Annotated in this window: 45 protein-coding genes, 5 tRNA genes and 3 riboswitches (1 of these 53 running past the window's edge); of the genes, 31 read left to right on the top strand and 19 right to left on the bottom strand. The window is 46.6% G+C overall.

The features are described from left to right. Both ABFC84_06865 and ABFC84_06860 read left to right on the top strand, forming a co-directional pair. Positions 1-3,948 carry the 3' end of a leukotoxin LktA family filamentous adhesin gene (locus ABFC84_06865; protein ID MEN6412472.1) on the top strand. It extends 10,146 nt beyond the left edge of the window, so the window shows 3,948 of its 14,094 coding nt (coding positions 10,147-14,094); the start codon falls outside the window, past its left edge; the stop codon is at positions 3,946-3,948. Between the two features lie 146 nt (positions 3,949-4,094). Further along, positions 4,095-5,642: a ShlB/FhaC/HecB family hemolysin secretion/activation protein gene (locus tag ABFC84_06860; protein MEN6412471.1), complete on the top strand. Its 1,548-nt coding sequence runs from the start codon at positions 4,095-4,097 to the stop codon at positions 5,640-5,642. 513 nt (positions 5,643-6,155) lie between these two features. Here ABFC84_06860 and ABFC84_06855 read toward each other — a convergent pair. The 5 genes from ABFC84_06855 to ABFC84_06835 all read right to left on the bottom strand — a co-directional run bounded on the left by ABFC84_06855 (position 6,156) and on the right by ABFC84_06835 (position 10,792). Next, complete coding sequence (locus ABFC84_06855) at positions 6,156-7,256, bottom strand: endospore germination permease (GenBank protein ID MEN6412470.1); 1,101 nt, start codon at positions 7,254-7,256, stop codon at positions 6,156-6,158. Between the two features lie 18 nt (positions 7,257-7,274). Further along, positions 7,275-8,459: a Ger(x)C family spore germination protein gene (locus ABFC84_06850; protein MEN6412469.1), complete on the bottom strand. Its 1,185-nt coding sequence runs from the start codon at positions 8,457-8,459 to the stop codon at positions 7,275-7,277. Continuing rightward, complete coding sequence (locus ABFC84_06845) at positions 8,447-10,078, bottom strand: spore germination protein (protein MEN6412468.1); 1,632 nt, start codon at positions 10,076-10,078, stop codon at positions 8,447-8,449. The genes ABFC84_06850 and ABFC84_06845 overlap by 13 nt, the downstream gene beginning before the upstream one ends. A 207-nt stretch (positions 10,079-10,285) precedes the next feature. Continuing rightward, positions 10,286-10,456, bottom strand: coding sequence for a hypothetical protein (locus tag ABFC84_06840; protein MEN6412467.1), 171 nt, complete (start codon positions 10,454-10,456; stop codon positions 10,286-10,288). 183 nt (positions 10,457-10,639) lie between these two features. After that, positions 10,640-10,792 (bottom strand): hypothetical protein, encoded by a 153-nt coding sequence (locus ABFC84_06835; protein ID MEN6412466.1) that lies wholly within the window; start codon positions 10,790-10,792, stop codon positions 10,640-10,642. Between the two features lie 223 nt (positions 10,793-11,015). Between ABFC84_06835 and larA the strand changes: the two genes are divergently transcribed. Together larA and ABFC84_06825 are read left to right on the top strand one after the other, a co-directional pair. Then, the gene (larA, locus tag ABFC84_06830) at positions 11,016-12,308 is read left to right on the top strand and encodes a nickel-dependent lactate racemase (protein MEN6412465.1); all 1,293 of its coding nucleotides are present in this window, start codon (positions 11,016-11,018) and stop codon (positions 12,306-12,308) included. 313 nt (positions 12,309-12,621) lie between these two features. Beyond that, a complete protein-coding gene (locus tag ABFC84_06825) occupies positions 12,622-12,813 on the top strand; it encodes a hypothetical protein (GenBank protein ID MEN6412464.1) in 192 nt (63 codons plus the stop codon). Between the two features lie 157 nt (positions 12,814-12,970). On the opposite strand, the gene ABFC84_06820 is transcribed toward ABFC84_06825, so the two are convergent. The 11 genes from ABFC84_06820 to ABFC84_06770 all read right to left on the bottom strand — a co-directional run bounded on the left by ABFC84_06820 (position 12,971) and on the right by ABFC84_06770 (position 26,490). Then, positions 12,971-13,405 carry a universal stress protein gene (locus tag ABFC84_06820; GenBank protein MEN6412463.1) on the bottom strand — a complete coding sequence of 145 codons (435 nt, stop codon included), beginning with the start codon at positions 13,403-13,405 and terminating at the stop codon, positions 12,971-12,973. 201 nt (positions 13,406-13,606) lie between these two features. Next, a complete protein-coding gene (locus ABFC84_06815; GenBank protein MEN6412462.1) occupies positions 13,607-14,809 on the bottom strand; it encodes an MFS transporter in 1,203 nt (400 codons plus the stop codon). Between the two features lie 94 nt (positions 14,810-14,903). After that, the gene (locus tag ABFC84_06810) at positions 14,904-16,199 is read right to left on the bottom strand and encodes a TolC family protein (GenBank protein MEN6412461.1); all 1,296 of its coding nucleotides are present in this window, start codon (positions 16,197-16,199) and stop codon (positions 14,904-14,906) included. A gap of 175 nt (positions 16,200-16,374) precedes the next feature. Further along, positions 16,375-16,818, bottom strand: a complete 444-nt coding sequence (locus ABFC84_06805; protein ID MEN6412460.1) for a universal stress protein — start codon at positions 16,816-16,818, stop codon at positions 16,375-16,377. A gap of 112 nt (positions 16,819-16,930) precedes the next feature. Continuing rightward, positions 16,931-20,020 (bottom strand): efflux RND transporter permease subunit, encoded by a 3,090-nt coding sequence (locus ABFC84_06800; protein MEN6412459.1) that lies wholly within the window; start codon positions 20,018-20,020, stop codon positions 16,931-16,933. Continuing rightward, the gene (locus tag ABFC84_06795; GenBank protein ID MEN6412458.1) at positions 20,017-21,135 is read right to left on the bottom strand and encodes an efflux RND transporter periplasmic adaptor subunit; all 1,119 of its coding nucleotides are present in this window, start codon (positions 21,133-21,135) and stop codon (positions 20,017-20,019) included. The genes ABFC84_06800 and ABFC84_06795 overlap by 4 nt, the downstream gene beginning before the upstream one ends. Positions 21,136-21,733: 598 nt before the next feature. Beyond that, positions 21,734-22,216 carry a Fur family transcriptional regulator gene (locus ABFC84_06790; protein ID MEN6412457.1) on the bottom strand — a complete coding sequence of 161 codons (483 nt, stop codon included), beginning with the start codon at positions 22,214-22,216 and terminating at the stop codon, positions 21,734-21,736. A gap of 290 nt (positions 22,217-22,506) precedes the next feature. Beyond that, the gene (locus tag ABFC84_06785) at positions 22,507-22,965 is read right to left on the bottom strand and encodes a MarR family transcriptional regulator (GenBank protein MEN6412456.1); all 459 of its coding nucleotides are present in this window, start codon (positions 22,963-22,965) and stop codon (positions 22,507-22,509) included. 275 nt (positions 22,966-23,240) lie between these two features. Beyond that, positions 23,241-24,782: a DHA2 family efflux MFS transporter permease subunit gene (locus ABFC84_06780; protein ID MEN6412455.1), complete on the bottom strand. Its 1,542-nt coding sequence runs from the start codon at positions 24,780-24,782 to the stop codon at positions 23,241-23,243. A gap of 20 nt (positions 24,783-24,802) precedes the next feature. Beyond that, positions 24,803-25,864 carry an HlyD family secretion protein gene (locus ABFC84_06775; GenBank protein MEN6412454.1) on the bottom strand — a complete coding sequence of 354 codons (1,062 nt, stop codon included), beginning with the start codon at positions 25,862-25,864 and terminating at the stop codon, positions 24,803-24,805. Positions 25,865-26,031: 167 nt separating this feature from the next. Continuing rightward, the gene (locus tag ABFC84_06770; GenBank protein MEN6412453.1) at positions 26,032-26,490 is read right to left on the bottom strand and encodes a MarR family transcriptional regulator; all 459 of its coding nucleotides are present in this window, start codon (positions 26,488-26,490) and stop codon (positions 26,032-26,034) included. Positions 26,491-26,804: 314 nt separating this feature from the next. Here ABFC84_06770 and ABFC84_06765 point away from each other — a divergent pair. The 5 genes from ABFC84_06765 (at position 26,805) to ABFC84_06745 (ending at position 27,378) form a co-directional block, all read left to right on the top strand. Further along, positions 26,805-26,880: transfer RNA gene (locus ABFC84_06765), tRNA-His, on the top strand. Between the two features lie 29 nt (positions 26,881-26,909). Continuing rightward, positions 26,910-26,985, top strand: a tRNA-Gln gene (locus tag ABFC84_06760). Between the two features lie 8 nt (positions 26,986-26,993). Continuing rightward, a tRNA-Lys gene (locus ABFC84_06755) sits at positions 26,994-27,069 on the top strand. Positions 27,070-27,081: 12 nt separating this feature from the next. Beyond that, a tRNA-Leu gene (locus ABFC84_06750) sits at positions 27,082-27,166 on the top strand. 47 nt (positions 27,167-27,213) lie between these two features. Further along, complete coding sequence (locus ABFC84_06745) at positions 27,214-27,378, top strand: hypothetical protein (protein ID MEN6412452.1); 165 nt, start codon at positions 27,214-27,216, stop codon at positions 27,376-27,378. Positions 27,379-27,395: 17 nt separating this feature from the next. Here ABFC84_06745 and ABFC84_06740 read toward each other — a convergent pair whose 3' ends face one another. Further along, positions 27,396-27,608: a hypothetical protein gene (locus tag ABFC84_06740; GenBank protein MEN6412451.1), complete on the bottom strand. Its 213-nt coding sequence runs from the start codon at positions 27,606-27,608 to the stop codon at positions 27,396-27,398. A 456-nt stretch (positions 27,609-28,064) separates the two neighbouring features. Between ABFC84_06740 and ABFC84_06735 the strand changes: the two genes are divergently transcribed. The 4 genes from ABFC84_06735 (at position 28,065) to ABFC84_06720 (ending at position 32,663) form a co-directional block, all read left to right on the top strand. Next, entirely contained in the window at positions 28,065-28,238 is a 174-nt protein-coding gene (locus ABFC84_06735) for a hypothetical protein (GenBank protein MEN6412450.1), read from the top strand. Positions 28,239-28,356: 118 nt separating this feature from the next. Beyond that, positions 28,357-28,531: riboswitch (M-box (ykoK) riboswitch) on the top strand. 222 nt (positions 28,532-28,753) lie between these two features. Then, complete coding sequence (locus ABFC84_06730; GenBank protein MEN6412449.1) at positions 28,754-30,043, top strand: CBS domain-containing protein; 1,290 nt, start codon at positions 28,754-28,756, stop codon at positions 30,041-30,043. 3 nt (positions 30,044-30,046) lie between these two features. Beyond that, a complete protein-coding gene (locus tag ABFC84_06725) occupies positions 30,047-31,318 on the top strand; it encodes an Nramp family divalent metal transporter (protein ID MEN6412448.1) in 1,272 nt (423 codons plus the stop codon). Positions 31,319-31,380: 62 nt separating this feature from the next. Beyond that, a riboswitch (cyclic di-GMP riboswitch) is annotated at positions 31,381-31,465 on the top strand. Between the two features lie 142 nt (positions 31,466-31,607). Continuing rightward, positions 31,608-32,663, top strand: a complete 1,056-nt coding sequence (locus ABFC84_06720; protein MEN6412447.1) for an HD-GYP domain-containing protein — start codon at positions 31,608-31,610, stop codon at positions 32,661-32,663. Positions 32,664-32,749: 86 nt separating this feature from the next. On the opposite strand, the gene ABFC84_06715 is transcribed toward ABFC84_06720, so the two are convergent. After that, complete coding sequence (locus tag ABFC84_06715; protein MEN6412446.1) at positions 32,750-34,597, bottom strand: APC family permease; 1,848 nt, start codon at positions 34,595-34,597, stop codon at positions 32,750-32,752. Positions 34,598-34,693: 96 nt separating this feature from the next. Then, positions 34,694-34,831: riboswitch (cyclic di-AMP (ydaO/yuaA leader) on the bottom strand. Between the two features lie 164 nt (positions 34,832-34,995). Further along, positions 34,996-36,228 carry a radical SAM protein gene (locus ABFC84_06710; GenBank protein ID MEN6412445.1) on the bottom strand — a complete coding sequence of 411 codons (1,233 nt, stop codon included), beginning with the start codon at positions 36,226-36,228 and terminating at the stop codon, positions 34,996-34,998. Between the two features lie 143 nt (positions 36,229-36,371). On the opposite strand from ABFC84_06710, the gene ABFC84_06705 reads away from it, so the two are divergent. The 18 genes from ABFC84_06705 to ABFC84_06620 all read left to right on the top strand — a co-directional run bounded on the left by ABFC84_06705 (position 36,372) and on the right by ABFC84_06620 (position 57,478). Next, a tRNA-Gly gene (locus ABFC84_06705) sits at positions 36,372-36,446 on the top strand. A 227-nt stretch (positions 36,447-36,673) separates the two neighbouring features. Further along, entirely contained in the window at positions 36,674-37,963 is a 1,290-nt protein-coding gene (gene tig, locus ABFC84_06700) for a trigger factor (GenBank protein MEN6412444.1), read from the top strand. A 68-nt stretch (positions 37,964-38,031) separates the two neighbouring features. Next, positions 38,032-38,637: an ATP-dependent Clp endopeptidase proteolytic subunit ClpP gene (clpP, locus tag ABFC84_06695; protein ID MEN6412443.1), complete on the top strand. Its 606-nt coding sequence runs from the start codon at positions 38,032-38,034 to the stop codon at positions 38,635-38,637. 12 nt (positions 38,638-38,649) lie between these two features. Next, positions 38,650-39,912 carry an ATP-dependent Clp protease ATP-binding subunit ClpX gene (gene clpX / locus ABFC84_06690; GenBank protein ID MEN6412442.1) on the top strand — a complete coding sequence of 421 codons (1,263 nt, stop codon included), beginning with the start codon at positions 38,650-38,652 and terminating at the stop codon, positions 39,910-39,912. A 170-nt stretch (positions 39,913-40,082) separates the two neighbouring features. Further along, positions 40,083-41,855: an ATP-dependent protease LonB gene (gene lonB, locus ABFC84_06685; protein ID MEN6412441.1), complete on the top strand. Its 1,773-nt coding sequence runs from the start codon at positions 40,083-40,085 to the stop codon at positions 41,853-41,855. A gap of 256 nt (positions 41,856-42,111) precedes the next feature. Beyond that, positions 42,112-44,433 (top strand): endopeptidase La, encoded by a 2,322-nt coding sequence (lon, locus tag ABFC84_06680; protein ID MEN6412440.1) that lies wholly within the window; start codon positions 42,112-42,114, stop codon positions 44,431-44,433. Between the two features lie 10 nt (positions 44,434-44,443). Then, positions 44,444-45,049 (top strand): ribosome biogenesis GTP-binding protein YihA/YsxC, encoded by a 606-nt coding sequence (gene yihA, locus ABFC84_06675; protein ID MEN6412439.1) that lies wholly within the window; start codon positions 44,444-44,446, stop codon positions 45,047-45,049. 112 nt (positions 45,050-45,161) lie between these two features. Next, positions 45,162-45,614, top strand: a complete 453-nt coding sequence (locus ABFC84_06670; GenBank protein MEN6412438.1) for a hypothetical protein — start codon at positions 45,162-45,164, stop codon at positions 45,612-45,614. Positions 45,615-45,632: 18 nt separating this feature from the next. After that, a complete protein-coding gene (locus ABFC84_06665; GenBank protein MEN6412437.1) occupies positions 45,633-46,130 on the top strand; it encodes an AsnC family transcriptional regulator in 498 nt (165 codons plus the stop codon). A gap of 121 nt (positions 46,131-46,251) precedes the next feature. Next, positions 46,252-47,217 carry a polyprenyl synthetase family protein gene (locus tag ABFC84_06660; GenBank protein ID MEN6412436.1) on the top strand — a complete coding sequence of 322 codons (966 nt, stop codon included), beginning with the start codon at positions 46,252-46,254 and terminating at the stop codon, positions 47,215-47,217. A 463-nt stretch (positions 47,218-47,680) separates the two neighbouring features. Further along, the gene (locus tag ABFC84_06655; GenBank protein MEN6412435.1) at positions 47,681-49,339 is read left to right on the top strand and encodes a lactate permease LctP family transporter; all 1,659 of its coding nucleotides are present in this window, start codon (positions 47,681-47,683) and stop codon (positions 49,337-49,339) included. A gap of 420 nt (positions 49,340-49,759) precedes the next feature. Next, complete coding sequence (locus ABFC84_06650; protein MEN6412434.1) at positions 49,760-51,415, top strand: lactate permease LctP family transporter; 1,656 nt, start codon at positions 49,760-49,762, stop codon at positions 51,413-51,415. Between the two features lie 131 nt (positions 51,416-51,546). Beyond that, positions 51,547-51,753 carry a twin-arginine translocase TatA/TatE family subunit gene (locus ABFC84_06645; GenBank protein MEN6412433.1) on the top strand — a complete coding sequence of 69 codons (207 nt, stop codon included), beginning with the start codon at positions 51,547-51,549 and terminating at the stop codon, positions 51,751-51,753. Between the two features lie 10 nt (positions 51,754-51,763). Beyond that, entirely contained in the window at positions 51,764-52,513 is a 750-nt protein-coding gene (tatC, locus tag ABFC84_06640) for a twin-arginine translocase subunit TatC (GenBank protein ID MEN6412432.1), read from the top strand. Positions 52,514-52,552: 39 nt separating this feature from the next. Next, entirely contained in the window at positions 52,553-54,013 is a 1,461-nt protein-coding gene (locus tag ABFC84_06635) for a menaquinone biosynthesis decarboxylase (GenBank protein MEN6412431.1), read from the top strand. Beyond that, complete coding sequence (locus tag ABFC84_06630; protein MEN6412430.1) at positions 54,006-54,851, top strand: UbiA-like polyprenyltransferase; 846 nt, start codon at positions 54,006-54,008, stop codon at positions 54,849-54,851. The genes ABFC84_06635 and ABFC84_06630 overlap by 8 nt, the downstream gene beginning before the upstream one ends. A 40-nt stretch (positions 54,852-54,891) precedes the next feature. After that, positions 54,892-55,767: a bifunctional methylenetetrahydrofolate dehydrogenase/methenyltetrahydrofolate cyclohydrolase FolD gene (folD, locus tag ABFC84_06625; protein ID MEN6412429.1), complete on the top strand. Its 876-nt coding sequence runs from the start codon at positions 54,892-54,894 to the stop codon at positions 55,765-55,767. 43 nt (positions 55,768-55,810) lie between these two features. Then, the gene (locus tag ABFC84_06620; protein ID MEN6412428.1) at positions 55,811-57,478 is read left to right on the top strand and encodes a formate--tetrahydrofolate ligase; all 1,668 of its coding nucleotides are present in this window, start codon (positions 55,811-55,813) and stop codon (positions 57,476-57,478) included. Positions 57,479-57,671 lie beyond the last annotated feature (193 nt).

Raw genomic sequence — 57,671 nt, 5'->3', positions numbered from 1 at the left:
GGGAAGCTAAGCAAAAACAGTGACAGTGCCGATGTGAGCTGGGATTATGAGCCTCAGTATGATTTAAAGAGCTATATCACGACGCATTACGATGCAGCAACCGCCAATGTACTGTTAAGCGGAATGAAGGGAAATGCGCCGACTTATATACTGGGCCCAATGTTTGCCGCCGGCGGCACGATCAAGGTCAATGCCGATACTTTTGATGAAGACGGTACAGGCAGTCTCACCTCTTACGGGGCTCCCAAGATTGAGATTGAGAATAACAGTAACGACACATTGATTATGGGGGCTATGGAGATACCCAATCAGCCGGGGGCTGAGGTGATCTTTACCGGCGCCGCCGGCAGTTCAAAGTACCATGGCACTGTTAAGACGGTGGGGCTGGATGCGGCCGGCAAGGAACGAAGCCCCCAAATTATTGTGGAAAATACCAGTAAGGATACAACGCAGGCGCCGGGTATATTGCTGGCCGGCGACGTTGAAAATCTGGGCGGTTCCATATCCATTATCAATAACAGCGGCTGCGTGGGACAAGCGGCCAGCGTTTTGGGAGAGACGGTTACTATTGTCGCGCCCCAGGGCTCGTTTGTGGTGAGCCTGCCGGACGGTTATTATTCCAGCGGGGGGGAAAATCCGTATTCCCGGTGGGAGAATTCGATGATCTGGCCGGGGGGCGATCCGGCGGTCGACGGTACGCCAAGCGCCGATGGGGCTATTGTTTATGTGGCCAATTATGCTTTTAACCGGGATGGCTCGTGTAAAACCAATACTGACTTGATGGAAGAACTGCTGAGCCAGTTCGGTAAATCCCGTGAGGTCAGCTATGTATTTTTAGGCAAGGGACTTGCCGGCGTGGGGAAAGTTGATTTTACTACGAAGAAAGAAGCTAAAAGTATAAGCCCGGTCGGCGATGCGTATTCCATTGCCACCGGTAAAAAAAGAAATAAGTATGACAATATGTGGTTTCCGGTCATTCCGGTGAAGGATCTGACGAAAACGGTGCAGAGCTATCCTGATGCAGGCGCAAGCAGCAGCAGTACGCCAAAGGGCATTGAAGCGCAAAATGTGCTGATTAACGCCAAATATATCGATATCAACAGTACGATAAGCGCCGGAAATGCCGATCCCGATTGGTCGTTGGTATTAAGTTCAGTGGTAGGCGGTATTTTGAAAACTTGGCGTAAAGACGGAGAACATGGCACAATGGACATTTATCCGGGACTGGGATATACGGTGAACCGGGGTGATTCTTTGATCAGCGCCAAGTACGATTTTGACAGGAATAAAATCATACTGCAGGACAATTTGTCCGCTTCGGGCAGCAATGCTTCCATTATCCTGAACGGCGCCGTTATCAGCACGAATACCATGGGGAAACTTCAGGTCAACTGCGGCCAGGGCGAAGTTACCGTTAAGAATGAAACCGGCATACCGCTGGAAATACAAAGCGTTAACACCGGCAATACCACTTCGGCAACCGGCAGTGTGGTGATTAACGATTCGCTGACCAATACACAGAAGCTGTATTATTATGTGCCCGGCACGGGCATGAGCGTGTATAGCGGCGCCTATGCCCGTGATATGAACAAGCTGGCAAACATAAATAATTTGGACGGCCTGACCAAGATCAGCTCCGGCAGTTCGTCGTCGGCTGCCTTTAATCCCTACGGCGGTATTGCCTGGCAGTGGCAGAGAGAGGCAATGTTAACACGTGATGTATCTTATGGAAGTGAGTTTAAGATTGGAAACTGGACGTTTTCATATCCTGGCGGACAGCCGAATGATCCATGGTACTATGTCGTACAGCCGCAAAAAGCTATCGGCGCTCTGCCGGGGAGCTATCATGGTGGGGGTCTGAGTACAAATCCCCAGGGACACTTGATTGTCCGGGCTAAAGATGCGCCCGCGTTTCAGCAGGAAATTACCGCTGATTATGATTGTTACGAAGGCCGCGAAATAGTTACGTATCATAGCAGTTATGGTCTGAAACATACGACAGACTGGTCTTATTATTTTCCCACTGCTGCATCTATCACGATGACGATGACGGCTAAAGCCGACAATCCTATTGCTATTGGTTTTTCCGGCAAGACCAGAGGGGTTGTTAATGTGACTTCCAATGCGCCGGTGACCCTTGCCGGCAAAATTACCAATCCCAGCGGTGATACAACTGTTACGGTGAGCAGCGGCGGTATCAGGGAAACAGCGGCGGCTGCAGTGCTGACCCATAATCTTACGCTGAATTCGCCGGACAGAGGCATCGGCAGCGCCGCACAGCCATTTGCCGCCGCCTTGACCAACGGCGGAGAATTATTGGTAAATGCCGGCAGCGATGGTGTGTATCTCAACCTGGATTTCGGTGCGGTGATTGATCAGGTGTCGGCGGTTACTTCCACTTCAAAAAATGGAACACTGGTCAATGATTACGGAGATGTGGTCATTAACGCCGCCGGCTCGCTTACCGCCAACCAGGATTACAAAACTAATATCCAAGCCGGCAATATTACTCTCAATACGACTGCCGGCAGCGTCGGTTCCGGTATATCGCCGCTGGCAATAGGCACCCATGAAACAAAATTAGCCAACGGCGGCACTGCCGACGGTATTGCGAATATCAGTGCGCCGGACGATATCGGCATCAGGGAAACCAACGGGGATTTGCTGATCGGGCAAATTAAATCGACATCCGGCGGCAGTGTCTATATTGATGTGCCTGACGGTACCCTTTATAATGCCGACGGGCAGATTGCCGGTCAGTCGCTGCCCGCCGATCAGGCGGAACAGCTTTGGAAGAATTTGGGGCTGAGGGCCGAAGACGGCGCCGAAACAGGCCAACCTACCGATACATCGGTGGTAAATTTCCAGAACGTGGTTAACAGATATTATCACCAGTACTGGAAGCTGCGCGGCTATGGTTCGGTCAGCGACGGTGTGCTTACACTCAGCGACGCCGGTATCGCCGCCTTAAAGCCGGCTGCGTCCCAGGCGCTCAATACAGCCGTACCGACAAATGAGCAAATTCAAGTATATGCCAACGGTTTGTTCCAGACGGCCCGCACGTATCTTGGCATTGCCGAAGCCGGAGGCCTTCCGGATAGCAGCGGCGAAGCTTCAGTGAAGCCTGTTAACGTGGAGAATGTACTTACAGCTTATGACGGCAATTTTGCCTATACGGCTTCTGCTGAACAAAGGGCAAAACTGACTGCGAATGCGGTCTGGACGGAAAATGCGTTGACAGGGGCGATCAGCTGCGAGGCTTTACAGGCTTCTTCCGGCACGCAGGTAAGTCGTATTGTTCCTAATATTGTTGGCCGTAATGTGACCATTACCGCCGGGCGTAATGTCGGCAGGGATAGCAGTTCTATGTTTATTACCCTGACCGATTTAAAAAACGGACTGACGCAGGAGCAGAAAGCGGCGCTGGTGCTGGCAAAATCGCCGGGCGATATCCTGGGCGTTGCTGCCAATAAGGACGGGCGGACGGTCACCTTTAGTTTTACCATGGAGAACGGTCAGCTGAAGGTGCCTGATACGATTGCCGCCCAAGGCTTTTCGCTGACAGGTTTTCAGCTCACCCATAAATCGCCGGTATATGTGGATGCCGACCGTAACCTCAGTGCGTTATCCGGCGGACAGAGCGGTTCCGTCTATTTGCAGGAGACTGACAACAGCCGGAAAGAATTACTTGCACGAATATCCGACCTGGCGGAGGATGAGCTGACATATTCGGCACATAGTATGACGGCAGGGAATAAAAATAACTGGTTTAATTTTTATCAGTTAAAAGGCAGCGACCTCAGCCATGAACTGACCAATAACTTAACCCTGATTTCCGGTATAGACGGTATTGTCATGAGGAACGTTCCACAGGTCTATATTGCTGATGATTTAAGTTTGGTTTCAGTCGGAAAGGATACGGATATAGAGATTGTCAATAATCAGTAACGTTGCAATAAACTTTAGCAGAAAAGACATGATATTGCCATGCACTTAATCGGGTTAAGCCCATATGAAGGAGGTGAAGAATACTGAAGAAAACACTGCTTTTAGCGCTGGCCGCATTATACTTCAGCAGCACCTGCCAGGCAGCGGTGTCTGACGCAGGTACGGGAGAGTTCAATAAAAAAGAAAAAGAATTGTATCAGGAAAAAGTTGTGCCGAATCAGGATAATGTGGTCAATAAGACCACAATCGAAACAGAGCAGCACCAGCAGGGCAGCGTAAAAATTACCGTCAGTAAAATCATAACCAACAAATCGGAAATATTGACAGCAGAAGAAATTAGGACGGTAACAGCCAAATATGAAGGTCAGGAGCTGGAACTGAAAGATTTATATCAGGCAGTAGCTGCGATTAACGAACTGTATAAAACTAAAAGCTATATTACCGCCAAAGCTATTTTACCTCCCCAAAAAATAGAGAACGGAATCGTAAAAATTCAATTGGTGGAAGGCCATTTTGGGAAATTTTTATTTGAAGGCAATCAGCATACGAGAAGCTCTTATATTAAAGACAGAATTTCACTGCATAACGGTGATTTGGTCAAATTGGACCAACTGCAAAAAGATATCTTTTACTTTAACAACACCAACGATATCGTCATGAGAGCAGAACTGAGACCCGGCAAAGAAGTGGGAACAACCGATTGTATATTACGCTTGCAAGAACCGGAAGAATGGCAGACCACGCTCTTTACCGACAATGGGGGAAGAAGTGAAAGCGGTCTTTACCGCACCGGCATGGTTATAGCAAATAATAGCCTGTTTGGCAACCGGGAGTCTTTGGTCATTAATCCGACCTGGACAAGGGGTACAACGGGAGGGTCAATTTCTTATACGATCCCGGTGGACAGCTTTGGTACCAGAATGGGTGTCAGTTATAGTAAAAATCAGACGGATATTATATCTGGCCCCTACCAAAGCATGGATATCGCAGCCGATTCCACCGATGTGGGACTGAGTATCACCCATCCTTTTATTGTGGAAGCCAGGCGAAAAGTGGAAGGCTACGGCGAACTGCACTGGAAGGATTCCAGTACCGATTTTTTCGGCAACACTTTACTGGACACAAAAGTGAAAACAGCTGCCATAGGCAGCAATATCCGCACCATAGATGCTAAGGGTGTTTGGTACAGCCAATATAGCTTTACCGGTATATCCGCCACCAAAAAAGATGCCTATAACGACAGAAACTTTTGGCGGTTTAATCTTTCACTGATCCGGCAGCAGGCGTTGGCGGATGACCGGAGTCTTATTTGGCGTTTGTCCGGCCAAATGACCGATAAGAGTAAGCTGCCGTCTACGGAACAGTTTTCCCTGGGCGGTATGTCATCGGTAAAAGGATTTACCGAAGGAATGTTAAGTGGTGACCAAGGTTATTATGCCGGCTTAGAGTATGATTTTCCGCTGCAATTTTCTCAACAAATAAAGGGAATGGTTTTTATGGACCATGGCTATACCTATAATAGTTTTGACAATGGAGCGCAGAGCAGGGACTATTTAACCAGTACCGGTTTTGGTGTGATTTTGAATTGTGCGCCGAATATTTTCGGAAAAGTCGTAGTTGGATTTCCTCTTAATTCATCTAGAGAACATGATACAACGCGGATTCATTTCTTTTTACAAACCAATATAAAATAAAGGGAGACGAGCATGATGAATCAAGATATTTTGTGGACGGGATTGGCAACATCAACGTAACACAGATAACCTGAATTATTCACGTAAATTGAAAACTTCGGCACAATGCCACTAAAATTAGGTATCACGCTCAACGTTTTCTTTCAACAGGTGTTACTAACAATCATGCTATTTACAACCGGAAGCGGGATCATGGGGCGATAAGGGGCAATATGCTGTAAGGTAGTTGTTTTGTGAATCAGTACGATAGTTTATTAAAAAATTACAGTACGATACAGTTGACAGTGAATTTAAATGATATTATAATAAAATTGTAAGTTTTGAAAATATTTTGCGCAGTCAAAACATGATCATTTCTAACCATTGCAGATAACTTCCAATTCCTTTATTTTTTTATTTGCTGCCTTGCACTGGCAGTATTTTTTTGCCCAAGGCCTAAGGAATGAAACTGTCTGGCGTGTGCCGGACAGGATATTGATTTTTAAAAAGGCCAGCTTGATTTTGGCTGCTATTTTAACCATTGCAGTTCCTTTTAACCTTCATAGCTTTTTTCAGGAAAAACATAATCAGCATAACTACGGGAATACCAAAGATAAACACTAAGTTGATATACGGTACGTAACGCTCAATGATAGTAAAGACGGTTACGGATTTGAGGATGTTCGTTTTTAAAGCAATAAGGAACACTCCTGCAGCCATGGGAATAATGAAAGCATTACGGGTTTTTAATTCTCCGGCCTGTACAAAACCCAGTGTTGCCAAGTACAGCATAAATGAAATTTTCAAAAACATCCCGATATTCCAGGCGGCGACCATAAGAAATTCAATACGGGTGATAAAATCATAGATATTAATTTGTTTAATAAACAAATAATAGGGGTCAAAGGTTTTTTTGGAGAGCTCCACGCCCAAACCGGCTATTGTTGGTACTATAATAATGAGGGAAAATACGGTAATTACGATCACTGACCAGAAAAAAACTCTATTTATACTTACTTTTTTATTAATAGACGGCGCCAGCATAGCCAGAAATACAATTTCGTGTATTCCGGCAGCGGTTTTAAAGGCAAGAGAGTTGATCTCCGCAAAAGTGGAATCCGCTAATACCGGCAGAAAGACTTTGAAATGCATATCCGGAATTTGGAGTATGGTATAAAAAACAATTGTGACCAAAATCAGCGAAGTAAAGATTTCTGCGGTTCGGGCGATGCATTCCAGGCCCTTAAATGCACCGTAACTACAGGTGATTAAAGCCAGGGACAGGATGGCATAATCCGGAGTTTCAGGGAAATTAATTGGCCTGAGAATATTATCAAATAAGGATAAAACCATAATGAGAACAAATAGAAAGTAACCAACATAAAATAATCCCAAAATTTTACCGGCTAATTTACCGGTTAGGATTGGTAAATATTCGATTAGAGTCAAATTGGTAAACTGCTTCTGTAAAAAGAGCAAAGGGGCACAGAAGACAGCCACATAAAACAACGCGAGAATTTCGGTGATCCATACATCCTGGTTGGATACATGAAACCATAAGAGCACGATGGATATGCGGGAGATGCTCAGTAAAAGTATGATTTGGATGGGTGATATTTTATCCGGGTTTGTCATTGAATTATTATCTCCCTTTTATTCTTTAGCAGGGAATAGCGATTTTCCTTCTTTTATAATTTCTACCTCGGTTTCCACTTCAACGGTTGCCTGGGAGAATAATTCGTCCCAATTATCCTGCATGTTTTTCCACTCCCGGGGGTATTTTTGGTGGACAAGCTGCCCAAAACCAAAAATATCCGACTTATATTCTGTCTGCGTTTTTTGCAGAGTATGCTCCACTTCCTGCTTAATGACGTCGGCTGTGGCTTGTTCCAGCAATGGCATGACTTCCACGGGCTCTAATGATCCGGCTTTTTGGGTGGTTTCATCCAGCATGCCGGTCATTTGAATTTTCACTTTAAGCTTGATATGATCGTCCGTAATTTCTACATCGTTGTTGCTTCTGGCCTGCAAAATTTCAACGGAGTTCATACCGGGAATAACCGGGTTAGGGGAGGTGACAATACCGCTTGCCACTTTGCCGACTACCCAGTTATAGCCTCTTGTTTCCGGACCGTCCAGATAGCCGACGAGCCTGTCTTTTAAAAACACAGCCGCCCCTTCGCTGCTTAATTCGTATTCATCATTGCTTTCTCCCGCGCCAATTTTAGCTTTTTTTACTTTTTGCAGTACAGTAACAACCGGGTTTACCCCTTTACTGTAATATGCTTTTAAAAAATCAATAACCCGGCTGTCCACACCTTTTGAATGGGGTTTATATTCCTTCAATAAGTCGTCAACATAGCTGGAAGGAATCGTGTTGATGCCGCTGGCAACGCCCATGACATCGGCAGCCGAAGCGTCTTTTACAATGATCAAATGCATGGAAAGCCGCAGCTCATGGTCGCGCAAAATCATATCCAGGTGTTCAGCCAGCCCGTTTTTGGCAAGCTCTTCGTTGAACAAAAATGCTTTGGCGTGGGAAACGAACAGTCTTCGGTCAAACCGCGTCGTTGCGTTCCGAAATGTTTCGATGACCGTACTCCCGGTCGCTTGCACATACTTGACCGGACTCTTGACATTTTCACCGTTGCCCCCTTTGCCGGTTTTTTCGGGCTTAATGACTTCAAAGGTGGTTTTGAGGCCGTTGCTGTCCTTATCTACGCCTGCCATACCGATGATTCCCAGGGTATTCAGCTCCCGGCGGTTCCAGCAGCCGGCAGTGGACATAGCCAGCAGCAGCAGCAGCAGGAGTGCGCAGGTTTTTTTCAATATCGCCATTCGTGTTCTCCCTGCCTTTGCTGGTTGTCTTTTGCAATAGCGGCCGGCCTTTTTTTCATTGCCCATAGGGGAAAACGAAGAATGAAATCATGGAGGGCACCTTGATCGGAAGGTGCCAGGGGAGACATGTAGGGTACGCCAAAGGAACGAAGAGAAACTGCGTGCATCACAACGACGAACAAGCCGCAAACGATGCCGTATAGACCCATCACGGCACCTGCAAATAAGAAAAAGAACCGATATATCATGATCGCTTCCGATAAAGCCGGGACAATAAAACCGGTGACTCCTGCGATGGCGATCACGATAACCACGGGAGCGCTTACAAGACCGGCATTTACCGCACTTTCGCCAACTATCAGCGCGCCGACGATGCTGATTGCCGAGCCGACTGCCCTGGGGAGACGGATACCCGATTCGCGGAGCAGCTCATAAAAGACTGTCATTATAAATATTTCCGCACCGGCCGGAAAAGGTATATCCGAGCTGGATCCGGCCATACGTAGTAGAAGGATTGTCGGAATCATTTCCTGATGAAAAGTCTGCAGGGCGACATATAAACCGGGTACTAAAATACTAATGAGGAGCGCAGAAACTCGCAGTATTCTCCAAAAAAATGCGACGAACGGCCGATTATAGTAATCCTCACTTGTTTGCAGCACCTCAATAAACAAGTGGGGGACAGTAAGTGCATGGGGAGTTCCATCACAAAATATGCCTACTCGGCCTTCGAGAATTTTGGCTGCAAGAATATCGGGCTTTTGGGTATTGGCGACAGTCGCCAGCGGCGAAAACGGGCTGTCTTCGATAAACTGCTCAATGTAACCTGTTTCCAGGACGGAATCTGTATCAATCTTATTTAACCGTCTTCTTACTTCACCCAGTACCGCCTGATTTACAATGCCATCAATATAGGCGATGGCAACATCGGTTTTTGTCTGCTTGCCAAGGTTGATGTTTTCAAATACCAAGTTGGGGTTTTTTATTTTCCGCCGCAATAAACTGGTATTTGTGCGGATATTTTCAATAAAACCTTCGCGAGGGCCGCGAATAACTGACTCGGTATCAGGTTCGGCGACCGCTCTTTTTTCCCAGCCTTTGGAATCGATGAGCAGGGCCGTATCTACTCCGTCGGCAAACATAACCGTATTGCCGTTTAATAGATAATCAATAACCCCGGACATGGTTTTGGTTTCCGTCACGTTTGCTGCCGCAATTAAGTTTTTTAAAATGGTTGGATTAAGCAGCGTACTTGCTTGCAGTTCTTTTGAATTTATAATAAAGGAATTTATAATGTCGCGGCCTAAGATTTCTTTGCTTACTAACCCGTCAATATATACCACCAAGATTTTTACGCCGGAAAAGGCAGCAAATTCAAAAAACATGACGTCGCTGCTTTTTTTAAAGGCATTCTCCAAAAAGAATTTGTTGCCTGCTACAGTTGTAAAGACGGAAGGCGGTTTGAGTTTTGTTATAATCTGCGATATTTTATCTGCGACCTTGTTACTTTCGCTAATTAGTTGTCTAAGGGCATATAGCTTTTTTTTGACCGAGGCATGCGAGGCTTCCGCGATAATAGCCGATAACTTATTTATATGTAGACATTTATGCTGTTTCATCAGCGTACACCTCTCATAAACAATCTGCGATACTTTAGTATTACCCTGTAGCAGGGCTTTTACCCCCGGAAGCCGCCGGGACGTATGATATTTTTTCAGTATTTTATTTTTTAAAAAAATCTTCCCCGGACGACGGCTTGAATCATTCCGTCGTCCGGGGAAGATTTGCTTTCACTTTGTGAAATTTTGCAGCAGTTTTGTTTTGAGTCATAAAACGCCGCGACAGAGTATTGCGGCCAGAGCCAATCCGATCAGCAGGTATATGGCGCCGCGATAGGTTTCCGAACGATGGTGAATCATATAGATCCCCACTGCAATCAGCGTCAGGGATAGTAAAATTCCTCCCAGAATTGCAGTGATATCGAATATGCCTTGCAATTTTAACCCTCCCCATGCGTACTATTGTCTCATTTAATTATATTGGTTATATTCTCGTAATTCATTTTAAAACCTGCATTCCGGAGAAGTGCAGAGAAAGCTTTATTGTTTCACAAATGACGAATGCCCCGGTGTTTGTATAACCCCGGAGCATTCGTCATTCAGGATACTGATAAGGAGGAATTAGTCGTGGGTCATCTCATTGAGCATGAATTTGGCTGTGTGGTAAATAATCGCGCTTGCGGCGACAACCTTTACCACCGAAAGGACATCCATATCCATGGGCATTTCCATATGCCTACCGAACATTGATTTATGCTTCGATTTAAGAAACATAAAATCACCTCCTCAAATTTAGTCTGTCCAGAAGAAAGGGCTGCAGTCGCAGTAAAAAATGGATGAAAACTACTATTTGATAAATTAGGCAGGAAATTGGCGGTTTGAGAAGGAATAGTTAAATATTTTATAATAACATGGGTGGCAGGTAGGCCTGACATTCCGTTAATGCAAAGATTAGACACACCTGTTTCATCCGAAATGCTATAAAAGGGGATGCACTATGCTAAAAAAATTTATGTTAGGTTTCGGCGATAAAAAAGTGAAGGTTTCCCTGCCGGAAGAACGTATCATCAACGTGGTGGAAGGAAAAAGTGTAAAGGCCATTACCGATGTGAAGGCAGCTGTAAAAGCGGCGATTAATAATCCCATCGGTACGCCGCCGCTACGCGAGATCGTAAGGAACGGGGATAAGGTTGCGATCGTCGCCAGTGATGTTACACGTAAGTGGATTCGCTACGATATGTTTTTGCCAACGTTACTGGACGAATTGAATGCAGCAGGGATTCCTGATTCCGATATTACTTTGGTTGCTGCGCTGGGGGCACATCGCGGCCATACCGATGAAGAAAATGTGTCAACCTATGGACAGGAGGTCGTGGACCGGGTTACGATCGAACAAAGTCATGCTCTAAATAAGGAAGATTTTGTTGATCTCGGCACGACTACCCGGGGGAACCCTGTCAGCATCAATAAACATGTTGCCAATGCCGATAAAGTGATTTTAACCGGAGGAATTGTGTATCATCTGATGGCCGGGTTTGGCGGCGGACGTAAATCTGTTATGCCGGGCATTTCAAGCTATGACAGCATTCAGGCCAATCACGCTCTTTGTCTGAATAATGAAGTCGGCAAGGGAATCAGTGATGCCTGCGTGTCGGGTAAGGTGATTGATAATAGAATGCATGAAGATATGAGTGAAATGGCAAAAATGGTGAATCCGGCATTTATATTAAATGCAGTTTTCACAGCGGATGGCAATTTTGCCCGTTTTGTTGCCGGTCACTGGTATAAAGCTTGGGAAGAAGGCTGCAAGACGGTAGAAGAAATTTTTGGCGTTTCGATTAGCGGTAAAGCGGACTTGGTTATTGCTTCCGCCGGCGGATTTCCGAAGGACATCAATCTGTATCAAGGTTCCAAAACCGTTGACAATGCTTTCATGGCAGTGAAAAAAGGCGGGGTTGTCATTTTAGTGCTGGAGTGCAGAGATATCGCGGAACCACCGGATTTCAGCGATTGGTTCCAATATGAATCCTTGTATGACCGGGAGGTAGCGTTGCGGAAGGCTTTTACTGTACCCGGCTTTATTGCGCTTAAATTTGGGATTATGGCGCAAACCAGTCCTTTTATTGTCGTTACTCTGCCGGAGAATAAAGCCTTTGTGGAAAAGGTCGGTATGGCCGCGGTCACAACGATTGAGGAAGCGATAACTCTTGCAGAGCAAAAACTGGGACGCAATGATTACACGATTACCATAATGCCGCATGCGGCCAATACCGCACCGCTGATAAAATAAGCGGTCTAACCTGATCCAGGTAAAGAGGCAGCCGATTTGCAGGCTGCCTCTTTACTCGATTATTATATATGGGGTACGTAGATAATATGTGGCATGGTTCCGGTTTATTTCATCTCCATGGTGCCAATGCGCCGGACGCTTCGTATTCCTTTTCACTCTGGAAGATTATGTTATAATAAGCGTAACAGGTTGTCTAGGGACGGTTAAACACACCCTTTTCGAAAGGGTGTGGTAATATGACTACGGTCAGGGAAAAAATTCTGCCGCGGCTTTAGTTTACTTGCAATTCGAATCACACAATTAATCCAATAAAATGATCTTAAAAACAGTGTACGGTCCGCCGCCGGCGGCTATGGAACGGATTGAGGCGGTGGAGTCGGAGGAAGAAAACTTCATCCGGGAAGAGCCTGCGCCTGGACTTCCGGCCAAGAACCGGTGTTTTCGCAATGAGGCGCAGGCGTGTAAAGCCGGGCAATTGGCTGGTGTGGTACCGGATGACAGATAACCGGTCTGTGAGTGTCACCGCCCGTAGGGTGAACTGACGGTTATTAATTCAATCTTTCGAAGGAAGGACAGCAGCACGCTGATGGGGCGTGCTGCTGTGTTTTGCCGGGGAAAGCCGGAAGAGTTCTGAAAAACTCTTCTTTTTTATTTCGGTTTCGCTATTTAATTACCATTACGGGGATTTTGGCGTACGTTACCAGAGTTCGCGCCACACTGCCCAGCAATAAGCTGGCAAAACTTCCCAGCCCCCTGGTACCGCAGATAATCATGTCAGCCCGGCAGGAATCGGCATGAAGCAGAATTTCTTTAACGGCATTGCCAAAGAGCGAATGAGTTTTGGCCTCAACGCCGTTTGCCTCACAAATAGCCTGGGCTTCTGAAAGAATCAGCTTAATTTCCTGTTCCGCTGATTCTCTTACTTCCGGAGACGCATAGGCGCCGGCGGACCGCGTACTGATGGAGGAAGGAACCAGGACCATGACCACGTCGATTGTCGCATGAGCGAGCTGCGCCATGTGAATGGCCCAGTCCAGTGCTTTTCTGCTGTGTTCGGAGCTGTCGTAGGCAACAACAATTTTTTTCAGGTTAATCATTCTCCACTACCTCTTTTCCATAAATATACTTAGCGTCCCGCAGGATGAACCATATCTGTTAACAGCTGCCGTATACATGGTCATAGGTTAACGGGTTACGGTTATCCAGGTTATCGTAGATTAACAATTTTTCCAAGGGCAGTCATTCGTTGATGACCGCTTGCCATTGGCAGGTAATCGCGCATCTAACCTCTGCTTGTCTTAATTAGGGCTTTGCTTGGGCTCGTCCATTGGGAAAATGTATCGGTTTCGTCCGGCACCAAGACCGGCATATAGAAGAAGTAATGTGATAATTAGCCATACGACAATAGAAGAAGCCCAGGTTTGCGTGTAATCAAATAGATAACCAATCAGAATCGGACCTGTGGCTGCTAACAAATAGCCCACAGACTGAGCCGCTCCCGATAACTCTGCAGCTTGGGCGCCATTGCTGCTGCGTAGTCCAATAAAAGTAAATGCCAAGCTGAAGCAGGCACCTCCGCTAACCCCAATCAAGGCAACTGATGTAGTGAGCAGTATCATATTTTTACTCAGCAGCAGTCCAAGCAGTCCCATAGAATAGATCAGGCAGGAAATTGCCGTAATACCACGTTGGTCGTTGAGGCGATCGGCTAATATTGGTACGATAAACGAGGCAGGAATGGCAATGATCTGGGAAAAAGACAATAGCCAGCCGGCAGTTGCCATACTTAGGCCATGGCTTTGGAGAATTGCAGGAAGCCAGGCAATGAAGCAATAAAAAAGAAGTGACTGGAGCCCCATAAAAAAGGTCACTTGCCAGGCCAGAGAAGAATGCCAAACAGAACTGATGGCGGAAGCAGGTTTTGCGACTTTCACTGCTCTTTCGCGATGATAAAGTTGAGGCAGCCAAAAGATGATGGCTGCTACAGTAAGCAAGATCCACACCAGCAGGGACTGACGCCACCCTAAGTGGAGATCATTGGCAAGCGGCACGCTCATGCCAGATGAAATTCCCGCCGAGAGAGACATGGCAATTGAAAAAATACTGGTTATTAATCCCACTTTTGCGGGAAATTTTTGTTTTATAATACTGGGGATTAGAACATTACCGACCACAATTCCCGTACCAATCAGAAATGTTCCGGCGAACAAGGCAGCACTTCCACCTGCAGAGCGCAGTAGTATGCCGGCAGTTAATACAATAAGGCTAAGAAAGATGGCAAGTTCATTGCCTATTTTGGTGCCTAATTTAGAAGAGGGCAGCGAAAGTACGGCAAAGGTAAGCAATGGCAGTGTCGTAAGGAAGCCAGTCATACCGTTTGAAATACCAAGATCAGACCGTATATCACTAACGAGCGGTCCTACTGCTGTCAGCGGAGTTCTTAAATTAGAAGCAATAAAGATAATCCCTAAAACAAGGAATACATTCTTGTATTTTAGCATGAGTGTAAAGTGTCCTTTCAGGTCTCAATATTCTTAATCCATACATGTTCTTTAGCACATTATTCATGCAATGGCAGTATATCTTCTTAGTGGTTTATTCGCTGCCCATCGCTTTGTCGAGCCGGGCCTTGCTGATGTTATAGTCAAATAATGAGTTAGTATAGTTGTTTTTTGCCTGGTTGAGTGCCAGTTCGGCATCCATAACATCTAAATTGGTACCGACACCGGCACTATAAGCTCTTTGCGCAATAGCAAAATTCACACTGGCTTCTTCAACAGCTACCGTGTTGGTACTTATTCGTTTTTCTGCTTCCTTCATACTCAAATAAGCATCGCTGATTTCTAAGGAAATGTTATCCTGCGTTTGCTGGGCTTGTTTTCGTGCGGCCAACTCGCCTGATTGTGCCTGCCTGATTTTGGCCTTGGTATTGCCGGAGTCAAATACGTTGAACTGGGTTACCAACATTGCGGTCCAATCTCTGTTCGCCGTGCCGGCAAAGTCGTCATTATCCCAGGCCATGGTCCCGGTCAGCATAACCTTGGGACGCTGTCCGCTTTGGGCAATTTTGATTTGTGCTTCTTCTATTTTAATATTTACCTGCTGTTGAGCCATCTCCGGACGATGCGCCAATCCATAGGCGGTAACGTCGTCAAGAGCCAAAGCATATTCTTGATAGATGAGCGGTTCTGTCAGCGTAATTTCGCTGCGTAAGGCTAAGCCCATCGTTTTATTTAGGCTGTAGACGGCTAAAGCATAATCGTTTTGCGCTTTTACTAAATCATTTTCCGCATTTGCCAGCCGGACCTTGGTTTGCAGTACGTCATGCCAGGGTGCCACGCCGGTATCGTACATTTGCCGGACACGATCAAGATGAGCGCTAAAATCATTTACCGTTTGTTTGGCGATTTCTAACAAGGTCTTTTTCTGCAGCACATTATAATAACCCTCACTCGTTTCTAATTTGAGTTGCTGTTTGGTGGCTGCACTTTCAAGCTGAGACACCTTGTGACTGAGTTTCGCTTGTTCAATCGTGTTTTCTACTTTACCACCGGTATAGAGTGGAATACTGGCGATAATTTGGTTGCTGAAATAGTTATAGGGAGAGACTGCTTCCGGGGAGGTTGACCATGTGGGCGGGGAATTTGAACGCATATCCGTATGGGTATAATCCAGGGATACGTTTTTATTGGTTTGAGCCTCTTTCAGCACCCAAACTGACTGTTCTTGGCGTGCTTCTACAATTTGCAATGCCGGATTATTCTTATACGTCAGAGCAATACTCGCATCAAGTGAGAGCTCCAGCGGCGCTGCCAGGGCAGTTTGGCAAAATATAACGAAAGCGGTAGCCGCCACAACGACGGTATTAACGAGAATAAATGGTGATTTCACGGTTTCTCCTTTCGATTGGATTATTTTAAGTTTATATTTTTTTTGCCCGCGATCTTTAGATAACAGCACAGTGACAGGGCAATGCAGCGTATCTGTCATTACGCTGCATCGCCGCTGTCAGCTGATCAATAAATATATGGGGAAAAGACTGCTGCAGCTTTAGTAGAGATAAAGATTATTTGATAATCAAAACAGGGCAAGGTGAATGCTGGACGACGTATGTGCTCACGCTTCCCAGAAGCAATCCGTAAATCGTTCCTAATCCCCGGCTGCCAATGACGATGACATCATAACCATTTTGTACGGCAAAATCGGTAATCAGAAGGCGCGGCTCGCCAACTTCGTTGTGTGTATGAACAAGTATGTCTTCTGGAACTTGGTTTATCGCTTCTGAAAGAATTGCTTTAGCAAAGTTTACGGGATCTGTAAGTGCGTTTGGCGGGATTTTGGATCCCTTGACTTGGTCATATAAAGGAACTTGCTGCGATAAAACCGATACGTAAAGAATCCCGATTTCGGCAGCGAAGGAACGGGCTAACGCTACTGCATGAGACAATGCCTCGAGGGAATGGATAGAACCGTCTACTGGAACTAAAATTTTTTTATACAAAACCTCCATGATAGCAACTCCTTATTAAAATGTATCGGTGACCTAACAAACTCAAGAAGCTCGCTGGTTTCCAGCAATTGCGCAATTTGCTTCATGCTGCTGAGACAATGACTTTCCGGCATCAAGCATTGTTTTTTGTACCGTCAGCTGGCTGTGCCTTATACCAGGCAGCATACATAACCGGCAGCACCAGCAAAGTCAGTATGGTTGCTCCCAGTAAACCGCCGGCAATGGCAATCGCCATGGAGCCCCACAAAGTACTGGGTACCAGCGGAATCATGCCTAGGATAGCGGCTACGGCTGTTAGCATAATAGGGCGGAAGCGGCTGATCGTCGCTGCCACAATAGCGTCCCATAGCGAGTCACCGGCCACCAGATGTTGTTCAATCTGGTCCATCAATATAACGGTATTGCGCATAATAATACCGAACAAGGCCAGAATTCCCAATTGGACCACAAATCCCATAGGACTTCCGGTGAGCAGGAGACTGATGGATACACCGATAATACCCAGCGGCGCTGTTAAGAGGGTTAACAGCATTTTCGGTATACTTTGCAGCTGCGTCATGAGCAGAATCATAATGATAAGCATCATGGCCGGGATGGGTTCCGCCAGGAACTTGCTGCTTTTAATGCTGCGTTCCGTTGCACCGTCAAATTCAATGAAATAGCCGGCTGGCAGACTACTTCTGAATTCCTGGAGGCTGCCGTAAACTTGCTTGGTCACGTCCGAGCCGGTAAGTTTAGACGTGGGATTCAGTTCCGCCTGTACCATAATCATGGGTAGCAGGTCGCGCCGGTAAATTAAGCCTTCTTCGGCGTCATAACGGATGGTGGCGATTTGGTCAAGCGGGACATATCTGCCGTTGCCGATATGGATGTTGAGGTCTTTTATCCGTTCCGGGTTAGTACGGTCCGCTTCCGCAAACCGGAGAACCATGCTGACGGTTTTATCATGCTCACGAAATTCGGTAATCGGTGCTCCAGACAACTGGGTTTGGAGCGATGCGGCCAATTCATGGGAACTGAGTCCGAGGGCTTTTGCTTTTGCCTGGTCAATCTCCAAGTGCATCACTTTGCTTTTCTCATTCCAGTTGAGATTTACGTTTTGTGTAGCCGGATGGGCGGCCATGACGGCGCGAACTTGTTCAGCGATTTCACGAACTTTTTCATGGTCAGGGCCTTTTACCCGCAGCATCACCGGATAATCGGGTCCCGTTCCGGTGAATAATAACTTTATATGCCCCCGAACATTTGTAAATTCAGTGTTTAATAATTGTTCGGCTTTTTGGGCCAGCGCATTACGGGCTTGAACATTCTTGGCCACTACAATGAATTCAGCGAAATTCGATTTATTGAAAGTTGGTTCAAAACTGAGCACAAAGCGGGGAGCTCCTTCACCTACATGATAGGTGTAATAGGAAATATTCGGGTCGCCGTCCAATTCTTTAGCAAACTGGCGGGCCACTTCCTCGGTGCTGGTCTGGGAAGCTCCTTCCTGTAATTTGAGCTGGATGACGAGCTCCGGACGGCTGGAAGCAGGAAAGAATTCCTGTTTGACCAATCCCAGGAGAAAGATAGAGCCGATAAATACGGCGGCAGTAGCTGTTAGTACGGTTTTGCGGTGACGCATGCACCACAGTAACAAGCGTTTAAATCGCCGATAAAACGGGGTGTCATAAAGGTCATGGTGCGCATTGCTTTCATCGGCTGTTTGCTGGGCGGGTTTTATTTTAATAAACTGGTAACCGAGCAAAGGCGTAACTGCTCCGGCAATCAGCCAGGAAGCAATGAGGGCGAAGAATATAACCCAAAAGAGATCGACGCAAAACTCGGCGGCAAGCCCTTTGGAGAAACCGATGGGAATGAAGCCCGCGCAGGTTATTAACGCCCCGGTCAAACGGGGATAGGCGGTAGAGGTATAGGAAAAACAAGCAGCGTCAAAGCGGCTCCAGCCTTGCTCCAGCTTGACGCTCATCATTTCAGTGGCGATGATGGCATCATCGACCAACAAGCCTAGCGCAATGATGAGAGCCCCCAGCGATATGCTCTGCAGAGCGATACCTGTCAGGTACATTAAGGTAAAGGTAATGGCAATGACCAAAGGAATGGTTAGGGCCACGACCACGCCGGACCGCATACCCAGACTGGCAAAGCTTACGATTAAGACGATGACGATCGCTTCGACCAGGGATTCCACAAATTCGCCGATGGAGGATTCCACAACTTTCGGCTGGTTGACAGTTTGATTGATTTCCAGCCCGGCCGGCAGTTCTTGTTTTATTTGGGAGAGCGTGCTATCAAGATTTTTACCCAGTGTCAGAATGTTGCCGCCGGGTTCCATCGCCAGCGAAATGCCGATGGCCGGCTGACCGTTATAGAACATTTTCGGGTCGGATGGTTCGGCGTAGGCGCGAGTCACTCTGGCTATATCTCCCAGACGGAAGGTGCGGCTACCAGCCTGAATGGGCGTAGCGCGGATGTCTTCCATATTTTCAAACATCCCGGTAATTCGTAAGTAGGCATTGTCTGATGCCGTTTCCAGCATACCGGCGGCGGCCATGGCATTTTGTTCCTTTAAAGCGGCGGTAATTACGGACGGATCAAGACCTAAACGGGCCAGTTTGCTATTTTCGATTTCAATGTAGATTTTTTCGGTTTGCACCCCCAGGAGCTGGACTTTGCTCACGCTGGGAACGCTTAAGAGAATGCGGCGGATTTTTTCGGCTTTTTCCCGCATTTCCTCGTAGGTAAACCCATCACCGGTCAGCGTATAGATTACGCCGTATACTTCATCGAACCGGTCATTGAAGGTAGGTTCCGAAACGCCTTCCGGGAAGGTTCCTTTGATATCATTCACCATATTGCGGGCTTCCACCCATCTGGGCCGAAGCTCCTTGGCGGGTACCTGATCTTTGAGATTGACGTAAATCACCGTATGTCCCGGTGTAGAGTAACTTTTTAAATAGTCAAGTCCAGGCAGGTCCTGCAGTTTCTTTTCAATTTTATCCGTAACCTGCTCTTCCATCTGGCTGGCGGTGGCTCCTGACCAGGAAACGCTGACAATCATTTGCTTAATGGCAAAATCCGGGTCTTCCATGCGTCCCACGTTCTTGTAAGAGAAAAGACCGGCCACAAAGAAGAGGGCGACAAAGAAATAAATGAATTGCTTGTGCTTTAATGACCAGGCGGTAAGGTTAAAATGGCTCACAGGGTATCACCGGCTATTTTTACCCTCTGCCCTTCTTCCAATTTATGAACGCCGGCACTGACAATTCGGTCACCGGTCTGCAGTCCGGCCAGCACTTGGATCGTGCCATTACCGAAAGAGCCGGTTTGGATGGGGCGCAGTGTCAGGATATTGTCGCTCACAATCCAGACCGCGGGCGTATCACCAGTCTGATAGAGTGCAGACAGTGGAATAGAAAATGCAGGTTGGTCAGCGCCAACGGCTAGGGAAACGGTAGCCGTCATACCCAACTTGACAGAGGGCGGCGGATTGAGTAAGCTGATGCGTACTTTGAAGGTACGCGTCGTCGGATCGGCCATGGGAGCGATTTCTCGCACTTTGCCGTTCAGTGTCACGTTAGGCAAGGCCCAGAAAGTAACCTGGAACCGTCCGGCGGTTTTTAATTCTTCCAACCGGTTTTCGGGTACATTGATTTCGATTTCCCGTTCTCCGTCCTGGACAACGGTAACAACCGTCTGGCCGGCGCTGACAACCTGACCGGCCTCAGCGGTGATCGCCGACACAACTCCTGACTGATCGGCTGTCAATAAAGTGTAATCCAGCTGATTGGCGCCCTGCGTATATTGGGCTGCCGCCTGCTGCACCGCTGCTGCCGCGGCATCATAGGCATTGACGTACTGGTCATACTGAGCATGGCTGATCGCACCGCTGTCCAGTAATTGCCGGTAGCGGCTCAAATTGCTTTCCGCCAGTCTAAGTTGTGATTGGGCGGAATATACCTGGGCAGAATTACTGTTTACCGTCTGCTGAATGTCTTTTGCATCCATCTGCATCAGCACATCGCCGGCATTGACTATACTGCCTAGCTGCACATTGCGTTTGATGATTTTGCCGGTGACCTGGAAAGCCAGCTGGCTTTCATAGCGGCCGCGCACTTCCCCCGCATAGGTGTAACCCTGTCCGGTATTAGCTGCCTGAATGAGCTGGGTGCGGACCACGGGAAGGCTTTCCGGTTTTATAGGTGCTTTTGCGAAATGTGTTTTTGCCATGATCCCGGCCAGTAGGCAGCCTACCGCTAAGGCGGCCAGGGCATAGTAGCGTTTTTTTCGGCTGAGCTTCAGTCGCATGTTGAACATAGAAACACTCCTTATCGTATACAATCTGTTTTTCCAGAAGAAATTTACGGTGCGCGCCGGGCGATGCCAAACAACAGCATGTCCAATAACTCAGCTAGCGAGAGGGGGGATCGACGAAAGGGAACGAGAAGCATTCCGTTCGTTCCATACTGATTAAAAGCCGTCAGGGCTATCGTTAAGATTTGCTGACGCAGGGGTTCATGCTGTGGCACAGGAAGCTTCCTCCTTTAGAAAAGTAAGTAGAATAAGATTGATTGCAGGCAAACATAGCAAAAAGCAACTAAACACCCTCAATTGATCGGCAATAAAATAGAGATAAGTCATTGACAGAGAAGCCTGGTTGAAGCGGCAGAGATTTGCAATAACGTTAACCAGGTAAACTATAATTAGAAAGATAAGGATATCGGTCGCAACGCTATCGCCAAGGATATCCTTGTTGCTGAAGTATCACATTTTTAGCTATTATAGGGAAGTTACCTCGATGGATAGTTTCGTATTCTTAATAAAATGTCAGGGTAGATTATTTGTGGCCATAATGTACACCAGGTGAACGATTGATTTTACTACAGGCAATGAAAAATGAACGGGCAAGAGCCAATCAGACAACATTGCTGCGTGACGTCGTATTCTGATCAGGGGATTCGGGAAGACCCGAGTGGTTTCCTTTGGCTTGACAATCCTTACAGTATCCATATATATACAGACGATAATCCAGAACTGAAAAATCCGTCATAGCATCCATAGCGGTATCCAATGTATCCGCCAGGCTTCCTTTGATTTCAATAACCTTGCCGCAGGCATTGCAAATCAGGTGATGATGGTGGAGTGGGTACAGTTCATAACGCTGGCATCCATCGCCCCAATCAAGCTTTTGCACAACCGCCAGGGTACTGAACAATTCCAGGGTCCGGTAGACAGTAGCCAGGCCGATTTTTGGATATTGCTCATGGACAATTTTATAGATATCCTCGGCACTAAGATGGTGGCCTGCATAATTGTTGAGAGTATGAAAAATAATCTCTCTCTGACGGGTTAATTTATATTTTCCATCAAGTTTTTCCCGTAATTCAGAAGTACTCACTAGTAAATATTCCTTTCTCCAGATTGGTTTTGGCTAAGAGGAAATGAATATTGTCGTTCGGCATCAGAGCATAGTGAAGTGCATGCTTGGCTTCGATAATAAGTCGTTGGGGAAGCCGGATAGGAAGGGCTTTTAATGCGAAACAGTTTATTTTTCTAAAAAAGTTAACCAGGTGAACGATGGTGGAGAATAATAAGAATGCCGGTGGTGAAGGCTTATTTCGCCGGCATTTGTTGCTAAACATCTCGTTAGTTAATATGGCTACAGGGTAAACTATAAAGCGATTTTTTTTATTCCTGCTGCTCCATGTGGTCGATATACTGCTCCAAATCCTGCAGGATATCGCTGAGAAACAAATATTCTTCAGGCGTTAATGAGTTAATTTTTTTCATAATGCCGCTGTCAAAGGTTTCGTGAAATTTGAAGTGATGTTGAACGGCAAGCCGGCCTTTGTCCGTCAATTCCAAAAAAATATTCTTTTTATTGCCGGTTTCCTGATAACGGTAGACCAGATCTTTTTCGATGAGTTTATGGATAAGCTTTGGCAGGGCGCTTTTGGAAATACCCTGTCGGTCTGCCAGTTCGGTCACGGTTATGCCTGGATGTTTGCCAATCATTTCGAGGGTATGAATTTCTGATGAGTATAAGAGTCTGTCTGTGCCAAACTTATTTGGCTGTTTCATTGCCTCAAACAATTTCCTTGACAATCTGAAAATAGATTCCAGCATTGCTTTTCTTTGTTCCGTCATTGTTTTAACCTCATGTCGTTAGTAAAATATCATGTTTGATCCTCGATGATCATATTGTACACCAGGTTAACGATTTGTCAAGCGATGCTTCTACAAAGAATGTAAAGGAGCGACGAGAAGATGGAGGGGCAAATGACGGTTTCTGAAAAGTAACGAGGGATTATGCTTTGGGACTATACATAGTTGGTACCATCTCACAAATGCAGTGAATATGTAATAGTAGAGGTGTGCTATTTGATATAGTTGTCAATAAAAATAAGCGGGGCTAAAAAGTTTTATTTTTTAGCTACCGGAACGGGTCTTAACAGGAAAGATACCAATAAACATAATACGGCAAATATACCTAAGACCCAGAAGGCATCATCAAAGGAAAAGATTGTCGTTTGCTTTTTGACCAGTCCGTTAATTAACGCTAAGGACTGCTGATGAGCGAGGGCTTCCGTACTGCCCTGCTGCATAAAGAGATGTTTTCCGTAGGTTATTAGATCCTGGGTTGATTTTGAGGCGATATTGATATGGGAAGCAATATGATCCAGATGATAGATCTGGCGGTTTTGCAGAACCGTCGATAAGACAGCCAATCCAAAAGAACCGCTGACCTGCCGCACGGTATTATTGATTGCCGAAGCCTGACTGATTTTATCCCGGGGAACTCGGCTCATACTGAGAACAGTGACCGTGATAATCGAGGAGCCGACAAAGATGCCGCGAAATAGTTGGATAAAAAGGACATAACCGGGGCTGGTGTCAAGATCAAGAAACATCAGGGGAAATGTCCCGCCTATGGCAAACAAGGAGGCAACGATGACAATCGGTTTTGTCCCGATTTTATCGGCGATTTTGGCGGCTGCCGGCATGAGTGCTCCACTGATAAGACCTGCAGGCAGCAACAGCAGGCCTGTCTCGTAAGCGGTATAGCCGAGAATGTTTTGGGAAAAGAGGGGGATTAGAAATAAACTGCCTAATAAGATCGTGTAATTAATGAAACTAAAAACATTGCCTAAGACAAAGTTCCAGTCGCGTAACAGAGATAAGTCCAGCATGGGATCATCCCTGTTCAGTTCGATAAGCACAAAGAGCGTCAATGTGGCAAAAGCCGTATATAAAAGACTAATAATATAGAAAGAATCCCAGCCTTTATCCACTCCTTTACTTAATGCCAGCAGCAGGCAAAACAGGCCGGTTGCACAAAAAATAAAGCCGCAAAAATCAAATTTTGTATCAGGTCTGGTCGGGCTTTCTTTTAGAGTCAGGTCGGCCAGTAAATAACCAAGCAGGCCAATGGGAACATTAATGGTAAAAATATAGTGCCAGCTCCATTCGTCAATCAGGTACCCGCCCAGTGTCGGGCCGATTGCCGGGGCGACGGCCACGCAAATGCCCCAGATCCCCATGGCCAGATTGCGTTCGGCGGAAGAAAACTCCTGAAGGACAATGGACATGCTGATAGGAAGAATTAACCCGCCGCCGAGTGCCTGAATTATCCGGAATGCAATCATACTGTCATTACTCCAGGCCAGACTGCAAAGTAGAGATCCAACGGTGAAAACAAATATACTCAGTAAATACATTCGGCGAGTACCGAATGAATTGCATAAGTAACCGCTGGCAGGCTGGAGAATGCCCATAGTCAGCATGTAAGCAGTCAAAATCCATTGCGCGTCTTCGGTACCCACGGCGAAAGCCGCCATCATTTTAGGTACGGCAACATTGATAATGCTTGTATCCAGAGTACTCATAAAGCCACCGATCAGTGTAACGCCGAGAGCCACCCACTTGTAAATTTCTTTTTTTATTGTCAGCCGCGGTATAATCATCATTTTCCTCCTCGATTCGGCTATTGCAGATGAATATCAATCAAGGCCTGCATGCCGGGACGAAAAACAATACCGCTGGTTTCCGGTAACGTAACCTTTATCGGGATACGCTGGGTAACTTTAGTAAAATTGCCAGAGGTATTTTCCGTAGGGATCAGGGCAAAGGTTGAATTGGTGGCAATGCCGATCTCATAAACTTTACCGGTAAAAGTACGCCCCGGATAGCCGTCGATCGTATAGTCTGCGGTTTGATTCAATTTGATTTTGCCAATTTTGGTTTCCTCAATGCGGGCATTCAACCACAGGTCATTGCTGTTGACGACGGAAAACAAATTTTGTCCGGCTGAAACTACTTCGCCGGCGTTAACATTTTTCTGCGCAATTACGCCATCTACGGGGGAGATAATTTCGGTATATTCATTAGTGAGGTTGGCCGCTTCTAAAATCGCTTCGGCCTGCTTTACCTGAGCTGCTGCAGCGCGGATGTCTTCTTCGCGGGAACCGGTAGCAAGCAAATCCAATTTTTGTCCGGCGCCGTTGGTAGCATCCTGGGAGGCGTTCCAAGCCTGTTTAGCCACTAAATACGCAGTTTCGGCATTATCTCTTTGCGTGGCGCTGATGGCTCCGTCCTCATAGAGTTTACTCATACGCTGATAGTATTTTTCCGAATTTTGTAAACTGGCCAAGGCCTGAGCTGCACTGGCCGATGCCTGGTCGACCCCGGCGCGGGCTTGTGCAATTTCCTGCGGGCGAGAACCGGCTACTATGGCATCAGACTTAGCTTTAGCTGCGACCAGTGCTGCCTCGGCCTGGTTTTTTTGCACAGCGGCATCCCGTACATCGATTTTGGCAAGCACTTGGCCGGCTTTTACCGTATCGCCTTCTTTTACCAAAACTTCAGCGATGCGGCCGGAAATTTTGGGACTGATGCTGACAATAGTACCGCTGACTCTGGCGTCGTCGGTACTTACCATTCTTGTGGATTGATACCACCACCATCCGCCGCCGGCAAGACCGACAAGTAAAAAGAAAATCCCTGCAGCAATAATGAATTTGCGTTTCGTTTGTTTTGTTTCCGACATATTTTTATCACTCCTCATATTCAATGTAAGATTCATAAAGTTTACCTGGTAAACTTTAAAGGGAAAATAAACAATGGTATAGCCGCAATAGCAGCAGGTTAATTTTACCTGAGGTTAAGAAATACCAAAGTGTTTACTAAGTAAACACTTTGGTGCTATTGTTATGGTTATGGTGCATTTTTTATTTTATCGATATATTGTTCAATATCAGTCATAATGGCATGTAAAAAAAGAAGGTTGGACTCATCCAGGGAATCGAGTTTTTTGATAATGCCATTGTCAAATTTTTGGTGCCACCCTATATGACATTGATAAGCAATACGCCCTTTGTCGGTAAGGTTAAACAGGACCATTTTTTTATTGTCTTTTATTTGGTAGCGGCAAATTAGCTCTTTCTCCATGAGTTTGCGAATTATTTTCGGGACGGCTCCTTTTGTAATGCCAAGCTTATCGGCGATTTCTGTTACGTTAATTCCAGGGTTTCTGCCGATGACATCCAGCATGTGAATTTCGGAGGCATACAGCACAGCTTCGCTCCCAAAATGACGCGGTTCTGTCATGAGAGAGGATGCTTTATTAATAATGCGCGTCATGATTTCAATTACACTCTCGCTCTGGTTACCCATTCTAAAACTCCTTTTTAGCTGATAAATGGTGCAGTTTTTCTTTATAAATATATTGTATACCAGGTAAACTATAAATACAAGTATATTCTTGTCTTTTGTACAGTATTGCTTTCAGATATATCAAAACCTCTCATAATAGATCATTCATCCTATTTGAGAAGTTTTTCGGTTTCTACTCACAGATTTAATTCATATAGCCGGCTTTTTATTAACCGGTCAAAAGTAATATTCTACTATTTGTTGTGTGTTTCAATGCTTGACATAAAACTAAGGCTATGATACAATAATTTGTGTCGCAGGCAAGAAAACATATGGTGGCTGTGGTGAAGCGGTTAACACGCCGGATTGTGGCTCCGGTATTCGAGGGTTCGAGACCCTCCAGTCACCCCAAATTTTCAATTGCATATTTATTTTTATGTTGGGGCGTAGCCAAGTCGGTAAGGCACAGGACTTTGACTCCTGCATGCGTTGGTTCGAATCCAGCCGCCCCAGCCATTAATTATGACCTACTAGCTCAGTTGGTAGAGCACCTGACTTTTAATCAGGGTGTCGTTGGTTCGAATCCAACGTGGGTCACCATTTGTTTATATTGCGGGAGTGGCGGAACTGGCAGACGCACTAGACTTAGGATCTAGCGCCGCAAGGCGTGCAGGTTCAATTCCTGTCTCCCGCACCATTGTAATATAAGGCTTCCAGGGATTTTATCCTTGGAGGCTTTTTTGCATGAATAGGGAGCTTGCTGCGCCGCAGCTGGTTTCGCTTGAATTATGGGAACTGTTGTGCCCCGTGATCCGGCCGCTGACACTGTCTTGGGCCGGACGGGACGGCTTTCAGAATAAGAGACGGCGCAAACCAGCTGTCTCCCCGCAAAGTATCTTTATTGCCTAAGGCGGCGTCAGATTTATTTAATAACTAATACATATATCCGGGACGACGAGGTCTGGGGCTATGCGGTTGCCATCCATAGCCATACCAGTGCGGTTGATGCCAACCGTAACCATACCAGGGATGGTACCAGGGATGGTACCAAGGATGGTAACCATAGCCTCCTCCACCGTAACAATGGCAAGTAGCGCCACCTTGGTATTTGTAACAATTGCAGTAGCCGCCAGGTCCATTATAGCCTATAACATAATTACGCCACATAATAATATTCTCCTTTCCGTTTTAGTATATTTTACGTAAAACGCGCGGGAAGAGTTCCTAATTGTTTTTTGAACTTTTGCCTGTTTGTGCGGGTAAAATATCCCTTTATTTAAAGAATTCGTCCCATAGTAATGCCTAGAATTTCGGAATTAATGTAATCTTCTATCGAGATATCGGGGGGAAGAGCTTTTATTTATTCAGGAGATTTTCGTCATAAATTTGTCACATTTACCAATTACAATAAAAACAAGAAATAGAGGGGGGATTTAACATGAAAAAGGCACTGGGTACTCTAGTGTTAGCAGCATTTCTATTTAGTGGGATAGGGGCTTCAGGAGTATATGCTTATCCACATCGCGATCCTCAGTTTGCGCCCCCGGAACATGGTCCGCATTGGGCTGATCATGATCAACGATGGGGGGAGAATCATGATAAACAATGGAGAGATCATGACCGGGAATGGAGGGGGCATGATCGGGAATGGCACGAACATGATGGTGATCGGGATTGGCAGGAAAGACATGCGCATGAATGGAGAGATTGGTATCATTGGCATCATGACAATGGTGACGAAGGATTTGACAGTTTCTTTGCCGGTGTAATTGTTGGCGCCATTCTTGGCGGAGAACATTGAAAGGTCAGCTAGAGTAAAATTTTTGTTAAGAAATTCAGGATTTATTGACTAAATCAGGTTTGGTGGCATATAATAAAAAGAAATCAATACATCTCTGTTAGGTGAGGCTCCTGCGTGAACACAGGCCACTGCCCGGAAACGTCGAAAGACGCCAATGGGTAGAACAGGTATTACCGGATTAAGGTTTTACTTAAGGTGGCTGAGGGACGGTTCCATACTCTACGTTATGCAGTGCCAAAGCTCAACGAGTGGGAGGTCCGAACAGTATGCGGCATGCAAAGACCTTCTGTGAAGAATAGAAGGCCTTTTTGTTGTGTCTGTAAATTTTAGATGAAAATTCCGGGAAAGATACCGGTATAAAATGGGAGGTGGTTTGATGGATTCCGGTCCTGAGGGCAGTTTATGCAGTGTGAATATATTTCCGGGATGGTCGGCATGGCTGTTAGCAGCAGACGGATTCCGGGATAATAAGGAGGAGTAGTGGTGAATGGGGTAAAGGTTTTAGGCGAATTTTATTTCAGCCAGCTTCTGGGAAAGCCGATTTATGATACTATGGGGCAGCGTATTGGCAAGGTAAAGGATATGGCAGTCAATTGGGATGGCGCTTATCCTCAGGTAGTTGGCGTTAAATATGCAAAAAAAATCCATGAATTGATCCCCATTGAGCAGGTTGGACAGTGCGATAGGCAGAAAGTTCAGTTGTCCGGACAGTTCTTTGTCGAGAGGACTGTTCCATTGCGGGAAAGTGACATTTATATCAGTAAATGGCTGCTGGATAAGCAAATTATTGATTTAAAAGGTTCCCGCATGGTTCGGGTCAATGATATCACCTTATCTTGGATTGCTCAGGATAAACGTCAGCGCATGGTATTAGTGGCGGTGGATATTGGCGTAAGAGGGTTGTTCCGGCGGCTTGGCCTGGAATTTTTGTTTAAAAGCTATAAGCAGAATCTGCTTGGCTGGCAGTATATTAAACCGCTGGAAAGCTGGAATTCCAATCTGCAGTTGAATCGGGAGCGGCAGCAGTTAAATGAACTTCACCCGGCTGATGTTGCCGATTTGCTGGAGGAAATGGATTACAAGCGACGTGCGGACTTTATTGAGAATTTGGATGATCAGCAGGCCATTGATGCTCTGGCAGAAATGGAATTGGATACACAAGTTGAAATCATTGAGCAAATGGATGAACAGCGGGCATCTGACTTCCTGGAGGAAATGCCGCCGGATGAGGCTGCCGATATTCTGGGCGAATTGTCAGCAAAAAAATCGGAGGGTTTGCTGAAGCTGATGGAAGCCGACGACGCTGATGATGTCCGGGAATTAATGCAGTATGAAGAAGGTACGGCCGGAGCTTTAATGACGACGGAATTTATCTTGCTCTCGCCTCATATTACAGCCGAAGAGGCAATTAATCAACTGCGAAAATTGGCGCCGGAGGCGGAGACCATTTACTACTTGTATGTGGGCGAAGAAGGAAAAGAATTGCAGGGAGTATTATCTTTGCGGGAATTGATTGTGGCTGCGCCCCAAAGTATGCTGCAGGAATTGATGCATATGAAAGTAGCGGTGGTACAGGCTCAGGACGACTACCACAGGGTTGCCGATGTTATCAATAAATACGGACTTTTGGCTGTTCCGGTTGTGGATGAGGAAAATGCGATGCTGGGTATCGTTACGGTTGATGATGTCTTGGATATTATGCTGCCGGAACGCGGTAAGCTGGATACGTATTCATGGTTTGCCCTCAGCAAGATGGCCGGAAGGGGGCGGTAGCATATGACTATGCTCAAGAATATGCGCAACCGTCTCGGGCTGTTTTTGGCTGTCATGGGTCCGGGCATTGTGACGGCTTTTGCCGATAATGATGCAGGCGGCATTGCCACCTATGCCGCTGCCGGGGCAAAATATGGCTATGCTTTGCTCTTTACCATGTTTGTCAGCAGTGTTTGTCTGGCCATTGCTCAGGAAATTTCGGCCCGGACGGGGGCGGTTACCGGGCAGGGATTGTCGGATTTGATTCGCGAACTGTTTGGTGTAAAATGGACTTTTTTTGCTATGAGTGTGTTATTAATCGCTAATATTGGTACGACAGCTTCCGAGTTTTCCGGGATCGCGACCAGTTTTGAAATTTTCGGCGTAAGCAAATATATTTCCGTACCTATCATGTCGCTGGTGATTTGGTGGCTGGTGCTAAAAGCTGATTATTCCCGGATCGAAAAAATTTTTTTGGCGCTATGTGCAACTTTTTTGAGTTATGTAATATCCGGCATTATTGTTAATCCTCCCTGGGAACAAGTTTTAACCGCATCGGTAACCCCGACTTTTTCCGGCGATGCAGAGTTTTTGATGATGGCAATCGGTGTGATTGGAACCACAATCACACCCTGGGGTCAGTTTTATGTTCAGGCGTCGGTGGTGGATAAGGGAATTACGGCGAAAGACTATCGGTTCACCTTTTGGGACGTGATGATGGGTGCCTTTTTTACTTGGCTGATTGCTTTTTTCATCATTGTGGCAACGGCGGCAACGCTGTATTCCAACGGTATTTCCATTGAAACGGCGAAGGATGCGGCCTTTGCACTGGAACCGCTGGCCGGCAAGTATGCCAGTATGCTGTTTTCTTTCGGGCTTCTCGGGGCATCCATGCTGGCGGCCTTTATTCTGCCGTTGAGTACGGCTTACGCGGTTTGCGAAGCCTTTGGGTTTGAGCATGGTGTTAGCAAAACGTCTAAAGAAGCGCCGGTGTTTTTTGGCCTGTATACCTTGCTGATTATCGTGGGAGCCGGATTGGTTTTATGGCCGGATTTGTCTCTCTATAATGTTATGCTGACATCTCAGGTCGTCAACGGGGTGCTGCTGCCGCCTATACTGATTTTTATGGTCTTGATTGCCAGTAATAAGACTATTATGGGCCGATATGCCAACTCGCCTTGGTATAATGTGGTTTCCTGGTCCTTCACAATATTGCTGATTGTTCTAACAATACTGTTAGTGTTATCAACTCTGTTTCCGGATTTCATGAATCAGTTAATGGGATTACTGGCGTAGCCGACAGCTATAAAATCATCGGTTTGACAAATTACATATTTACAGTATAAATATTACATAATGGGATCAGTTGGCAAACCTGTCGAAAGGCAGGGACGCAAAGCCATGGGTCTGAGGCGGAAAGCCTATGATAGCCAGGTTGCAAAGTCCAGTCGGATAGAATGGATTCGTACAAGACCTGTAGTGGGTCTTGCATTTTTTTCCCCCGATTCCTGTCCTGCTTGACGGCACAGTTGAAATCAGAGGGTAATTAGTCTATATCCCAGGTTGAGTCAGGAGGTGTGCGTTTATGAAGATAATCTTTAGCAAGGATTTATCTCCCGGAATGGTGGCGGGAAAGGACGTAATCAGGGGAGAGGGTATTTTAAAGCTGCTGGCTCAAGGTATTCAGTTAACTCAGTCACAAATCAGAAGAATCCGGAATTGGGGAGTGCCTTTTCTTTGTATTGAGGATGAAAAGGAGAAATGGAAGAAAAACTCAGCCGGTGTTACGCTGACTGAGGCGGAGTTTTTAACGGTATATCAGGAAACCATTCAGGACATTGCCAATGCCTTCCGGCATATTAAAAAATTTCAGGAAGTTCCTATTAGCGAAATGCAGGAGCTTGCCGATCAGCGGGTGAGCCTTTTAATCGATACGGTTGGCGTTCTGGATTATTTACATAAAGAACGCTGTCATAGTAATAGTACCTTTCAGCATTCCTTAAATGTTGCCGTTGTTGCCGGGGTTTTGGGCAAATGGTGCGGCTACCGGCGAATAGATCTAAAGAACATTATCTTAGCCGGATTGCTGCATGATATCGGTAAGGTGGCCGTTCCGTTAGCAATCCTGGATAAACCGAGCCGCCTTTCACCGGCTGAATTTGATGTGATTAAGCGCCATCCCCGGACAGGGTATCAGTTGGTCAAAAAATCGTCCCAGATTCCAACGGAGGTGAAGCTGACTATTTTGCAGCACCATGAGCGAACGGACGGCAGCGGCTATCCTTGCGGCCTTGCGGCGCATGAAATCCGTACTGATTCAAAGATTATTGCGATTGCGGATATTTACGATGCGATGACGTCAGACAGAGCATATCGTCGCAAAGTGACGCCGTTTGAGGCTTTGGATGTTATAGCAGATCAAATTTTTCAAGGACTGGAGCCAAATTTTGGTCTGGTTTTTCTCGAAAATATGCGTGAATATCTTGTGGGCAGCGAGGTGGCCTTAAGCAATGGACAAAAGGCGATGATTATCGCTTTTAACGACGGCAATAAATATTTTACCCAACCGGTTGTCTGTATACAAAACGGTTCCTTAGTCAATTTGCAAACTGCTGGGCTTCGTATTGTAGGAGTGGACTAGATTTTAAAAGAATAGAAGGCTAGCATTGTCTAAAAAGCAAATTTTCCGTAGCCACTTTATGACGATAGCTGAAGGAGCAATGGCGGTTATCTTTTTAAATGGAAGGGAACGGTTGTTACAATAACATTTTCCTTTAATATAAGCAGGGTTCGCAAAATCCAGCCGGTTTGATTATGCAAGAGGCGGTGCCACCATTTACGGGTTTCAAATTCGGCAATCAGCACTGTGATATAATCTTCCGGTTGTCTTTCTTTTTCCAGCTCGCCGATATAGTCAATAAGCGGCTGAACCACAAGACGGTAGGGTGAATAGACGGTAACCAGCCGAATGCCGGGATTCCAGCACAGCCATTTTTCTTCTACTTTATGACCGATTTCTTCGTCGGTAGCAATATGCAGCGCAATAATGTCCTTGCTGATGGATTTCGCATATTTGAGAGTTTCAGCCACAACGCTGGTGGGACTGGAAATCGGTACGATAACCAGGTTTTTCCCGGTTCGAAGTGTGGTCGAAATCTTAGGGTTCAGCTGTTCAGCCGGCAGATGCAGCTGATCGGCCATATCGGTATAATGGGACCGGATTTTTTTAAAGATATAAATCATAAACGGGATAAATAGTAATATTATCCAGGCACCGTAGAAAAATTTGGTTGTGGCGATTACCAGGACAACAACACCGGTAACGATGGCGCCGATGCTGTTAATGGCAGATCGCAGGATCCAGCCTGGCCCTCGTTCCTTCCGCCAATGGACGACCATGCCGGTTTGGGCAATGGTAAAGGAGAGAAAAACTCCGATGGCATACAGTGAAATTAGGTGCTCGGTATTGCCGTTAAAACTGTAGATTAATATGCCGGCCATAATGCTCAGCAGGATAATTCCATTGGAAAAGCTAAGACGTTCACCTCTCGTTCCCAGATACCGGGGCAGATAGCCATCACGGGCCATAAGCGACATCAGGGGGGGGAGTCCGTTATAGGAAGTATTGGCCGCTAAATATAAAACCAGCATGGTAGTCATTTGAATGTAATAATAAAACCAATTGCGTCCAAAGGTGGATTCCGCCAGTTGCGACAACATGGTATCCGTTTCCATGGGCATGAGATGGAAGTGTATAATCAGAAAAGAGATACCGGCAAACATGACGGCCAGAATAGTGGACATCAAGTATGTTGTGAGAGCGGCATTACGAACCTGCGGTTCTTTGAACATGGGTACACCATTCGAGATGGCTTCTATTCCGGTCATGGAACTGCAGCCGGAAGAAAAGGCTCGCAGTACCAGAAACAGCATCGTCCAGTCTAAGTTTTGTTTAACCATGGATGCCGGGGGGATAATAGGAGCGGCCTGGGTAAAGGTCTGATAAAGCCCTGCTCCGATAAGGGCCAGAATACCAAAAATAAAGGTATAGGTAGGCAAGGCAAACACATTGGAAGATTCTCTGACACCACGCAAGTTGATTAACATTAAAATAGCAAAGAGAACAATCAAGTCGATCATGACTTCATAGGGAACCAACTCGGGGAAGGCGGAGATTAGCGCCTCGGTGCCGGAAGAAATACTAACGGCAACTGTTAAAGTATAATCAGCGAACAGAGAAGCTCCGGCAGTCAGAGCCGGCAGCTCGCCAAGATTATGGATAGCTACCGAGTAGGAACCACCGCCGCCGGGATTGGCTTTTGCCACCTGCACGTAAGAAATAGTGATAATGGCAAGCAGCAATAAGATTGCAATAGCTGCATGGGTAAAATACCCATAGGCAAATAATCCGGGAACGGCTAACGTAATGGCGATTTGTTCCGGGCCATAGCCGACGGAAGAAAGAGCATCTGAGGAAAAAATTGACAACGCTTTCCATTTCGGCATTTTTTCATGGGCCATTTCTTGATTGCGCAGCGGTCTGCCAATCAGCAGCCGCCTAACCAACCGCATCATAATTTTTTGACCTCCAGTATTGTGTGTAGATAGTTTACCCAAAGGGGTTTTTATGAATATAAGCGTAAAAAAGAAAATAAGACCGCTGGGCGGTCTTAGGCCCCTTGTTTTAGCCGACGAAGTTAGCTGACGGGTAGAATGTCAAGAGAAACATTCCTTTCGCATTAAGAGCGAAATTAACCCCAAAACGTGGGTCCTCCGTTTCGTTTATCACGAATTAGGCTGTTATATTGTGTCAGACACAATTATACTCCAATGGTGGTAGAAGAAAAGCCGAAATTAAAGCTGAAAAATGCTATTGAAAAGCCTCGCTGGTCATGGAATGAGGTAAAATATTCTAGTTGCATGGGATTGCGGATTTTTTTGCCCTCTTTCGTTGAATTTTAGATTTTTTTCTTTTATTCCCAAATTCCGGTATAAGGATTATAGTTACAGCCGCAGGAGCAAGCAAGCCAATTTTTTTGCGGGTCACTGCCCTGGGCTAAGGGACGGCAGTCGGCGCAGGCATAGCGATATTCACAGTCCCTGCATTTTTCCACCTGATCTTTCGTAGTATACCAACATTGCTGCAAAGGCGTCCCGTTTAATATTTCCGCCAGGGAAGAAGTAATTATATTGCCGCACATCTGGCTGCGGGCGAAAATACAGGGGATTATATTGCCATCGGCCGTAACGGCAATTTTTCCGGCCAGGCAGCTGTGGTATTGCTGCGCTTTGGTGAAGGATTCGGCGTCAGTATGGAAGGGCGGTTTGATAGGCGGTCTTGCATAGTGCTCAGGCAGTAAAGTTCGATCGTCACCTCTGCCGGTCGGTCGGACAACATCGGGAGGAGTGATTTCAACTCCCAGCTTTTCACAAAGCTTCATAATATTATCTGCCTGCTGTTCGTTTGTTTTCATGATAATTGAAGCGATGCGCAGCGGAATGTCGGCTGCCAGTATTTTTTTGATTGCTGCCATGGTTTTATCAAAACTGCCGGGGTGCTGTGTTATCCGGTCATGGATATCAGCGTTGTCGGCGTATATTGTTGTAGCGACATTAACATGATGCTGCTGCAAAAAAGCGACGCAAGTATCGTCAATTAAAGTAGCATTGGTGAAGATCTCAATAAAATTGAAACCTTCCGTTTCCGCCTTCAATACTAATTCCTGCCATTTTTTATACATAAGCGGTTCTCCGCCAATCAATTGGAGGGCAGTTGCGCCGGCCTGACGGGCTTCGGTAATGAGCTGCAGCCAACGCTCGTGGGGAACAAGGTCGGCTTCCTGCTGGCACGGTCCGCTTGTGGCATAACAGTGGAGACAGCGATTATTGCAGTTTGCAGTAAGCTCAAGCCAGAGAAAATCAAGTGTAACCGGGGCGGCAGGAAGTGCTGTTGTTTTTATTTCCGGTTCGTAGGTATATAAGGCACCGATTTTTTTGGCCGTCAGACGATCCAGAAATTTTAGATAACACTCGTTATCCGGGTTATTGCTATCTACTACAGCTGCCAAAGGGTGTTCCTGGCAGGCAGACAGAATTTCCCGGGCGCCGCGGTTAATGGAGTATACCTTACCGGACTGCAAGTCATAAATCGCCCCCCGGGAAGCTCCCTTAACCAATCGGCAGTCATGATGTAAGCGATAAAACATAAAATCCCCCCTTATTTTGGGCCTGCTACATACTATGAAAAACTCCCATTGGTGTGTGAGCTTTTCGGCATAAAGGTATTGACAACACCCCGAAGGACCTGTATAATAAATTTCGTTGTGATATTTGGCGTCAACATACTATTGCGGAAGTAGCTCAGTGGTAGAGCATCGCCTTGCCAAGGCGGGGGTCGCGAGTTCGAATCTCGTTTTCCGCTCCATTTATATGATAAATACCAGCAGAGAGACTGCTGGGTTTTTTGCATATATCTTGTTTTTGTTATACAATTATGATATGATATAGCGCATGACATGCTAAAGATTGCAAAAACCTGAAATAAAATAATTGAGCAGAGTGGGAAGTTTATGCCCCAAATGGCAATGCTATTGGCAGACGAGCAATGTCGAAATTTTTAGAAAGCAATTACATAGGGAGGCTGTAACATCGATGAAAGTAACGACGGCAAGAATAGACAAGCATAAAGTAGTTCTGGAAATGGAAATACCACAGACAGAAGTAGCAAAAGCAATGGATAAGGCGTATCATAAATTGGCCGGCAAAATCAATATTCCTGGATTTAGAAAAGGCAAGGTGCCTCGCAAAATTTTGGAAATGCGGGTTGGCAAACCGGCTTTGCTAGATGAAGCTTTTGAGATTATTGCTCCGGAAGCGTATGGGCAGGCATTGGCTGAACAAAAACTTGAACCGGTCAGCCGGCCGGAAATTGATGTAGTGACTTTGGAAGAAGATAAACCGTTGGTTTTTAAAGCAACTGTAACGGTGAAGCCAGATGTGACTCTCGGCGATTATAAGGGATTAAAAATAACAAAAGCGGCTGTCGAAGTAACAGATGAACAGGTTGATGCCGAACTGGAAAATATGCGAAACCGTCAGGCAAAAATGGTTGTCGTGGAAGATGCCGCATTGGCGAATGACGATTTTGCCATTATCGACTTTGAAGGCTTTATTGACGGTGTGGCTTTCAAGGGCGGAGAGGGAAAGAGCTACCCGCTGCAATTAGGTTCCGGCAGCTTCATTCCCGGCTTTGAAGAACAGTTGATCGGCGCCAAAGCCGGTGAGGAACGGGAGGTCAAGGTGACTTTCCCAGAAGAGTATCATGCTGCCGATTTAGCTGGCAAGGAAGCTGTTTTCAAGGTGAAAATCCAGGATGTAAAACGGAAAGAACTGCCTGAACTGGATGATGATTTTGCGAAAGATGTAAGCGAATTTGCCACGGTTGAGGAATTAAAGAACGATATTAAGAATAAATTAGAAAAGGCTGCGGCAGAAAAATCGGAGCGGGATTTCCGCAATGATGCTATTAAACAGGCAGTTGAAAATGCAGCTGTCGATATTCCTGATGTTATGATAGAAACCCGAATCAATAATATGATTAATGATATGGATATTAATTTGCAGAGCCGGGGAATGAAACTGGAACAATACCTGGAATATGCTAAAATGGATCTCGAAACGCTGCGTAAAAACTACCGTGAATCGGCGGCCATCAATGTGAAAACAGACTTAGTCCTTGAAGCTATCGTCAAGGCCGAAGCGCTGGAGCCCGCTAAAGAGGACATTCAGGGAGAAATCACCGCAATGGCGGAGACTTATGGAACTTCAGCGGCAGAAGTTGATAAAATCGTTCGCAGTCAGGGTCATATGAGTGCATTAGTCGATTCCGTACTGCGTAAAAAAGCTGCCCAAACCATTATTGACAGTGTAGAACAAGCGTAAGCTGATATAGAGTGGATCCCTGTTCCTGTGTTCTGCTTTGCTTATAAAAAAGAACCGAGGTGTTTTTCATGAGTTTTGTACCAATCGTTGTTGAGCAATCCAACCGGGGAGAGCGGGCATATGACATATACTCGCGGCTGCTGAAGGATCGTATTGTTTTTATTGGAGGACCCATTGATGATACGGTAGCAAACTTGGTGATCGCCCAGTTGCTGTTTTTGGAATCGGAAGATCCGGATAAGGATATCCATTTGTATATCAATAGTCCGGGAGGCGTAGTGACAGCAGGACTTGCTATTTATGATACGATGCAGTATATTAAACCTGATGTTTCTACTATTTGTCTGGGGCTGGCGGCCAGCATGGGTGCACTTTTGCTGACTGCCGGAGCAAAGGGGAAGCGCTATGCTCTTCCTTATGCACGGATTATGATTCATCAGCCTTTGGGCGGGGCTCAGGGGCAGGCTACCGATATTGAGATTCATGCCCGGGAAATTCTGCGACTGAGGGAAGTGGGCAATGAGATATTGATTCGCCATACCGGTCAGCCTTTGGAAACAATTCAGCGCGATACCGAGCGGGATTTCTTTATGTCCAGCGAGCAGGCCAAAGAATATGGCATTATTGATTCGGTGGTTGTTCGGGGTGAACGCAGTAAGGAAACTCCCAAATAGAGAGGTGATACAATGTTGAAGTTTGGGGACGATAAGGGACAACTGAAATGCTCCTTTTGCGGCAAACTGCAGGAACAGGTGAAAAAACTGGTTGCCGGGCCGGGAGTATATATTTGCGATGAATGCATTGAGCTGTGCAATGAAATTATTGAAGAAGAATTAAGCGAGGATATTGACGTAGAACTCCGCGACGTTTTAAAGCCAAAGGAAATTAAGGATATTCTTGACCAGTATGTCATCGGTCAGGAAGAAGCTAAAAAGACGTTGTCAGTGGCAGTATATAATCATTATAAACGGATTAACATGGCTAATAAAATGGACGATGTCGAGCTCCAAAAGTCTAATATTGTTATGCTGGGACCGACCGGCAGCGGCAAAACACTGCTGGCTCAAACTTTGGCGAAAATTTTAAATGTTCCTTTTGCCATTGCCGATGCCACTTCCCTTACGGAAGCCGGGTATGTGGGCGAAGATGTTGAAAATATTCTGCTGAAGTTAATCCAGGCTGCCGATTACGATGTGGAGAAGGCAGAAAAAGGCATTGTCTATATTGATGAAATCGACAAGATTGCCCGTAAGTCGGAAAATCCATCCATTACCCGGGATGTATCCGGTGAGGGAGTCCAGCAGGCGCTGCTGAAGATTCTTGAAGGAACGGTAGCCAGTGTGCCGCCTCAGGGAGGACGCAAGCATCCCCATCAGGAATTCATTCAAATTGATACCACGAATATATTGTTTATTTGCGGCGGCGCTTTTGATGGAATTGATAAGATCATTAGCGGACGTACCGGCAAAAAGACATTAGGATTTGGTGCGGATATTCCCAGCAAAGAAAAGAAAAACGTCGGTGAAATTCTACGAAAGATTTTACCGGAGGATTTATTGAAATTCGGTTTGATTCCTGAATTTGTCGGTCGGCTGCCGGTAGTTGTAACTTTGGATGCTTTGGATGAACCGGCATTGATCCGCATTCTGCTGGAACCAAAAAATGCGTTAATCAAGCAATATCAGAAATTTCTCGAGCTGGATAATGTTCAGCTGGAATTTAAGGAAGATGCCCTTAAGGCCATTGCCAATGAAGCCTTGAAGCGTAATACGGGTGCCCGGGGGTTACGGGCTATTATTGAAGGCATTATGCGCAATGTGATGTATGAAGTGCCTTCCCGTACCGATGTTGCCAAATGTACGGTTACCAGGGATGTTGTCTTGAGTAAAGAAGAACCAATACTGGTTACTATGGATCGGAAAAGTAAGAAAAAAGAAGAATCCGCTTAAAATAGAAAGCAGAGGAGAGAAAAACTCTTCTGCTTTTTATTTTTCGTCAAAAATAGCAAATAATCTTCTAAAATGTCCATGTAAGCAATTGAGTTCCGGTTTTTGCCAGGATAAAATCATACCCTTTGCCTATACTAAAATTAGCAAATTCTTATGTCTGAAAAGCACGATTGACGTTATGCATACATATTTCTCAGGTATCATCGGGCTATTCAGGCTGGGAAAAAGAAGCGGGGGAAAGGAGGATTCGCGGCGAAGTGGATTATGCTGTTAATATTATTACAGTCATTCAGTTCTTTTTTGCGGTTGTAATCGGCATGTATTTCTGGAATCTCCTTAAGTCCCAGCAAGGAAATCGGGTAGCGGTGGAGCGAGAGTCCCAAAAAGAAATGGAGAAGTTGAAAAAACTGCGGGAGATTTCCCTGACGGAGCCATTGGCAGAAAAGACCCGGCCAGGATCCTTTGCCGAAATTATCGGGCAGGATGAAGGGTTGAAAGCGCTGCGTGCCGCCCTCTGCGGACCCAATCCACAGCATGTGCTGATATACGGTCCTCCCGGAGTCGGAAAAACGGCGGCGGCCCGTCTGATTTTGGCGGAAGCTCGACGAAATCCCTTATCACCCTTTGGGCAGGCTGCCAAGTTTATTGAAATGGATGCCACAACAGCCCGGTTTGATGAGCGGGGTATTGCCGATCCGCTGATCGGGACTGTGCATGATCCGATTTATCAGGGGGCAGGTTCTTTCGGTATAGCGGGGATTCCTCAACCTAAACCGGGGGCGGTGACAAAAGCTCATGGCGGGCTCCTGTTTATTGACGAGATCGGCGAACTTCATCATATTCAGATGAATAAGCTGCTGAAAGTTCTGGAAGATCGCCGGGTATTTCTGGAAAGTTCCTATTATAACAGCGAAGATACTAACATTCCCAGCCATATTCATGATATGTTTCAAAACGGATTACCGGCTGATTTCCGGTTGGTAGGCGCAACGACCCGAATGCCCCAGGACATACCGCCGGCTATTCGTTCCCGTTGCGTGGAAATTTTTTTCCGGCCCTTGCTGCCGGAGGAGATTGCCATTGTCGCCATGAATGCGGTAGAAAAAATAAATTTTACTATAGAGAGCAGTGCGGTAGGGGTAATTAAAAGCTATGCGGGCAATGGCCGGGATGCGGTGAATATCATTCAGATTGCCGCCGGCATTGTTCTGAATGAGCACCGCCAGTTGATTACCGGCACCGATATCGAATGGGTAGTGAATTTCGGCCAGTATAATCCCCGTCCCGAAAAAAAGATTTCAGCAAAGCCCCAGGTGGGATTTGCCAATGGACTGGCAGTATATGGGGCCAATATCGGCACCATTATGGAGGTTGAAGTTTCTGCTGCTGCCAATGCATATGGCACTGGAAAACTGACGGTTACCGGGGTAGTTGATGAAGAAGAGATTGGCATGCCGGGGCGAACTATGCGGCGCAAAAGCATGGCAAAGGGCTCAATGGACAATGTCCTGACGGTTTTGTCCAACCGGTTTAGGATTGATCCGCATAAATATGACATTCACGTCAATTTCCCCGGCAGCGGCCCCATTGACGGACCATCAGCCGGCATCACGGTTGCAGTATCGGTTTATTCTGCGGTTTCCGGCCTCCCTATTGATAATCAGATTGCCATGACCGGTGAACTATCGATCCGAGGGCTGGTAAAACCTGTCGGTGGTGTAAATGCCAAGATAGCGGCGGCCAGGCAGGCGGGGGCTAAGCGGGTACTCATTCCCAGAGAGAACTGGCAGGAAAATTATCGCACGATGGATGTCGAAGTCATTCCGATTGACACCATTGAGGAGGCGTTGCAGCATTCCTTACTCAAAATGGGCGATGGAGTCCACCTGGAAGTCGTGAAAAATCAGAACGATATTTTGGCGGCCGCCGGGGTGACGATGTAAGACAGTTGATAGCGGGAGGCAGCGGTTCTTTAGCTTTCCGGGAATAGCAAGATGAAATCAGCTGGTTAAAAAGCGAGAGCGTTATGCTGCTCATGCCAATAACAGCAGTTATTGGCATGAGACAGGCGGGGAACGATCTCGCCTTTTTTCTGTATAAACAGCGGCGTAAAAAGGATTTTGAACATTGTGTAAGAATATTTATAATGGTAGAAGCTGAAAATAGAAACAGATCAGGTAAACAGGAGGCTGTAAATGAATGGCAAATAACAAACGCACTATACCACTACTGCCGTTAAGAGGCATTTTAGTATTTCCATATATGATTATTCATCTTGATGTGGGAAGGGAAAAATCCATTAGCGCGCTGGAGGAGGCGATGGTTCATGACCGGCTGATTATGCTGGCAGCGCAAAAAGATGCGCAAAATGATGCGCCGGGGGAGGACGAAATCTTTCAGGTAGGAACTGTTGCTGAAATCAAACAGCTGTTAAAACTTCCCGGCGGCACCATCCGGGTGCTGGTAGAAGGCCTCTATCGCGCCAAGATCGTTGATTACGTTGCGCTGGAACCCTTTTATAAGGCAGAAATTGATCAGTTTGACGAGACAGGGGCAAAAACTCCTGAAATTGAAGCCTTAACCAGGACAGCTATTCATCAGTTTGAACAATGGGTGAAACTGAGTAAAAAAATCCCACCGGAGACATTGGTTTCAGTGGTCGTTGTAGAAGAACCGGGGCGTTTGACCGATCTCATCGCCAGTCATTTGGCCCTTAAAATCGAGGATAAGCAAGCCTTGCTGGATGCCATTGATGTGAAAGACAGATTGGAAAAATTATGCGAAATTCTGGGGCGGGAAATGGAAATTCTCGAACTGGAGAAGAAGATCAATGTGCGGGTGCGCAAACAAATGGAAAAAACCCAAAAAGAATATTATTTGCGGGAACAGTTGAAAGCCATTCAAAAAGAACTGGGAGATAAAGACGACCGGACAACGGAAGTGGAAGAATATCGCAGCAAAGCGAAAGAACGGGAACTTTCCAAAGAAGTGGCGGAAAAGATTAATAAAGAGATCGACCGGCTGGAAAAAATGCCGCTTATGGCGGCAGAAAGTGCGGTAATCCGCACGTATTTGGACTGGCTCCTGGCGCTGCCATGGGCGAAAGAAACTGTCGATAACCTGGATGTGGGAGTGGCTGAAACCATCCTGGACGATGATCATTATGGCTTGGAAAAGGTAAAAGAGCGGATTTTGGAATACTTGTCTATTCGTAAACTTACGGCAAAAATGAAGGGGCCGATTCTCTGCCTGGTGGGACCGCCCGGAGTGGGGAAAACCTCTCTGGCCCGTTCTATCGCCCGGTCTATGGGACGAAATTTTGTCCGGGTGTCCTTGGGAGGGGTACGGGATGAAGCGGAGATACGCGGTCACCGTCGCACTTATGTCGGCGCATTGCCGGGGCGGATCATTCAGGGGATACGGAATGCCGGATCAAAAAACCCAGTGTTTTTGCTTGACGAAGTCGACAAGATGAGTGCCGACTTCCGTGGGGATCCTTCTTCCGCCTTATTGGAAGTATTGGATCCGGAACAGAATAACACGTTTAGTGATCATTATGTGGAACTTCCCTTTGATTTGTCCGGGGTACTTTGGGTGGTTACTGCGAATGTGATGCATAATATTCCCAGACCGCTGCGTGACCGCATGGAAATTATCAGTATTCCCGGATATACCGAAGAGGAAAAAGTTCAGATTGCCCAGCGCTACCTGATTGCCAAGCAGACTCGGGAGCATGGATTGAATGACAGGCAGATTGTTTTTACAGAAGGAACGTTGCAAAAAATCATTGCCGATTATACCCGTGAAGCCGGAGTTCGCAGTCTGGAACGCAGTATTGCCAATTTGTGCCGCAAAGTGGCCCGCCAGATTGTTCAGCATAAAAAAACCAGTGTGAAGATTACTGCCCAGAATCTGCATACCTTTCTCGGTGCGCCTAAATTTCGCCACACTCAGGCGGAACAGGATCAGCAGGTGGGGGTGACTACCGGACTGGCCTGGACGGAAGTGGGCGGCGAAGTGCTGTCTACCGAAGTGTCCATCATGCGGGGCAAAGGGAAATTGATGCTTACCGGGCAGCTGGGAGATGTGATGAAGGAATCGGCTCAGGCCGGATTCAGTTACATTCGCAGCCGGGTAAAAGAACTGGGAATTGATGAAGAATTTTATGAAAAAAATGATATTCATATTCATCTGCCGGAAGGGGCGATTCCCAAAGACGGTCCGTCTGCCGGTATCACCATGGCTACGGCTATGGTTTCAGCTCTAACCGCCAAACCGGTTCGCAGCGATATTGCCATGACCGGTGAAATCACTTTGCGGGGCAGGGTGCTTCCGGTCGGCGGTATCAAGGAAAAAGTATTGGCCGCCCATCGGGTGGGAATCAATAAAATTATTCTGCCGAAAGAAAACAAGCGGGATATTGACGATATCCCGGCTAATATCAAGCGTCATATGGAATTTTTTCTGGTTGAGCAGATGGACGAAGTGCTGGATCGGGCCCTGGTGACGGAAAGTGTCTGAGGAGAGTGCTGTGAATGTGCTGAATGCCAGATATATGGCATCTGCGGTACGGGCAGATCAGTATCCGGCAGAGAATCTGCCTGAGATCGCCTTTATTGGCCGTTCCAATGTGGGGAAGTCTTCCTTGCTCAATTCCCTATCACGGCATAACGGATTGGCGCGAACCAGCGGGACACCGGGGAAAACCCAGACGATTAATTTTTACCGGCTGGCGGTTAAGCGCAGCGAAGAGCGCCGGGAATTTTATTTTGTGGATCTGCCCGGTTACGGCTACGCCCGGGCCGGTCAGGCCAGTCGGCGGCAGTGGGCGAAGTTTATTGAAGAATATTTATTGCAATCGCCCCGGCTAAAGTTAATCTGCCAGTTGATCGATATCCGGCATCCCCCTATGGAGAGCGATATCTACACCTATCGCTGGCTTAGGGAAAATCACCTTCCCGTAAAGGTCATTGCGACTAAATCCGATAAGATCAGCCGTTCGGCGCTGAAACAACAGGTAATGAGCATAAAAACAGGATTAGAGCTGGCTGATGATGATATCCTGGCTTATTCTTCTGTTAATGGGTTAGGACGCTTACGTTTACTTGACGCGATTGGCGATCTTTTGTTAGAATAAAATACAAGCTAGGGAGGACGCGCAGGTTGTCCTCCTTTTTGAAAGGGCAAGAGTCACTTGTAACCATCATTGTTTTTAAACGCTGCGATAAGCGAGGGAAGAGGAGTATGTTATGCTGACTGTATTTGACAAGGCATTGCTCAATATTATTCAAACCGATCTGCCGATAGCCAGCCGGCCATTCGCTATTTTAGCAGAGCAGCTGCAGGTTGAAGAAGCGTATGTGATAGAACGGCTGCAATATCTGAAAGCACATGGCTATATCCGGCGCATCGGCCCTTTTTTTGATTCGGATCGGCTGGGCTATGTCGGTACGTTAGTGGCGGTGCGGGTACAACCAGCACATATGCGGGAGGTAGCGGAGACAATTAATCAGTACAGCGGCGTTACCCATAACTACGAGCGGGATGGCTTCTATAATTTATGGTTTGCCCTGCTGGCCTCCAACCAGGCTGTTATGGAGAAAATTTTGGCCCGGATTAAAGGGTTAACCGGGGTGGATAAGCTCATTAGTTTACCGGCAACGAAGAAGTTTAAAGTGAGTGTCCGGTTCAACTTGCAGTAAAGATAGCGAGGTTTTGTCATGTTAGACGCATTGGATAAAAAAATTATTGCCGCTATGCAGGCTGATTTACCGATTGTGGCCGAACCTTACCGGGAATTGGCGGAGCGGCTGGGAATCAGTGAAACAGAGCTGCTGCGGCGCCTGAAATCTTATCGTGAGACAGGCAAGATGCGAAAAATGGGGGCGGTACTGCGCCATCGTATTGTCGGCTATGCTGCCAATGCCCTTTGCGCTTGGATTGTACCGGAAAGCCGGAGGGATGAAATCGGGGAACTATTTATAGCCAGCGAGGCGGTAACTCACTGCTATACCCGGTTGCCCCAGGCAGACTGGCCCTATAATTTTTATATCATGCTGCATGCCCATACCCGGCAGGAATGTAAAATGATGGCGGCGGAGCTTGCTCAGGCTGCAAACATAAAGGACTACATAATGCTGTTCAGCACCCGGGAATGGAAAAAAGCCAGCATGCGCTATTTCAGCGAGGAAAACCAGGCGGATATGGGCAGTATATAAATTTTCCTGTCAAATGGTGTGATCGGATCGCGTAATCCGGACGGAGAAAAAGAAATAGGTAGACTTTAAATAGGGAAATAGTGTATTATAGAAACAGACTTTGCTTGTAGGTGATACGATAGTGAATAAAAAGATGTTTAGTACGGTACAAAGTGATCTGGAATTGCTGGAAGAAGAACTGCTTTCTGTAATACACTCTCCGGTAGATTTAATAACCGATATTAGTAATCATTTGGTGCAAGCGGGTGGTAAACGGCTGCGTCCCGCTTTATATCTGATCTGTGCCCGGGATGGGAACGGGACATTGGCCGATATTATGCCGATGGCCATCTCTATTGAACTGATTCATATGGCTACGCTGGTACATGATGATGTCATTGACAACGCTATGACCCGTCGCGGCCGGCCGACAGCGAATGCTCAATGGAATAATCAGCTGCCGGTACTTACAGGCGACTATCTTTTTGCCAAAGCTTTTTCTTTGGTGGCAACCCATGTAGACAGTATTCGGCTCAAAGTGCTGACAGATGTCATTTGCTCCATGTGCGAAGGGGAAATTATCCAAAACCGGGATTCTTTTAACCCGGGACAGTCGGAACCGGAATATCTGGTGCGTATTGCCAAAAAGACGGCTGATTTTATTGCGGCCAGCTGTGAACTGGGAGGATTGTCCGCCGGCTTAGCAGCGGAGAATGTACAGGCCGTACGGGAGTATGGATATGATATTGGAATGGCGTTTCAGATTACCGATGATATCCTGGATGTGACGGCATCGTCCGAGCAGCTTGGCAAGCCGGCCGGCAATGATTTGCGTCAGGGAATTATTACTTTACCGGTTATTTATGCCTTGGAGAAAAGCCCGGATAAAGAAGAATTGCGTAATATTTTGATAACCAGGGACATGCCGGAAGATATGGTGAAACGGGGTCTGACCATTATTCATGCAACCGAAGCGGTTGAATATTCCTACAGCCGGGTGGCGGATTATTTGGCGAAGGCACGGCAGGTGCTGCCTAAAGCCTTGACGGATGATACCCGGCAGTCTTTATTGGCAGTTGCCGATTTTGTCGGACTTCGTAAATATTAATGGATTCGGGGCAATGCAATTCCAAGCTTCCTGCGGAAGGGTATGATTTTATCCTTTCGCAGGAAGCTTTTATACGTACGGGGTGCTTGGCAAAAATAAATTCAAAATATAGAGAATTATGCAATAGGTATTGTGCTGAAAATATTATGTGAAGCAAATTTTCTGTAAAATGAAGGAGGAATTTGATGCTTGATGGAGAAAAACATAGATATAAAAATATTTTGATATTTAGAAAAAATTTTTTTAGGTAGTAGTATTCATCTTGCTAAGTAATGCCGGCTCAGCCGGTTTACTATTTCTTAGCCGTAAGTAATTGTTAAAGGAGGTGCGGGGCGGGTAAAGGCGGCTGTAGTTATTTTCTGTGACGCAGTGGCTTCACAGGAAGGGAGATGATGGGTGAAACTGAGATTTTGTGGCTTATTATATTATAATATTTAATAAATATGAGGAAGTGTAATTTAAAATGACATGGGTTCAAAATTATAGTCCCCTGGGAAGTATAGGACTTTCGGCGCTTGTTGCCGCCATTCCACTTTTTATTCTCCTGTATTTGCTGGGGATTAAACAATCAAAAGGTCATGTTGCGGCCTTTTGGGGTTTGGCTTCCGGAATTTTGGTAGCTATTTTGGCATTTCAGATGCCTGTTGGTTTAGCGATTAGTGCAACTCTTAATGGCATTTTGTTCGGTATTTTCCCGATTATCTGGATTATCGTAACCGCCATTTGGGTTTACAATATGACAGTTGAAGCCGGTGAATTCGAAATCATTAAAAATTCCCTGGCTTCCATAACGGATGATCGCCGTTTGCAGGCTATTTTTATTGCTTTTGCCTTTGGTTCCTTCCTGGAAGGTACTGCCGGGTTCGGTACGCCGGTAGCTATTACGGCCGCTATGCTGGTTGGACTCGGGTTTAATCCGGTTTATGCCGCGACAATCTGCCTGATTGCCAATACAGCTCCGGTTGCCTTCGGCGCTATCGGTACTCCGGTTGTCGTTCTCGGACAGGTCAGCGGGATTGATCCGTTCACATTGAGTAAAATTATTGGCCGTCAGCTGCCGTTCCTTTCGGTTATCGTGCCTCTATGGGTAGTTGTGATGATGTGCGGCTGGAAGCGGGCTATGGAAGTGTTGCCGGCAGTATTGGTAGCCGGTGTTTGTTTTGCCGGCACCCAGTACTATACTTCCAATCATATTAGCGTCTATTTGCCGGATATCACTTCTGCCTTCGTTACGATTATTGGGCTACTGATTTTTCTTAATGTATGGAAGCCATCTAAAATCTGGCATTTTCCTGACGAAGCGGCGGCTACTGCCGATAGTAAAGTAGAGCTGCAATATTCTCTCAGTCAGGTGCTTCGTGCCTGGGCCCCTTATATCATTTTGGCTGTTTTTGTCTTCCTGTGGGCTGATAATAGATTCCTGGGTTTCAAAAATGTCCTGGTTGGCTGGGAAAAAGCCCTTGGCTTGACAGCTGTTACGTGGCCGGGACTGCATAATCTGGTTATCAGAACGGCCCCGATTGTGGCGAAAGATGCTCCGTATGCGGCGACTTGGGGAATCAACTTCCTGTCTGCCGGCGGGTCGGCAATTTTTGCCGCAGGCATAGTTTCCCTGCTGATTATTCCCCACTATGGCGTCGGTCGGGCTGTTGCTTGTTTTGGCAGAACAATTAAAATACTGATTTACCCAATTCTTACTGTTACTATGGTACTTGGTTTAGCATATGTGATGAATTACTCCGGTATGAGTTCTACTTTAGGACTGGCCTTTACGGCAACCGGGGCGGCATTCCCTTTCTTTGCTCCTGTTCTTGGCTGGCTGGGTGTGTTCCTGACCGGATCGGATACTTCGGCCAATGCGCTGTTTGGCTCCATGCAGAAGACGGCTGCGACGCAGATTGGTATCGACCCGAACCTGTGTGTGGCTGCTAACTCCTCCGGTGGTGTCTGCGGCAAGATGATTTCACCCCAGAGTATTGCTGTTGCTTGCGCTTCAGCCGGCTTGGTCGGGAAAGAATCCACCATTTTCCGGGCGGCAGTGCCTCATAGTATTGCTATGCTGCTCTTCATCTGTGTATTGACTTATCTCCAGGCATATGTACTGAACTGGATGCTGCCATAAGTTTTTGAAGTGAAAATAGTTTGATTTATAAAAAAGCGGCGGGTAACCTGCCGTTTTTTTTCCCCTTGTCACCGGTGAATTATAAAAAAAATATAAACGGACTGTAAAATCGGCAGGAATTATTTTACTCTTGCCGAATAATCTTAATATATAAAAATCGATAGAATGATTATTTCACTGAATTTATTGATAACCGCGACTTTTGGTTAAAAACCATGCTCAGGAGTATGTCCTTAGGAATTCCCCCCAGCAGGCAGCCGTAGATTACCAACGAAAGAGGTGAATTTTTTTTTTTGGTATGCGGTTTTATAACAATAACTGAATAAAGTAAAGAAAGGTGGTGAAAATAGAAAAATAGCTATTTTACATCCCGAATTAACGGTTAGCTTCATTCTGTATTAAAGGAAGGGTGTATGTTTTATGACATGGGTTCAAGATTATAATCCTCTGGGAAGTGTAGGTCTTTCGGCGCTTGTCGCCGCCATTCCGCTATTTATTCTTTTGTATATGCTGGGTATCAAGCGTTCGAAAGGGCACAACGCGGCCGGCATTGCCGTAGTGGCTGCAATTTTGCTATCTATTTTTGTCTTTAAAATGCCGGCCAGCTTGGCGATCAGTGCCACGCTTAACGGTGCTTTGACCGGTATTTTCCCAATTGTCTGGATTATTGTAACTGCTATCTGGGTTTACAATATGACAGTGGAATCCGGTGAATTCGAAATCATCAAAAATTCATTGGCGTCGATTACCGAAGATCGCCGTCTCCAGGCGCTGTTTATCGCTTTTGCTTTCGGTTCCTTTATCGAAGGCACTGCGGGATTCGGAACGCCGGTGGCTATTACGGCTGCTATGCTGGTGGGCCTTGGCTTTAACCCGGTTTATGCCGCCGGTATCTGCCTGGTTGCTAATACCGCTCCGGTTGCCTTTGGCGGTATCGGCATCCCGGTTGTCGTTCTTGGCCAGGTAAGCGGGATAGATCCAATGACACTCAGTAAAATTATTGGCCGTCAGCTGCCATTCCTTTCGGTTATCGTACCTCTGTGGGTCGTTGTAATGATGTGCGGCTGGAAACGGGCCATGGAAGTATTGCCGGCGGTGATTGTAGCTGGTATTTGCTTCGCTGCTACCCAGTTTTTCACTTCCAATTATATTAGTGTATACTTGCCGGATATTACCTCGGCTTTGGTTACCATTATTGGACTGCTGATTTTTCTCAATGTGTGGAAGCCTACCAATACGTGGCACTTTCCTGATGAGAAAGTTGCCGCTACCGGCAAAGTTGAACTGCAGTATTCCATAGGCGAAGTTCTTCGCGCCTGGGGTCCCTACATTATTTTGGCGGTTCTGGTTTTTCTGTGGGCTGATGATAAATTCCTGGGATTCAAGAAAGTATTAGTTGGCTGGGAGAAAACTCTTGGCTTGACATCCTTTGCCTGGCCTGGGTTGCATAACTTGGTTATGCGGTCAGCTCCGGTTGTGGCAAAGACTTCCCCCTACGCGGCAACGTATGGCATTAATTTCCTGTCGGCTGCCGGTACTGCTATTTTCGTGTCCGGAATTCTTTCCCTGTTCATCATCCCGAATTATGGCGCTAAACGGGCTGTTGCCTGCTTTGGTAAAACTATCAAAGTACTGATCTATCCAATCATCACTATTGCCTTGATTCTGGGCTTGGCTTATATTATGAACTATTCCGGCATGAGCTCTACCTTGGGCTTGGCCTTCACATCCACCGGTTCGGCTTATCCGTTCTTTGCACCGTTTCTTGGCTGGCTGGGTGTGTTTCTCACAGGTTCCGATACGTCGTCTAACGCATTGTTCGGCTCGATGCAGCAGACGGCTGCTCAGCAGCTGGGGATTGATCCCAATCTTATTGTTGCTTCTAACTCCTCCGGCGGTGTTTGCGGCAAGATGATTTCGCCGCAAAGTATTGCGGTTGCTACTGCTGCAACCGGTTTGGTTGGTGAGGAATCGACTATTTTCCGGTTTGCATTGCCTCACAGTGTGGCAATGATTATTCTGATTGGCATGCTAACGTATGCACAGGCGTATGTGCTGCACTGGATGCTGCCGTAATTTAATACTTGCTGAAAAGTGGCGGGGCTTAGTACCCGCCACTTTTTTGGATATCTCTGCGGACTATCGTTGTGTTTTTCCACCTGCAAAGGTATAATAATTACATAAAAAGCAGGAAGGGACGTGAATGCATGTTTAGCTTCAGCATGCCGGAATTAGTATTGATCTTAGTAATTGCTCTGGTGGTATTTGGTCCGGGGAAATTGCCGGAAGTAGGGAAGGCGCTGGGCAAGGGGATTCAGGAATTCCGTCGGGCGACAACCGGTGAACCCACTAAGGATGTGACTGTAAAAGCTGAGGTTATCAGCGAGGAGAAAAAGCCGGACGAAAAGAAGTGAGGATAGCCTGATGTCTGAGAATAATACTCCTGTCGACGATGGCGAACAGCAGGAAATGGTGACAGATCCGAAAGAAATGTCGCTGATTGAGCATTTGGCAGAACTGCGCAAACGTCTGATTATCATGATTGTCGCTGTGGCAATCGGCAGTACCGCCTGTTATTTTTATGCAGCCGAGCTTGTCCATTTCATTACGGCACCTGCCGGCAAGTTGTATTATTTAAACCCGGCGGAAGCTTTTTTTACGTATTTAAAAGTATCCTTTTTTGCCGGTTTTTTATTGGCTTTGCCGATTGTGCTATATGAAGTATGGGCTTTTGTTGTACCGGCTTTGACGCTCAAAGAGCGGCTGGCTACTCTTATATTGGTTCCGGCGTCGGTGGTGCTGTTTTTTGTCGGCCTGGCCTTTTCTTATTTTTTTGTGCTGCCTGCCGGTATTAAATTTTTTATGGGATTTGCTACTGACGATCTCCAGCCCCTATTTTCATTGGGACAATACTTGTCCTTTGTGATTTCGTTTTTGGTTCCTTTTGGCTTTATTTTCGAAATGCCCTTATTTGTGCTTGTGCTTGCCAAGCTGGGAATTATCAGTTCCGGCTTTTTGATTGCCAAACGCAAAGTCGTTCTGGTGCTGTCTTTTGTTGTCGGTGCCTTGATTTCGCCGACACCTGATATTTTTTCCCAGTGCATGGTGGCCATTCCGATGATTATACTGTATGAGATTAGTATTTTAATCGTCAAATATATACTGCGTAAATAGCAAGAGTTGCTTGCCGGAGACTGAAAGGAGCGCCTGAATTTGGCATTTACTGATTTACGGGAGTTTATTAATGGCTTGGAAGAACGGGGCTGGCTGAAACGTATTCAGCAAAGTGTGGATTGCCAGCTGGAAATTACGGAGATAACGGACAGGGTATCGAAAATGTCCGGCGATAAGAATGTGGCACTGCTGTTTGAAAATGTGAAAGGGTATGATGTGCCGGTATTGATCAATGCTTTTGGCAGTATGGAGCGCATGGCTTTTGCCCTCGGTGTAGAAAAGATTGATGATATTGCCCGGGAAATCGGCAGTATTCTTCGGCTTCCCTATATTTCTTTGCAGAATAAACTGGAGCTTGTCAAAATTATTCCGACAGCCAAACGGGCTATTCACTTTCCCAAATATGTAAAGAGCGGTCCTTGTAAAGAGGTTATTATTAAAGATCAGCCGTCTTTGGAAAAATTTCCGATTTTGCAATGCTGGCCGGGTGATGCCGGACGATTTATTACGCTGCCCCTGGTGTTTACCAAAAATCCGCTGACCGGGAAACGAAATGTGGGGATGTACCGTTTGCAGGTTTTTGACGGACAGACTACCGGCATGCACTGGCATATCCATAAAAACGGTGCGGCTAACTACCGGGCATACCGTGAAATGGGCAAAGACCGGATTGAAGTTGCCGTAGCGATTGGCGGTGATCCCGCGTTGACGTATGCTGCTACGGCTCCTCTGCCCCGGGATATTGACGAGATGGTCTTTGCCGGCTTTCTGCGGAAAAAATCGGTAGAATTAGTCAAGTGCGAAACTGTGGATGTAGAAGTTCCCGCCCAGGCCGAAATTATTTTGGAAGGTTACGTCAATATGGATGAAATGCGGCGGGAAGGTCCTTTTGGCGATCATACCGGTTATTATTCTTTAGCCGACCAATATCCGGTTTTTCATATTACTTGTATTACCCATCGAAAAAATCCGATTTATCCGGCAACGGTTGTGGGAAAACCGCCGATGGAAGACTGCTTCCTGGCGAAAGCGACCGAGCGCATTTTTTTACCGATACTTAAAATGCAGCTACCGGAAATTGTGGATATCAATCTTCCCTTGGAAGGGGTTTTTCATAACTGTGCGGTGATTTCGATTAAAAAAAGCTATCCGCAGCAGGCTAAAAAGGTGATGCATGCGATTTGGGGCATGGGACAAATGATGTTTACCAAAATGCTCATTGTTGTGGACCAGCATGTCAATGTACAGGATATGAACGAGGTGTGGTGGCGGGTTTTTAATAACATCGATGCCCGCCGGGATATTGTAATGGTGGATGGACCGCTGGATGTACTGGACCATTCTTCGCCCATGCCCAAATGGGGGACGAAAGTGGGCATTGATGCAACGAAAACCTGGCCGGAAGAAGGACAAAACCGGGAATGGCCGGATGAAATCGTCATGTCCGATGAGATTAAAAAAATTGTGGATGCGAAGTGGAAGGATTTAAATCTTGGGTAAATTGAAAGCACATTTGGATAATATAGCTTTGTCTCATTCGGTGTTTGCTTTGCCGTTTGCTTATATGGGAGCAGTGCTGGCTGTTGGCGGAATTCCCGGCGGCTGGGATTTATTTTGGATTACTCTGGCGATGGTTGGCGCGCGAAGCGCCGCCTTGGCGTTAAATAATTTTATTGATTTGAAATATGACCGGCTTCATCCCCGCTTTACCAAGCGGCCGATGGTCACCGGCGAGGTAAAGAAAGGGGAGGCTGTTTTACTGGTGGCAGCCAGCCTGGGTATTTTTCTGCTGGCCGCCGCCAACCTGCATCCTTTATGTCTGAAATTGGCTCCGTTAGCGGTCATTCCTTTAGTGGTTTATCCTTATATGAAGCGCTTCTCCTGGACGTGTCATTTGGTACTGGGGCTGGCATTGTCCATTGCTCCCGTTGGCGCCTGGATTGCTATCCGGGGGGATTTGACGCTGCCGGTACTATTATTGGGCTTGGCGGTTGGTGTTTGGATTGCCGGGTTTGATGTGATTTATGGCTGTCAGGATGTGGAGTTTGATAAGGCACACGGTCTTCACTCCATGCCGGTACGTTTTGGCATAAATGGAGCTTTGGGATTAACTAAAGTAATGCACGGCATAAGCGTTGCCTGCTTTTTATCAATTGGCGGGCTGCTGCAGCTTTCCTGGCCCTATTATATGGGGGTGGGTTTGGCGGCAGCCGTATTGGTATACCAGCATGCGATTGTCCGGTATGATAATCTGACAAAAGTGACACAGGCTTATTTTATGCGGAATGGGCTGGTTGGTATTTCAGTCTTTATTTTTACCTTGATTAGTATATTTTAGTATTATTGAAGTCATCATTGCAGAAAAGAGGAGGTCTGTCATGCCTGCGCAAATTTTAGACGGCAAGGTATTTTCCGCTCGGATTAAAGAAGCGGTAAAAGAGGATCTGACCGCATTCCGGCAGGAGTATGGGATAGTGCCGGGATTGGCGGTTATTATTGTCGGAGCGAATCCTGCGTCAAAGATATATGTAGCCAACAAGCATAAAGCCTGTGGAGAGCTGGGGATTTATTCAGAAGTCATTTCGTTGCCGGAAACGGTAAGCAAAGCGGAATTGCTTGACAGAATCGCTCAATTGAATCAGGCGGACAATATCCATGGAATTTTGGTACAATTGCCTTTGCCGGAGCATCTGCGGGCCGCTGAGGCAGAGATAACGAATTCTATTTGTCCGGAAAAAGATGTAGACGGATTTCATCCGATCAATGTCGGCAAGCTCAGTATCGGCGAGGAACAGCTTGTTCCCTGCACTCCATGGGGCTGCATTAAAATGCTGGAATTTGCCGGGATTCCCATAGCCGGCAAGCGGGCGGTGGTGATCGGACGGAGCAATATCGTGGGTAAGCCGATGTTTCACTTGCTGCTGTCCCGTAATGCTACGGTTACGGTGTGCCATTCCCATACCCAGCAACTGGCCGATATTACCCGGCAAGCCGATATTTTGGTAGCGGCGGTTGGTAAACCTGGTTTTGTAACGAAAGCTATGGTGAAACCGGGAGCAGTGGTGATTGATGTCGGCATTAACCGTATAGCGGACAAGAAACTGGCAGGCGATGTGGACTTTGATCAGGTAAAGGAAGTTGCCGGTTATATTACGCCGGTTCCCGGCGGAGTCGGTTTGCTGACGATCGCTATGCTGCTGCATAATACGGTAAAAGCGGCAAGAATCGTAATGGCGAAAAAAAATAAACTATAGACAGGCACGCTCCTGTTTACATAGTTACAAAGGTGTGTTGCAGATGAAAAGTGATGTAGAAATAGCCCAGGCAGCGGCAATGAAGCCAATCAGCGAGGTTGCCGCCCAGATTGATATTCCGGCGGAGGAGCTGGAACTTTACGGAAAATATAAGGCTAAGGTGTCCTTGGATACTTGGGAGCGGGTTAAATCCCGGCCCGATGCCAAGTTGGTCCTGGTAACGGCGATTAATCCCACTCCTGCCGGTGAAGGAAAGACCACGACAACAGTGGGACTGGGAGACGCGTTGCGCCGGATGAAGCAAAAAGTAGTGATTGCCCTGCGGGAGCCTTCTCTGGGTCCCTGCTTCGGTATTAAAGGCGGCGCGGCAGGCGGCGGTTATTCCCAGGTTGTGCCGATGGAAGATATCAATCTTCATTTTACCGGCGATTTTCATGCCATTACCACCGCGCACAATCTGCTGGCGGCGATTGTGGATAATCATATTCATCAGGGCAATGAACTGAACATCGATCCCCGGCGAATTACCTGGCGGCGTGTTCTTGATCTGAATGAACGGGCTTTGCGTTCTATTATTTGCGGCTTAGGCGGCAAAGCGAACGGCGTGCCCCGGGAAAGCGGCTTCGATATTACGGTAGCATCGGAGATGATGGCGATTCTGTGTCTGGCCCGGGGGCTGGACGATATGAAACAGCGGATTGGAAAGATTATTATTGGCTATACTTATGACAATCGGCCGGTTACGGCGCAGGATTTGAAAGTTACCGGTGCGCTTACGTTGTTGTTTAAGGATGCAATCAAACCGAATTTGGTGCAAACGCTGGAGAACACGCCGGCCTTTGTCCACGGCGGTCCTTTTGCCAATATCGCTCACGGCTGCAATAGTGTTATGGCGACGAAATTTGCCCTTAAACTGGCTGATATTGTCGTTACGGAAGCCGGTTTCGGCGCTGACCTGGGTGCCGAGAAGTTTTTGGATATTAAATGCCGGTTTGCCGGGATTAAGCCGGCGGCGGTGGTGATTGTGGCCACGGTGCGAGCGCTTAAGATGCATGGCGGAGTACCGAAAACCGACTTGGTGGGCGAAAATATGGCGGCCCTGGAAAAAGGCATGGACAATCTGGTCAAGCATATTGAAAATATGCGAAAATACGGTTTGCCGGTGGTTGTGGCTGTCAATGCTTTTCCGACGGACACGCCGCAGGAATTGGAATTTGTTGAAAAGAAATGCAACGCATTAGGCGCTGAGGTGGCCGTGTCCGCGGTTTGGGCCAAAGGCGGTGAAGGCGGCTTGGCTCTGGCGGAAAAGGTTTTGCAGGCTACCAGGAAACCTGCCGACTTTAAATTTTTATATGACGAAACAGCGCCGATTAAAGATAAGATTGCCGTGATTGCTAAAGAAATATATGGCGCGGCCGATATTGCCTACACTCCCGCAGCAGATAAAACGATCAGTGAACTGACTGCTTTAGGCTATGATAAAACTCCGGTTTGCATGGCTAAGACGCAATACTCTCTCAGCGATGATGCGGCCAAGCTCGGCCGGCCGGAACATTTTACGATTACCGTTCGGGAAGTGCGGGTGGCTGCCGGCGCCGGATTCTTGGTGGCGATTACCGGGCAGATCATGACGATGCCGGGACTGCCGAAGCATCCGGCGGCAGAACGGATGGATATTGACAATAACGGAAAAATTGTCGGGCTGTTTTAGATGTCCAATGGATAGAATGGTTGCAACGGGAGGTCATTATGTATAAAATTCTTGTAAAACAAGAGCTGGCGCCCAATGTCAAACTGTTTGAAATGGCTGCGCCCTTGATTGCTCATAAAGCTCAGCCGGGACAATTTGTCATTTTAAGGGTTGACGAAGCAGGGGAACGAATTCCTTTGACCATCGCCGATTT

The organism is Veillonellales bacterium (assembly GCA_039680175.1).
Classification (GTDB): domain Bacteria; phylum Bacillota; class Negativicutes; order JAAYSF01; family JAAYSF01; genus JBDKTO01.
This window is presented reverse-complemented; position numbering and strand designations above follow the sequence as displayed.

Coding starts and splice junctions, on each gene's coding strand:
- ABFC84_06855 (MEN6412470.1), bottom strand. CDS start 7,256: ATGACAAACCCGGATAAAATATCACCCATCCAAATCATACTTTTACTG.
- ABFC84_06850 (MEN6412469.1), bottom strand. CDS start 8,459: ATGGCGATATTGAAAAAAACCTGCGCACTCCTGCTGCTGCTGCTGCTG.
- ABFC84_06845 (MEN6412468.1), bottom strand. CDS start 10,078: ATGAAACAGCATAAATGTCTACATATAAATAAGTTATCGGCTATTATC.
- ABFC84_06835 (MEN6412466.1), bottom strand. CDS start 10,792: ATGTTTCTTAAATCGAAGCATAAATCAATGTTCGGTAGGCATATGGAA.
- larA (MEN6412465.1), top strand. CDS start 11,016: ATGCTAAAAAAATTTATGTTAGGTTTCGGCGATAAAAAAGTGAAGGTT.
- ABFC84_06825 (MEN6412464.1), top strand. CDS start 12,622: ATGATCTTAAAAACAGTGTACGGTCCGCCGCCGGCGGCTATGGAACGG.
- ABFC84_06820 (MEN6412463.1), bottom strand. CDS start 13,405: ATGATTAACCTGAAAAAAATTGTTGTTGCCTACGACAGCTCCGAACAC.
- ABFC84_06815 (MEN6412462.1), bottom strand. CDS start 14,809: ATGCTAAAATACAAGAATGTATTCCTTGTTTTAGGGATTATCTTTATT.
- ABFC84_06805 (MEN6412460.1), bottom strand. CDS start 16,818: ATGGAGGTTTTGTATAAAAAAATTTTAGTTCCAGTAGACGGTTCTATC.
- ABFC84_06795 (MEN6412458.1), bottom strand. CDS start 21,135: ATGTTCAACATGCGACTGAAGCTCAGCCGAAAAAAACGCTACTATGCC.
- ABFC84_06785 (MEN6412456.1), bottom strand. CDS start 22,965: ATGACGGAACAAAGAAAAGCAATGCTGGAATCTATTTTCAGATTGTCA.
- ABFC84_06780 (MEN6412455.1), bottom strand. CDS start 24,782: ATGATTATACCGCGGCTGACAATAAAAAAAGAAATTTACAAGTGGGTG.
- ABFC84_06775 (MEN6412454.1), bottom strand. CDS start 25,864: ATGTCGGAAACAAAACAAACGAAACGCAAATTCATTATTGCTGCAGGG.
- ABFC84_06770 (MEN6412453.1), bottom strand. CDS start 26,490: ATGGGTAACCAGAGCGAGAGTGTAATTGAAATCATGACGCGCATTATT.
- ABFC84_06745 (MEN6412452.1), top strand. CDS start 27,214: ATGAATAGGGAGCTTGCTGCGCCGCAGCTGGTTTCGCTTGAATTATGG.
- ABFC84_06740 (MEN6412451.1), bottom strand. CDS start 27,608: ATGGACCTGGCGGCTACTGCAATTGTTACAAATACCAAGGTGGCGCTA.
- ABFC84_06735 (MEN6412450.1), top strand. CDS start 28,065: ATGATAAACAATGGAGAGATCATGACCGGGAATGGAGGGGGCATGATC.
- ABFC84_06725 (MEN6412448.1), top strand. CDS start 30,047: ATGACTATGCTCAAGAATATGCGCAACCGTCTCGGGCTGTTTTTGGCT.
- ABFC84_06720 (MEN6412447.1), top strand. CDS start 31,608: ATGAAGATAATCTTTAGCAAGGATTTATCTCCCGGAATGGTGGCGGGA.
- ABFC84_06715 (MEN6412446.1), bottom strand. CDS start 34,597: ATGATGCGGTTGGTTAGGCGGCTGCTGATTGGCAGACCGCTGCGCAAT.
- ABFC84_06710 (MEN6412445.1), bottom strand. CDS start 36,228: ATGTTTTATCGCTTACATCATGACTGCCGATTGGTTAAGGGAGCTTCC.
- tig (MEN6412444.1), top strand. CDS start 36,674: ATGAAAGTAACGACGGCAAGAATAGACAAGCATAAAGTAGTTCTGGAA.
- clpP (MEN6412443.1), top strand. CDS start 38,032: ATGAGTTTTGTACCAATCGTTGTTGAGCAATCCAACCGGGGAGAGCGG.
- clpX (MEN6412442.1), top strand. CDS start 38,650: ATGTTGAAGTTTGGGGACGATAAGGGACAACTGAAATGCTCCTTTTGC.
- lon (MEN6412440.1), top strand. CDS start 42,112: ATGGCAAATAACAAACGCACTATACCACTACTGCCGTTAAGAGGCATT.
- ABFC84_06670 (MEN6412438.1), top strand. CDS start 45,162: ATGCTGACTGTATTTGACAAGGCATTGCTCAATATTATTCAAACCGAT.
- ABFC84_06665 (MEN6412437.1), top strand. CDS start 45,633: ATGTTAGACGCATTGGATAAAAAAATTATTGCCGCTATGCAGGCTGAT.
- ABFC84_06655 (MEN6412435.1), top strand. CDS start 47,681: ATGACATGGGTTCAAAATTATAGTCCCCTGGGAAGTATAGGACTTTCG.
- ABFC84_06650 (MEN6412434.1), top strand. CDS start 49,760: ATGACATGGGTTCAAGATTATAATCCTCTGGGAAGTGTAGGTCTTTCG.
- ABFC84_06645 (MEN6412433.1), top strand. CDS start 51,547: ATGTTTAGCTTCAGCATGCCGGAATTAGTATTGATCTTAGTAATTGCT.
- tatC (MEN6412432.1), top strand. CDS start 51,764: ATGTCTGAGAATAATACTCCTGTCGACGATGGCGAACAGCAGGAAATG.
- folD (MEN6412429.1), top strand. CDS start 54,892: ATGCCTGCGCAAATTTTAGACGGCAAGGTATTTTCCGCTCGGATTAAA.
- ABFC84_06620 (MEN6412428.1), top strand. CDS start 55,811: ATGAAAAGTGATGTAGAAATAGCCCAGGCAGCGGCAATGAAGCCAATC.